General features: G+C 73.2%; 50 protein-coding genes and 1 pseudogene (2 of these 51 only partly in view). 35 read left to right on the top strand and 16 right to left on the bottom strand.

Going from position 1 to position 57,671, the window contains the following annotated elements:
- The 5 genes in view from VMI11_14920 to VMI11_14900 are tightly spaced (each overlapping or abutting the next) and all read left to right on the top strand, a layout consistent with a single transcriptional unit that may run on beyond the window.
- A protein-coding gene (locus VMI11_14920; protein ID HTY73689.1) for an alpha-(1->3)-arabinofuranosyltransferase family protein crosses the window boundary here: on the top strand, positions 1–3,741 show its 3' portion. Its footprint begins 492 nt before the window's first position; only the last 3,741 of its 4,233 coding nucleotides appear in the window; its start codon lies off the left edge, out of view; the stop codon is at positions 3,739–3,741.
- Positions 3,689–4,471, top strand: coding sequence for a glycosyltransferase (locus VMI11_14915; GenBank protein HTY73688.1), 783 nt, complete (start codon positions 3,689–3,691; stop codon positions 4,469–4,471). Before VMI11_14920 ends, VMI11_14915 begins: the two co-directional genes overlap by 53 nt.
- A complete protein-coding gene (locus VMI11_14910; protein HTY73687.1) occupies positions 4,468–5,547 on the top strand; it encodes a glycosyltransferase family 4 protein in 1,080 nt (359 codons plus the stop codon). Before VMI11_14915 ends, VMI11_14910 begins: the two co-directional genes overlap by 4 nt.
- A complete protein-coding gene (locus VMI11_14905; protein HTY73686.1) occupies positions 5,544–7,316 on the top strand; it encodes a hypothetical protein in 1,773 nt (590 codons plus the stop codon). Before VMI11_14910 ends, VMI11_14905 begins: the two co-directional genes overlap by 4 nt.
- Positions 7,303–7,488, top strand: coding sequence for a hypothetical protein (locus VMI11_14900; protein ID HTY73685.1), 186 nt, complete (start codon positions 7,303–7,305; stop codon positions 7,486–7,488). The genes VMI11_14905 and VMI11_14900 overlap by 14 nt, the downstream gene beginning before the upstream one ends.
- Here VMI11_14900 and VMI11_14895 read toward each other — a convergent pair.
- Positions 7,473–8,612, bottom strand: a complete 1,140-nt coding sequence (locus VMI11_14895) for a glycosyltransferase family 4 protein (protein ID HTY73684.1) — start codon at positions 8,610–8,612, stop codon at positions 7,473–7,475. The two genes, VMI11_14900 and VMI11_14895, sit on opposite strands and share 16 nt — an antisense overlap.
- Before the next feature lie 108 nt (positions 8,613–8,720).
- On the opposite strand from VMI11_14895, the gene VMI11_14890 reads away from it, so the two are divergent.
- Together VMI11_14890 and VMI11_14885 are read left to right on the top strand one after the other, a co-directional pair.
- Positions 8,721–9,455, top strand: a complete 735-nt coding sequence (locus VMI11_14890; GenBank protein HTY73683.1) for a class I SAM-dependent methyltransferase — start codon at positions 8,721–8,723, stop codon at positions 9,453–9,455.
- The gene (locus VMI11_14885; protein HTY73682.1) at positions 9,448–13,470 is read left to right on the top strand and encodes an alpha-(1->3)-arabinofuranosyltransferase family protein; all 4,023 of its coding nucleotides are present in this window, start codon (positions 9,448–9,450) and stop codon (positions 13,468–13,470) included. The genes VMI11_14890 and VMI11_14885 overlap by 8 nt, the downstream gene beginning before the upstream one ends.
- On the opposite strand, the gene VMI11_14880 is transcribed toward VMI11_14885, so the two are convergent.
- On the bottom strand, positions 13,403–14,560 hold the full coding sequence (locus VMI11_14880; protein ID HTY73681.1) for an acyltransferase: 1,158 nt from the start codon (positions 14,558–14,560) through the stop codon (positions 13,403–13,405). The two genes, VMI11_14885 and VMI11_14880, sit on opposite strands and share 68 nt — an antisense overlap.
- Before the next feature lie 113 nt (positions 14,561–14,673).
- Here VMI11_14880 and VMI11_14875 point away from each other — a divergent pair, with 113 nt between their 5' ends.
- From VMI11_14875 to VMI11_14860, 4 genes are read left to right on the top strand one after another with little or no spacing between them, the layout of a single operon-like run.
- Complete coding sequence (locus VMI11_14875) at positions 14,674–15,702, top strand: GHMP kinase (protein HTY73680.1); 1,029 nt, start codon at positions 14,674–14,676, stop codon at positions 15,700–15,702.
- Entirely contained in the window at positions 15,695–16,279 is a 585-nt protein-coding gene (locus VMI11_14870) for an SIS domain-containing protein (GenBank protein ID HTY73679.1), read from the top strand. Before VMI11_14875 ends, VMI11_14870 begins: the two co-directional genes overlap by 8 nt.
- Positions 16,276–16,827, top strand: coding sequence for an HAD-IIIA family hydrolase (locus tag VMI11_14865; GenBank protein ID HTY73678.1), 552 nt, complete (start codon positions 16,276–16,278; stop codon positions 16,825–16,827). Before VMI11_14870 ends, VMI11_14865 begins: the two co-directional genes overlap by 4 nt.
- Positions 16,828–16,886: 59 nt before the next feature.
- Positions 16,887–17,882: a DUF3068 domain-containing protein gene (locus VMI11_14860; GenBank protein HTY73677.1), complete on the top strand. Its 996-nt coding sequence runs from the start codon at positions 16,887–16,889 to the stop codon at positions 17,880–17,882.
- Between the two features lie 15 nt (positions 17,883–17,897).
- On the opposite strand, the gene VMI11_14855 is transcribed toward VMI11_14860, so the two are convergent.
- Positions 17,898–18,722 carry a class I SAM-dependent methyltransferase gene (locus tag VMI11_14855; protein ID HTY73676.1) on the bottom strand — a complete coding sequence of 275 codons (825 nt, stop codon included), beginning with the start codon at positions 18,720–18,722 and terminating at the stop codon, positions 17,898–17,900.
- Positions 18,723–18,891: 169 nt separating this feature from the next.
- On the opposite strand from VMI11_14855, the gene rpsA reads away from it, so the two are divergent.
- The 3 genes from rpsA to uvrB all read left to right on the top strand — a co-directional run bounded on the left by rpsA (position 18,892) and on the right by uvrB (position 23,350).
- Positions 18,892–20,481 carry a 30S ribosomal protein S1 gene (gene rpsA / locus VMI11_14850; GenBank protein ID HTY73675.1) on the top strand — a complete coding sequence of 530 codons (1,590 nt, stop codon included), beginning with the start codon at positions 18,892–18,894 and terminating at the stop codon, positions 20,479–20,481.
- A gap of 51 nt (positions 20,482–20,532) precedes the next feature.
- A complete protein-coding gene (coaE, locus tag VMI11_14845) occupies positions 20,533–21,126 on the top strand; it encodes a dephospho-CoA kinase (GenBank protein HTY73674.1) in 594 nt (197 codons plus the stop codon).
- A gap of 121 nt (positions 21,127–21,247) precedes the next feature.
- The gene (uvrB, locus tag VMI11_14840; protein ID HTY73673.1) at positions 21,248–23,350 is read left to right on the top strand and encodes an excinuclease ABC subunit UvrB; all 2,103 of its coding nucleotides are present in this window, start codon (positions 21,248–21,250) and stop codon (positions 23,348–23,350) included.
- A gap of 72 nt (positions 23,351–23,422) precedes the next feature.
- On the opposite strand, the gene VMI11_14835 is transcribed toward uvrB, so the two are convergent.
- From VMI11_14835 to VMI11_14820, 4 genes are all read right to left on the bottom strand, one after another.
- The gene (locus VMI11_14835; protein HTY73672.1) at positions 23,423–24,790 is read right to left on the bottom strand and encodes a class I SAM-dependent methyltransferase; all 1,368 of its coding nucleotides are present in this window, start codon (positions 24,788–24,790) and stop codon (positions 23,423–23,425) included.
- Positions 24,791–24,808: 18 nt separating this feature from the next.
- Positions 24,809–25,276, bottom strand: coding sequence for a type VI secretion system tube protein Hcp (locus VMI11_14830; protein HTY73671.1), 468 nt, complete (start codon positions 25,274–25,276; stop codon positions 24,809–24,811).
- A 1-nt stretch (position 25,277) separates the two neighbouring features.
- On the bottom strand, positions 25,278–25,754 hold the full coding sequence (locus tag VMI11_14825; protein ID HTY73670.1) for a hypothetical protein: 477 nt from the start codon (positions 25,752–25,754) through the stop codon (positions 25,278–25,280).
- A gap of 104 nt (positions 25,755–25,858) precedes the next feature.
- Positions 25,859–26,515, bottom strand: coding sequence for an MBL fold metallo-hydrolase (locus VMI11_14820; GenBank protein HTY73669.1), 657 nt, complete (start codon positions 26,513–26,515; stop codon positions 25,859–25,861).
- A 138-nt stretch (positions 26,516–26,653) separates the two neighbouring features.
- On the opposite strand from VMI11_14820, the gene uvrA reads away from it, so the two are divergent.
- From uvrA to VMI11_14765, 11 genes are all read left to right on the top strand, one after another.
- Positions 26,654–29,545, top strand: coding sequence for an excinuclease ABC subunit UvrA (gene uvrA, locus VMI11_14815; protein ID HTY73668.1), 2,892 nt, complete (start codon positions 26,654–26,656; stop codon positions 29,543–29,545).
- Between the two features lie 110 nt (positions 29,546–29,655).
- The gene (locus VMI11_14810; GenBank protein HTY73667.1) at positions 29,656–30,084 is read left to right on the top strand and encodes a Rieske (2Fe-2S) protein; all 429 of its coding nucleotides are present in this window, start codon (positions 29,656–29,658) and stop codon (positions 30,082–30,084) included.
- 127 nt (positions 30,085–30,211) lie between these two features.
- Positions 30,212–32,185 carry an excinuclease ABC subunit UvrC gene (uvrC, locus tag VMI11_14805; GenBank protein ID HTY73666.1) on the top strand — a complete coding sequence of 658 codons (1,974 nt, stop codon included), beginning with the start codon at positions 30,212–30,214 and terminating at the stop codon, positions 32,183–32,185.
- A gap of 56 nt (positions 32,186–32,241) precedes the next feature.
- Positions 32,242–33,072, top strand: a complete 831-nt coding sequence (gene rapZ / locus VMI11_14800) for an RNase adapter RapZ (protein HTY73665.1) — start codon at positions 32,242–32,244, stop codon at positions 33,070–33,072.
- Complete coding sequence (gene yvcK / locus VMI11_14795; GenBank protein ID HTY73664.1) at positions 33,069–34,037, top strand: uridine diphosphate-N-acetylglucosamine-binding protein YvcK; 969 nt, start codon at positions 33,069–33,071, stop codon at positions 34,035–34,037. The genes rapZ and yvcK overlap by 4 nt, the downstream gene beginning before the upstream one ends.
- Positions 34,028–35,008 carry a DNA-binding protein WhiA gene (whiA, locus tag VMI11_14790; GenBank protein HTY73663.1) on the top strand — a complete coding sequence of 327 codons (981 nt, stop codon included), beginning with the start codon at positions 34,028–34,030 and terminating at the stop codon, positions 35,006–35,008. The genes yvcK and whiA overlap by 10 nt, the downstream gene beginning before the upstream one ends.
- A 145-nt stretch (positions 35,009–35,153) precedes the next feature.
- Positions 35,154–36,158 carry a type I glyceraldehyde-3-phosphate dehydrogenase gene (gene gap / locus VMI11_14785; protein ID HTY73662.1) on the top strand — a complete coding sequence of 335 codons (1,005 nt, stop codon included), beginning with the start codon at positions 35,154–35,156 and terminating at the stop codon, positions 36,156–36,158.
- A 14-nt stretch (positions 36,159–36,172) separates the two neighbouring features.
- Positions 36,173–37,384: a phosphoglycerate kinase gene (locus VMI11_14780; GenBank protein HTY73661.1), complete on the top strand. Its 1,212-nt coding sequence runs from the start codon at positions 36,173–36,175 to the stop codon at positions 37,382–37,384.
- Between the two features lie 2 nt (positions 37,385–37,386).
- The gene (gene tpiA / locus VMI11_14775; GenBank protein ID HTY73660.1) at positions 37,387–38,175 is read left to right on the top strand and encodes a triose-phosphate isomerase; all 789 of its coding nucleotides are present in this window, start codon (positions 37,387–37,389) and stop codon (positions 38,173–38,175) included.
- Between the two features lie 93 nt (positions 38,176–38,268).
- Positions 38,269–38,511: a preprotein translocase subunit SecG gene (secG, locus tag VMI11_14770; protein ID HTY73659.1), complete on the top strand. Its 243-nt coding sequence runs from the start codon at positions 38,269–38,271 to the stop codon at positions 38,509–38,511.
- Complete coding sequence (locus tag VMI11_14765) at positions 38,511–38,852, top strand: RNA polymerase-binding protein RbpA (protein HTY73658.1); 342 nt, start codon at positions 38,511–38,513, stop codon at positions 38,850–38,852. The genes secG and VMI11_14765 overlap by 1 nt, the downstream gene beginning before the upstream one ends.
- 142 nt (positions 38,853–38,994) lie before the next feature.
- Here VMI11_14765 and VMI11_14760 read toward each other — a convergent pair whose 3' ends face one another.
- The 6 genes from VMI11_14760 to tkt all read right to left on the bottom strand — a co-directional run bounded on the left by VMI11_14760 (position 38,995) and on the right by tkt (position 46,571).
- Positions 38,995–39,951: a hypothetical protein gene (locus tag VMI11_14760; protein HTY73657.1), complete on the bottom strand. Its 957-nt coding sequence runs from the start codon at positions 39,949–39,951 to the stop codon at positions 38,995–38,997.
- Between the two features lie 195 nt (positions 39,952–40,146).
- The gene (pgl, locus tag VMI11_14755) at positions 40,147–40,920 is read right to left on the bottom strand and encodes a 6-phosphogluconolactonase (GenBank protein HTY73656.1); all 774 of its coding nucleotides are present in this window, start codon (positions 40,918–40,920) and stop codon (positions 40,147–40,149) included.
- On the bottom strand, positions 40,917–41,822 hold the full coding sequence (locus VMI11_14750) for a glucose-6-phosphate dehydrogenase assembly protein OpcA (protein ID HTY73655.1): 906 nt from the start codon (positions 41,820–41,822) through the stop codon (positions 40,917–40,919). Before VMI11_14750 ends, pgl begins: the two co-directional genes overlap by 4 nt.
- Complete coding sequence (gene zwf, locus VMI11_14745; protein ID HTY73654.1) at positions 41,819–43,336, bottom strand: glucose-6-phosphate dehydrogenase; 1,518 nt, start codon at positions 43,334–43,336, stop codon at positions 41,819–41,821. Before zwf ends, VMI11_14750 begins: the two co-directional genes overlap by 4 nt.
- Positions 43,333–44,442, bottom strand: a complete 1,110-nt coding sequence (gene tal / locus VMI11_14740; protein ID HTY73653.1) for a transaldolase — start codon at positions 44,440–44,442, stop codon at positions 43,333–43,335. The genes zwf and tal overlap by 4 nt, the downstream gene beginning before the upstream one ends.
- A 29-nt stretch (positions 44,443–44,471) precedes the next feature.
- Positions 44,472–46,571, bottom strand: a complete 2,100-nt coding sequence (gene tkt / locus VMI11_14735; GenBank protein ID HTY73652.1) for a transketolase — start codon at positions 46,569–46,571, stop codon at positions 44,472–44,474.
- A 128-nt stretch (positions 46,572–46,699) separates the two neighbouring features.
- On the opposite strand from tkt, the gene VMI11_14730 reads away from it, so the two are divergent.
- Complete coding sequence (locus VMI11_14730) at positions 46,700–47,602, top strand: heme o synthase (GenBank protein HTY73651.1); 903 nt, start codon at positions 46,700–46,702, stop codon at positions 47,600–47,602.
- Positions 47,599–48,495 (top strand): hypothetical protein, encoded by an 897-nt coding sequence (locus VMI11_14725; GenBank protein ID HTY73650.1) that lies wholly within the window; start codon positions 47,599–47,601, stop codon positions 48,493–48,495. Before VMI11_14730 ends, VMI11_14725 begins: the two co-directional genes overlap by 4 nt.
- On the opposite strand, the gene VMI11_14720 is transcribed toward VMI11_14725, so the two are convergent.
- From VMI11_14720 to VMI11_14710, 3 genes are all read right to left on the bottom strand, one after another.
- Positions 48,484–49,419, bottom strand: coding sequence for a COX15/CtaA family protein (locus VMI11_14720; GenBank protein ID HTY73649.1), 936 nt, complete (start codon positions 49,417–49,419; stop codon positions 48,484–48,486). The two genes, VMI11_14725 and VMI11_14720, sit on opposite strands and share 12 nt — an antisense overlap.
- A gap of 66 nt (positions 49,420–49,485) precedes the next feature.
- Positions 49,486–50,208: an anti-sigma factor gene (locus tag VMI11_14715; GenBank protein ID HTY73648.1), complete on the bottom strand. Its 723-nt coding sequence runs from the start codon at positions 50,206–50,208 to the stop codon at positions 49,486–49,488.
- Positions 50,195–50,740, bottom strand: a complete 546-nt coding sequence (locus VMI11_14710) for a sigma-70 family RNA polymerase sigma factor (GenBank protein HTY73647.1) — start codon at positions 50,738–50,740, stop codon at positions 50,195–50,197. Before VMI11_14710 ends, VMI11_14715 begins: the two co-directional genes overlap by 14 nt.
- A 137-nt stretch (positions 50,741–50,877) precedes the next feature.
- Between VMI11_14710 and VMI11_14705 the strand changes: the two genes are divergently transcribed.
- The 8 genes and pseudogenes from VMI11_14705 to VMI11_14670 all read left to right on the top strand — a co-directional run.
- Positions 50,878–51,582 (top strand): winged helix-turn-helix transcriptional regulator, encoded by a 705-nt coding sequence (locus VMI11_14705; protein HTY73646.1) that lies wholly within the window; start codon positions 50,878–50,880, stop codon positions 51,580–51,582.
- Positions 51,579–51,962: pseudogene (locus VMI11_14700) on the top strand (Fe-S cluster assembly protein SufB). Before VMI11_14705 ends, VMI11_14700 begins: the two are co-directional and overlap by 4 nt.
- A 48-nt stretch (positions 51,963–52,010) precedes the next feature.
- Positions 52,011–54,152: a Fe-S cluster assembly protein SufB gene (gene sufB / locus VMI11_14695; GenBank protein ID HTY73645.1), complete on the top strand. Its 2,142-nt coding sequence runs from the start codon at positions 52,011–52,013 to the stop codon at positions 54,150–54,152.
- Between the two features lie 17 nt (positions 54,153–54,169).
- A complete protein-coding gene (gene sufD / locus VMI11_14690) occupies positions 54,170–55,285 on the top strand; it encodes a Fe-S cluster assembly protein SufD (GenBank protein ID HTY73644.1) in 1,116 nt (371 codons plus the stop codon).
- Positions 55,285–55,602 (top strand): non-heme iron oxygenase ferredoxin subunit, encoded by a 318-nt coding sequence (locus tag VMI11_14685; protein HTY73643.1) that lies wholly within the window; start codon positions 55,285–55,287, stop codon positions 55,600–55,602. The genes sufD and VMI11_14685 overlap by 1 nt, the downstream gene beginning before the upstream one ends.
- A gap of 6 nt (positions 55,603–55,608) precedes the next feature.
- On the top strand, positions 55,609–56,367 hold the full coding sequence (sufC, locus tag VMI11_14680; GenBank protein HTY73642.1) for a Fe-S cluster assembly ATPase SufC: 759 nt from the start codon (positions 55,609–55,611) through the stop codon (positions 56,365–56,367).
- Positions 56,364–57,656, top strand: coding sequence for a cysteine desulfurase (locus VMI11_14675; GenBank protein HTY73641.1), 1,293 nt, complete (start codon positions 56,364–56,366; stop codon positions 57,654–57,656). Before sufC ends, VMI11_14675 begins: the two co-directional genes overlap by 4 nt.
- On the top strand, positions 57,653–57,671 hold the start of the coding sequence (locus tag VMI11_14670; protein ID HTY73640.1) for an SUF system NifU family Fe-S cluster assembly protein. 425 nt of this gene lie beyond the right edge of the window; 19 of the gene's 444 nt are visible here — the first part of the coding sequence; the start codon lies at positions 57,653–57,655; the stop codon falls past the right edge of the window. Before VMI11_14675 ends, VMI11_14670 begins: the two co-directional genes overlap by 4 nt.

The raw sequence follows: 57,671 nt of genomic DNA, 5'->3' as shown, positions 1-57,671 counted from the left end.
TGGCCGTACGCCCTGCTGCCCTGGCTGGTCGCCGCGCTGTGCCGGGCCGTGGGCTCGCGCGGCGGCTGGCGCTACCCGGCGGTGGCGGCCCTGCTGTTCGCCGCGATGACGGGCATGAACGCCGGTGTCGTGCCCCTCATCCAGCTGGTGGTCATCCCGCCGTTCCTGGTGCTCGCGCGCCATCGCACCCGTTGCTCGTGGACCCACGTCGGGGCGGTCCTGCTGCGGTGGGGGCTGCTGTCCCTGCTGCTGTCGCTGTACTGGCTGGTCCCGACCGCGTACGCCCTGCGGGCCGGGCAGACCGTGGTGGGCAACTCCGAGTCCGTCACCGGGATCGCGTCGGTCTCCTCGTGGGCCGAGGTGCTGCGGGGCCTCGGCCTGTGGCCCCTGTACGGCGGCGACGCGGGGGGGCCGTGGCTGCCTGGCCAGGTCGGGTACCTCACCAACGTGGCCGTGGTGCTGCTGAGCTTCGGCTGGGTGCTCCTCATCGGCGTCGCCCTGGTCGTGGCGCGTGGCGCCGTGCGGCTCGCGGCGCTCGCCGCGCTCGTCCTGACCGCCGCCGTGATGGTCGGGCTCTACCCGACCCCGCTCGGGTCGCCGTTCGCGACGCTGCTGGCCGCCGGCTTCGAGCACGTACCGGGGCTCAGCGCCTTTCGGACCACGAACAAGGCCGGCGCCGGTCTCGTCTTGGCCGTCTCGGTGCTCGTCGCGGCGGCCGTCCACCGTCTCCTCGCCCCGCCCGGCCTGGTGTCGCCGCAGCGCCGACGGCGGGCCGCGGTGCTCGGCGCCGGGGCCGCGGTGGTCCTCATCGGCGCGGTGGGGCCGTGGTGGACCGGGGGGATGTACACCAGCCCGATGCCCGTCCCGGACTACTGGCGGCAGGCGGCGGCGGACCTCGACAGCGGTCCCGCCGACCAGCGGGTCTGGTTCCTCCCCGGCCAGGTCTCCTCCGACTACCGCTGGTCGCGGGAACGGCCGGACGACATCGGCAACTCGCTGTTCACCCGCCCGACGCTGGTCCGCTACGTCATCCCGGTCACCGGCACCGAGGCGGCGAACCTGCTGCAGGCCGTCGACGAGGGCGTCCAGGAGGGCAGCCTCCCGGCGGGGGCGCTGTCCGTGGTCGCCGCGCGGCTCGGTGTCGGCGACGTGCTCGTGCGCAACGACGTGGTCTGGGAGCAGACCGCCGGGGCTCGTCCGGCGACCGTCCAGTCGGTCGTGTCCGCCGACCCTGGGCTCCGCCCGGTGCGCAACTACGGCGCCCCCGGGGAGAACACGCTGTCGCCGACCGTGGCCCCGGCCGACCCGTTCGAGAGCCTGCTGCCCCCGCTGCAGCGCTACGCCGTCACCGGGGCCGGCGATCCGGTGCACACCGAGTCCGCGGCGCCGACCGTCGTCGTCATGGGGGACGGGTTCGCGGTCCCGCCCGCGCTCACCTCCGGCCTGATCACGAGCGGGGATGCCTTCCGGTACGCGGGTGACCTGGACGCGGCGGCGTTCCGGCAGGTCCTCGCCGGCGGGGCCCGCATCGTGCTGACGGACAGCAACCGGCGGCGGACCACGGTTGCCGGCCGGCTCACCGACGGCCTCGGGCCGCTGCTGCGAGCCGACGAGGACCCGGGCCCGACCCGCGCGCTGTTCGGCGCCGCCGACCAGACGACGCTGCGCACTCCGGGCGTCAGGGTCGACGCCACCTCGTCCGGGTCGGTCTTCGGGACCCTCCCGCAGGCGGCCCCGGTCAACGCCGTCGACGGCGACCCGAGCACCGCGTGGTGGTTCGGCGACTTCGGCACGGCGGTCGGGCAGGCCCTCACGGTGAGCACCGACCGCTCATGGACGTACGGCCGCCTGACGTTGCGCACCGTCGCGGCCGGCGACTACCGCATCACCAGGCTCCGGGTGAGCGCCGGGTCTCGCACCGTCGAGGTCCCGGTGTCGCCCGACGGCCGAGCCGTCGCCGACCTGCGAGGGGCCGCCGGGCGCTCGTTGCGGGTCAGTGTGGGGACGGCCACCGGGCCGGCGCAGACCATGGTGGGGATCGCCGAGATCTCCGGGCTGCCGTACGCCGTCCGGCCGGCGGCGGCCCTTCCCCTGACGGTCCAGCGGCTCGCGGCCACCCTGCCTGCGGCGGGCCGCGCCGACCTGGCGAGGACCCCCGTCGACGTCCAGCTGACCCGCGTCACCGGCGTCGCCGCGACGGCCAGCGACGACGAGGAGACCGCGCTCGACCGCGACTTCAGTCTCCCGCTCGCCCGCAGCTACGACGTCTCCGGCACCGTCGAGCCGGGGGCGACGCTCCCTGAGCCTGAGCTGGACCGGCTGGCGGGGGCGACCGGAGCGATCACGGCGGTGTCGAGCTCGCGCGCCTTCGACCTCCCGACGGTGCGCGCCTCGATGGCCGTGGACGACTCGCGCGGGACCGGGTGGGCACCCGCGGTCCCGCTCGGCGCGTGGCTGCGGGTCACCGGGCCCGACCGGGTGGTCCGCAGCGTCACGGTGACCCAGCCGCCCGAGCAGTGGCAGGGCGGCTGGGCGACCCGCATCGAGGTCAGCGTCGACGGGCGTGCCGTCGGCGGGGGAGCGGTCGGCCCGGGCATGCACACCATCGCCGTCACCCCGACCCGAGGACGAAGCGTCGAGCTGCGGATCACGGCCGTCAGCGGATCGGGCACCGTGCGCATCCTCGACACCGACGCCGCCGGAGGGCGCATCCGCTTCGACCCGGCCCGCGCGGCGGACGCCTGCGCCACGGTGGCCACGCTGGACGGCCGCGGACTCGCCGTCCACCTGCTCGGCCCGATCACCTCCTCGGCGGCGGTCCCGTTCGGTCCCTGCCGGTCGGCGGCGGTGCCGCTAGCGGCCGGCGCCCACCAGCTGCGCGCGCTGCCGGACTGGACGCTGGACTCCGTCACGATGCGCGACACCCTCGACCGAGCCGCCCCGTCGGCGACCCCACCGACGGCACAGGTCGCGTCGGGTCGCACGACGGCGACGGTCCAGGTCGGCGCCTCCGCCACGCCGTACTACCTCGTCCTCGGGCAGTCCTACGACCCCCGCTGGCACGCCTCCCTCGACGGCACCGGCCTCGGCCGCCCGGTCGTCGTCGACGGGTGGTCGACCGGCTGGCTCGTCCCCGCGGGAGGCCCGCACCGCATCGTCGTCAGCTACGGCCCGCAGCGCGGCGCGGACCTCGCGCTCGCCGCGTCGGCGCTCGGGCTGATGCTGTGCGTCGGGCTCGCCGTCCGAGGGCGCCGGGAGGCGCTGCCGCCGGACCGGCACCGGCAGCCGCCGCCCGCCGACCCCCGACGCGCCGAGATCCTCCGGTGGGCGCTGATCGTCCTCGCCGCCGGCTTCCTCGGCGGGCTGGTCGCGCTCGCCGTGGCCCTCGCGCTGCTCGCCTGGCACCTCGTGCGCCCCCCACGGGCGCGCACGGTCCTCGGCCTCGGTCTCGCGGCGTGGGCCCTCCTCGGGGTCGCCTTCGTTGCCGGCAACCACGCCCGCTGGGGCCAGGTGAGCCCCGACCTGGTGGCGCGCAACCCGTGGCCGAACCTGCTCGCCCTCGTCGGGCTGGTGCTGCTGTCGGTCGGAGTGGTCCGCCCGAGCCGCCGGCGGCGGTCTGGCACACTCCCGGGTCGTGGCAGCGCAGCCGGCCCCGCCCCGGGTGAGCGTCATCGTGCCGACGAGGAACGTGGAGCGGACCCTCGAGGCGTGCCTGCGCTCGGTCGCGGCCCAGGACCATGAGCCGCTCGAGCTGATCGTCGTCGACAACCACAGCAGCGACGCGACCCCGGGCATCGCGCGCCGCTACGCGGACCAGCTGCTGCTCGCCGGTCCCGAGCGCAGCACGCAGCGCAACGTCGGCGTGGCGGCGGCCTCGGGCGAGTACGTCCTGTGGGTCGACTCCGACATGGTGCTGCCCCCGCGGACGGTGTCCGCCGCGGTGCGCGTGGCGCTCGAGACAGGCGCCGACGCGGTGTCGATCCCCGAGATCAGCGTCGGCCCTGGCTACTGGACCGCGTGCCGGGCCCTCGAGCGCTCCTGCTACCTGGACGACCCGGCGATGTACTACCCGCGGCTGCTGCGCCGGGACGTCCTCCAGCGCCTCGGTGGCTTCGACGAGAGCATGGCCGGCCCGGAGGACGTCGACCTGCGGCTTCGGCTGGACGCGGCCGGGGCGGTCCTCGCGCACTGCGCCGACGTCCACATCCTGCACGACGAGGGCCGTCTCACCCTGCGCGCCATCCTCGCCAAGCGGGTGTACTACGGCCGCAGCCTGCCCAGCTTCGCTGGGGCACACCCGGGAGCGCTCGCCGGGCAGGGACGGCTGACCCTGGCGGCCTTGGCGCGGCACCGCCGCCGGCTCGCCCACCACCCGGTGCTCACCGGCGGGATCGCGCTGATGCGCGCCGGCGAGGCCGCCGCCTACGGCGTCGGCTACTGGACGGGGCGCGCCGGCGCGCGGTCGGCGTGACCCCCCGTCGCCTGCTCTGGGCCTCGCTCGCCGACGAGCGTCCCGGTCGCGAGCTCAGCTGGCTCGCGGCGATGCCCGAGACCTCGGTCACCGCGATCGGGACCCACCCGCAGCTGCCCGGACGGATCACCTGGGTGGACGGGGAGTTCCGCCGGCCGGTCACGAGGTTCGTGGAGGCCGGCGCCCTGGCCTGGCAGCGACGGCTGGACGACGTCCCGCCGGACTTCGACTGGTGCGCCTCGCTCGAGCTGTGCTCCCTGGTCACCGGTCAGGTCGCCGAGTACGCGCGTCGCCACCGGCTGCGCCAGGCGGTGCTCACCTGGGAGAACGACCCCTATCAGCCGCTTTACCGGATCCCGCCCTATCGATCGGCGACCCGGCGCGCGCTGGAGGGCGCGACGCTGTTCGTCTGCATGGTCCAGGCGGCGCGCACGCACCTGCTCGCCCTGGGCGTCGACACCAGCCGCGTCTCAGTGGTCCCCCCCGGGGTGGACGTCGAGGTCTTCCACCCGGCGCCGGAGCCGGTGACCGACCCGGTGCTCGCCTTCGTCTCCCCCCTCGCTCGCAACAAGGGCATCGACCGGGTGCTGGCCGCCTTCGCCCTGGTCCGGCGCCGGGTGCCCGAGGCCCGCCTGGAGGTCATGGGCAGCGGACCGTTGCTGCCGCGGGTGGCTCGCGCCGCCGCGGACCCCGCGTCCGGGGTCCGCCTCCTGCCCGCCGGGGATGCCGGCGCCGTGGCGCGGACCCTTCGGCGGGCGGCTGTCTTCGTCACCGCGCCACGGCCCACCTGGAAGTGGAACGAGCAGTTCGGGCTGGCCTACCTCGAGGCGATGGCCTGCGGCCTGCCGGTCGTGACGACCGCCTGTGGCACCAACCATGAGGCGGTGCGGGGGGACAACCTGCTCGTTCCTGACGACCCGGAGGCGCTCGCCGAGGCTCTCGTGCTCTTCCTCGAGGATCCGGCCCGCCGCCGTCGCGTGGGGGCGGCGAACCGGGCGCTGGTCGAGGTCGACCACGACCTCCGCCGACAGGCGGTGCGGCTCGGCGAGGCCTTCGCCGCGCACGAGCCGCCGTGACCACCGACGTGGCGACGCGACGGCTCAACGCCTGGGTGGGGGCGCTCGTCGGCCTTGTGTCCGCCGCCGTCGTCCTGGGTCCGGTGCTGGTGCGCCGGGGCTACGTCCTGTCCTACGACATGGTCTTCGTCCCGCACATGCCGGTCACGGCGACGACCTGGGGAGCGGACGGGTCGACCCCGCGGGCGGTGCCCGAGGACCTGCTCGTCGCCCTCGCGGAACACCTGGTGCCGGGCGACGTGGTCCAGAAGCTGTTGCTGTGCCTCGTGTTCGTGCTGGGCGCATCGGGGGCGGCCCGGCTGGTGCCCGGGATCGCGGGCGGCGTCGGCGCGGCCGTCGTCTTCGTCTGGAACCCGTGGGTGCTCGAGCGGCTGGTCATCGGGCACTGGGCGTACCTGCTCGGGCTCGCCGTGCTGCCGTGGGTCGTGGAGGCCGCCGGACGGCTGCGCGCGGGCGAGCCGACAGGAGGCGCGGACACCGCGGTGTGGGTGGTGGTGGCCGGGCTGTGCGGGTCGACGTCAGGCCTGGTCGGTGCCGGCTGCGCGCTGCTGGTGGGAGCCTGGCCGCTCGGGGCTCCCTACCGGCGGCAGGTCCGGCGCGTCGTCACGGGCGTGGTCGTTCCCGGTGCGGCCGTGGCCATGGTGTGGGTCGTCCCCGAGGTGGTCCGCTCGGGCGGGCTGGGTGCCGACCCCACGGGCGTCGCGGCGTTCGCGGCGAGGGCCGACACCGGTCTCGGGACCTGGGGCAGCCTGCTCACGCTCGGGGGCCTGTGGAACCCGGCGACCTGGCCCGCGGAACGAGGCGGTGTCCTGCTGCCCGCAGCGGCGCTCGTGACGCTGGTGGCGGCGTTCCTCCTCGGGCTGCCTCGGTTGCTCGGCTCGTCCGGGCCCCCGTTCGGTCCAGGGCTCTGCGCCGCCGGAGCCCTTGGCCTCCTCCTCGCCGGAGCGGGGGCGACCCCTGGCCTGTCCGCCGTCCTTCGCGATGGGCAGGGCTACGGGCTGGGGCTCCTCCGCGACGGCCAGAAGCTGCTCATGCCGTTCGTGCTGCTCACCGCGACGGTCGTGGGCCTCGCCGTGGACCGCCTCGTCCGACGCGTCGGGGCGGCGGCCCCGCTCGCGGTCGCCCTGGTCGCCGTGCCGGTCATCGCCCTGCCCAGCCTGGCCTGGGGGGTCGGGGGGCGGCTGCAGGCGGTGGACTACCCGCAGGAGTGGGTGCAGGTCCAGCGCCTGTTCGCCCACCTCCCGCACGGGGGGGACGTGGTGTCGCTGCCGTTCACGGCGTACCGCCGCCCGTCCTGGAACGGCGAGCGGGTCACCCTGGACCCCATGGGACGCCTGCTCGGTCGGGTCGTCCTCGTCAACGACAGCCTCCCCCTGGCCCGCCGCACCGTGCGGGGGGAGAACCCCCGTGCGGCCCGGGTGGCCGCGCTGGTCGAGGCCGGGTCCCCGTTGGCGCCGGGGCTTCGTGCCGAGGGCGTCGGGTTCGCCGTCATCGACCTGACGGCTCCCGGCGCGGAACAGGCCGAGTCCGCGCTCGCCGGCTCGTCGGTCCTCCATCGGGGTCCCGGCCTGCTGGTGCTCGATCTCGGGACGCCGCAGCCCCCGCCGCGGCGGTCGGAGCTCGTGGCCGGAGCCGTGCTCGGCTGGCTGCTCCTCGCCGCGGCCGTCGTCGCAGTCACGACGCGTCGGGCTCTGCTGGTCCGACGTCCCTCGCTGGTAGTCTCGAGTCCTGCCCCGGCGCCGGAGGAGGCCACCCATGAGCAGCGGTGATCGGTCCGCGGACCGGGACCGGGCCGACGCGGGAGCGGTGCTGCTGGCGCTCATCCTCGCGATCGTGGTCGGCGGGGTGCTGGCGGGCCTGGCCAGCGTCGCGGTGGTCAACCTGACCGCGCGCTCCACGACCCCGGCGACGGCCCCCGTGGTGACCTACGACTCGAAGTGAACTGCCCCGTCGTCCGGGCGAGGTGCCGGCGACGTCGCCTCCTCGAGCACGCGGGCGACGGCCTTCGCGGTGGTGTCCCAGCTGAACTGCCAGGCGTGGGCGACCGCAGCCTCGCCGAGGGCGTGGCGCAGCGGCGCTGAGGAGAGCAGGCGCTCCACGGCGGACACGAACCCCGCCTCGTCGTCGACGAGGAGCCCGGTCACCCCGTCGATCACCGACTCCTGCGTGCCCCCGGCGGAGGCGAAGGCGACGGTGGGGGTCCCCTGGGCGGCGGCCTCGACGACGACGAGCCCCCAGCCCTCCTTGACCGAGGGCAGCAGGGCCACCCACGCGGCAGCGAGCAGGCGGTGCTTGGTCGCCTCGTCCACGAAGCCGGCGAAGTCCACCGCGTCCGCCACGCCGAGCCGTTCGGCGTGGCGACGAACCTGTTCCTCCCAATACCCCGTGCCGACGACGGTCAGCCGAAGGCCTGGATGCCGGGGCCGGAGCGCGGCCACGGTGTCCACCGCCAGCTCGACCCGCTTGTGGGGCACGACACGGCCCAGGACGACCAGCGACGGGTAGGCGGTGCGGGGGATACCGGCGGTCAGCCTCGGATCGGGCAGGTCGTTGCCGCTGTAGGCCACCGTGATCCGCGCCGCCGGGATGCCCAGTCCCGTCAGCTCCGCGGCGGTGGCCTCGCTCACGGTGAGGTAGCGCTCGCGCGCGTAGAGGCGTGGCGCGAGCCAGGACTCCAGCCACCAGCCGAACCGCGCCTTGGCCGGGCCGAAGACCTCGGGCCACTGCTCCCGGTGCACGTGGTGGACCACCGCGACGACCGGCCGACGCGACCACACCGGGGACCAGAACGGCACCCCGTTCTGGATGTCCACGACGACGTCGACGTCGCGGTGGGTCAGCAGGTAGCGCGCGGCCTGGGCGTACACGCTGTTGCGCCCGCCGCGGCGCACGTACCGGCAGCCCTCGACGACTTCGTCGGGGAGCGAGCCCGGGTAGCGGGCCGTGAACACCGTGACCCGGTGCCCCATGGCCGCCAGCCGGGTGCCCACCCGGTCGACGAAGGTCTCCGAGCCGCCCGCCTCCGGGTGCGCCACGTCGCGCCAGGACAGGATCAGGACCCGCACGTTCCCCCCGTCCTCGGGCGACTGGGCATCGACGCGGGATCCTACTCACGGGTAACGCCGTCCGCGCTGCTCGCGGGTCGCCCGTCACCGCGCGGCTAGCATGCCCGGATGCCCCAGGCCCGGCCGAAGCCGCCCGGGGGGCTGGCCCGCTCCGTCCGGCTGGTGCGGGCGTTCGCGGTCGAGCAGACCGAGCCGCAGCGCTTCTACTCGGTGCTCGCCGAGGACTCGGTGGGCACCGTGCTGGCCTACACCGACCTGGCGGGGCGGGTCGTGCTCGACGTCGGCGCGGGCCGCCCGGAGTTCGCCGCCGCCTTCGAGGAGCGCGGCGCCCGCTACGTCGCCGCCGACCCGGAACGCGCCGACCTCAGGGCCGACTCGCGCGTCGTGCTCGTCGCCGCGAGGGGGGAGGCGCTGCCGTTCGCGGACGGCGGGGTCGACGTGTGCTTCTGCAGCAACGTCTTCGAGCACGTCGTGCGCCCCGAGCGCCTCGGGGCCGAGCTCGTGCGGGTGACTCGCCGGGGCGGGCTGGTCGTCGTCGCGTACACGAACTGGCTGTCGCCGTGGGGCGGCCACGAGACCTCCCCGTGGCACTACCTCGGGGGCGAGCGGGCGATCCGCCGCTACGAGCGCCGCTACGGGCACCCGCCCAAGAACCGGGTGGGCGAGACGGCGTACCGGGTCTCCGTCGCCGACGGCATCCGGTGGGCGCGCGGCCAGGACGGGGCCGAGCTGCTCACCGCCCGCCCGCGCTACTACCCCGCGTGGGCGGCGCCGCTGGTGCGAGTGCCCGGCCTGCGCGAGGTGCTGACCTGGAACCTGCTCCTCGTCCTGCGCCGTGTCTGAGGCCGCGGCCAGCCCGCCGCGGCTCGTCCAGCGGGTCCGCTGGGCGACCGGTGCGACCGTCCTCGTGGCGATCGCCTTCAGCCAGGCCCCGGGCCGGATCGTGGCCGACACCAAGCTGGACCTGGTCGTGGACCCCTCGCGCTTCCTCTCCCGCGCCTTGCAGGCGTGGGACCCGCAGGCGTCCTTCGGCCAGCTGCAGAACCAGGCGTACGGGTACCTGTTCCCGATGGGCCCCTTCTTCTGGGTCGCCCACGAGCTGCGCGTCCCCGCCTGGGCCGCCCAGCGGCTGTGGTGGAGCGTGCTGCTCGTGGGGGCGTACGCGGGTCTCGGCCGGCTCGCGCGCGAGCTGCGGATCGGCACCCCCGACACCCGCATCATCGCCGCCCTCGCCTATGCGCTGAGCCCGCGCGTCCTCAGCGAGCTCGGCTCGATCTCCGTGGAGGCGCTCCCGCTGGCGGTCCTGCCCTGGGTCGTGGTGCCGCTCGTGTCGGGGTCGCGCCAGGGGTCGCCCCGCCGCGCGGCCGCGCGCTCGGGAGTGGCCCTGCTGTTCGCGGGCGGGGTCAACGCGGCGGCGGCGAGCGCGGTGCTCGTCGTGCCGGTCCTGTTCCTGCTGAGCCGGGCCGGGGGTTCGCGGCGGCGCGCGCTCGCCGGCTGGTGGGCGCTGGCCGTCCTCCTGGCCACGGCCTGGTGGGCACTCCCGCTGCTGGTCCTGGGCCGGTACGCCTATCCGTTCCTGTCCCTCATCGAGACCGCGTCGCTCACCACGGCCGTGACGTCGGTGTCGAACGTGCTCCGCGGCACCGACCACTGGATCGCCTTCCTGGTGGGTCCGCTCGGCGCCCAGTGGCCCGCGGGGTTCGAGCTGGCCGCGGTCGCGATCCCGGCAGCCGCGACTGTGCTCGTGGCCGGGACCGGCCTCGCCGGACTCGCGGACCGTCGCACCCCGGAGCGACGCTTCCTCGGCTGGTGCGCGCTCGCGGGCACGGTCCTGGTGGGCGCCGGGTACGCCGGAGCGGCGGGGGCGCCCGCGGCGGGCGCGGTGCAGCGGCTGCTGGACGGCCCGCTGGCGGCGTACCGCAACGTCCACAAGTTCGACCCGGTGCTGCGCGTCGCGGTGGTGCTCGGCCTCGCCGCGGCACTGGCCGGCCTGCCCCGGGTCGTCAGGTGGCTCGGCGAGCACCTCGGCGGCGACGAAGGCCGCTGGGTGCGCGGCCACCCCCGGGGCGCGTCGGCGACCGGGCTCGCCCTCGTCCTCCTCCCGGTCGTGCTCGCCACCGCACCGGCCTGGACCGGCAGCCTGGCCCCGCGGGGCAGCTTCGCCGCGATCCCCGCGTACTGGCGACAGACGGCGGACTGGCTGGCCGGCCAGCCCGGCCGGGCGCTGCTCGAGCCGGCGTCCCGGTTCGGCGAGTACACCTGGGGCCGACCCGAGGACGAGCCGCTGCAGGCCCTGGCCCGCTCGCCATGGGCGGTCCGGGGGGCGGTGCCGCTCGGCGCGCCCGGGGCGACCCGGCTGCTGGACGGCTTCGAGGCCCAGCTCAGCACCGGCGTCGGCTCGCCGGGCCTGGCCGCCGCGCTGCACCGGGCCGGGGTCGGCCTCGTCGTGCTGCGCAACGACCTCGCAGCCGACGCGGCCGCGACGCCGCCGGCGGTGGTGCGGGCCGCGCTCGCCGCCAGCCCCGGCATCAGCCTCGCCGCCTCCTTCGGCCCGCTCGTCTCGACCGCAGGTGGCCTCGACGACGTGTCCGGCACCCTGCCCAGACGCCCCGCCGTCGAGGTCTTCCGGGTCGGCTCGCCGCCGCCCCGCGCGCAGCTGCTCACCGGTCAGCCGGTCGGGCTCAGCGGCGGGCCGGAGGCACTCACCGGGGACATCGCGGTGGACCCGGGCACGCCGTACGTCGCCCGCGCCGACGGCGGACCGGTCGACCCGATGCTCGTCACCGACACGCTGCGCCGACGGCTGCGCGACATGGGTGCCGACAGCGTCGACGCCTACGGCCCGACCCTGCCCGCGTCGTCGGAGCCGGCCCGCGGGCGGCCCGCGGCCGACGTGCTCCCGTACGCCGGCACCGAGCACCAGACGACCACCAGGCTGATCGGGGCCGCCGCTGTCACCGCCTCCTCGAGCGCCGCGGACCCCTTCGCCAAGGGCTACCTCGGGCCGGCGTACGACCCCTACGCCGCCGTCGACGGCGACCCGGCGACCGCCTGGGTGGCGGCGCGCGGGCGGACCGCGACCTGGCGGGTGGACCTGGGCCGGCAGGTGCGCCTCACCCGGCTCCTCCTGGTCATGGCCGGGTCCCCCGCGACCCAGCCGCGCGCCGTGAGCGTGCGCAGCGCCGCCGGCCGGTGGAGCGGCCCGGTCGAGGGGCAGCGGGTCAGCGTCCCGCTCCCCGCCGGCGACACCTCCTGGGTCAGCATCCGGCTCACCGGGGACGGCCCGGACGCGCAACCGGGACTCGCCGAGGTGCTCGGCCTGCCACCGATCAGCCGGACCGTCGTGGTGCCGGCCGACTCCGCGGGCGCCGGTCCGGGCACCCGCTGGGCGTTCACCAGGGAGGCCGGGGCGCGGCGCGCGTGCATCGACTCCGGCCCGGGCTGGGCCTGCGTCCCGGAGTCCTCCGGCGGCCCGCCGCTCCTCGACGCCGGGCCCGAGCCGGGGCCGCTGGACCGCACCTTCACGGTGTCGGCGAGCGCCCCGGTGCGGCTCGCGGTCACGGTGACGCCCCGCCAGGGCGGCGCGCTCGACGCGCTGCTCGACGCGGCGTCGGGCGAGACGGTCAGCGGCTCCAGCCGCCTCGTCGCCGACTCCGCGGCGCGCCCCGGCGCCGCGGTCGACGGCGACCCGCGGACCGCCTGGCTCCCCGCCGCCACGGACCCGGCGCCCAGCCTGGGCCTGCGCTACGCCCGCCCGGTGACCGTGACCGGGCTCCGCCTCCAGGCCCCCCGGTCCACGCTGGGGCGGGTCACCCACGTCGTGGTGGCCACCGCGGCCGGGACGCGGACGGGTACGCCCGGCCCGGACGGGCGCCTCGCGTTCGCGCCGCTGGGCGGTCGGACGCTCCGGGTGACCCTCCACCTGCGAGCCGCCGCCTCCGGCGCCGCCGCGCCCCAGATCGACGAGCTGGATCTGACGGGTGCGCCAGCACCCGTGGCCGGAGACGTCCGGCTGGGCTGCGGGTCCGGCCCGACCGTGCGCCTGGACGGGGTGAGCTACCAGACCGCCCTCGTCGCCTCCGGCGCGGCGGTGCTGGGCGGGCAGCCGCTCCCCGCCCGTGTCTGCGGGGCGAGCGCGACAGTCCTCGGCCCAGGGGAGCACCGGCTGGTCGCGACGTCGTCGCCGGCCTTCGACGTCGCGGGCGTGGCCCTGGATCCGACGACGACGTCGTCGAGCGGGGTCGCCGAGCCGTTACCGGTGCAGCGGTGGGCGCCGGAGCACCGGGTCGTCTCGCTGCCGGGCGCCGGCGGGCTGCTTGTCCTCGACGAGGGCTTCAACCCCGGATGGTCCGCCTCCGTCCGAGGGCGTGCCCTTGTCCCCGTCCGCGTCGACGGGTGGCGCCAGGCGTGGCGCGTCCCCGACGGCCTGGCTGGCGCCGCCGTGCTGACCTACCGGCCCGGGGACCTGCAGCGGGCCGGGCTCGGGGCCGGTGTCGTGGCGGTCCTGCTCCTCCTGGCGCTGGCGACGGCCCCGGCCCGCCGAGCCGCCGCCCCGGCCGTCGCGGACGGCCACCCCGTGCGCGGGGAGCGCACGACCCTCGCGCTCCTGGCCGCGGTCGTGCTCACCGGGGGGGCCGGCCTGGCCGGCTGGGCGCTCGGACGCTTCGTCCTCGCCCGCAGGGCCGTACCGGCGATCGCGGTCGGGACGACGCTGCTCGCGTGCCTGGTCGGCATCGGCGTGGCGGGCGCCCATCCGTGGTGGGTCTCGGCGGCCACCCAGGTGGTCGCGATCACCCTCCTGGTGACGGCGACGACGGCCGGTCCGGCACCCGGGTCGGGCGACGATGGACCCGGCTGAGCAACGGCGACTCGAGCACCTGCCACGACACCGCCGAGACCAGCAGGGTGCCGGCGAGGGTGAGCGCGAGGACGGGGAAGAACCCGCCGCCGAACACCGGCCGGTGCAGCAGCGCCATCGCCCCGGCCAGGACCAGGACGTGCCACAGGAAGACGCCGTACGACACCCGGCCCAGCGCCTGGACGGACCGACCGCCCAGCGCCACGTGCATCGTGCCGCGCCGCTGGTCGGAGGCGGCGACCGCGGCCAGCACGAGCCCGGCGATGACGGCGTACAGCGCCTCCTTCAGCGCGGCCGTCCCCGGTGCGGGAGGCGCGAGCGTCCGTGGCCCGCCCAGCGGCGTCCCCGCGAGCCAGAGCACCGCGAGCGCCAGCAGGAGCAGGCTCCCCGGGCGGGCGGCGACCTCGGCCCGGGCCCGCGCGAGCGCCCCGGCGGGCTGCGCGCGGATGCGCTGCTCGGCCAGCGCCAGCGCCATCCCCACGAGGAACCAGTCGAGGTGGCCGGGCAGCCACGTCGAGGCCAGCGGCGGCAGCAGGGCGGTAGCGGCGACGGCCGCCCACGTCCAGGCGAACAGACAGCCCAGCGCCATCAGCACCAGCAGCCGACGCCGGCCCGTCGGGGTGGCACTCCCTCGTGCCACGAACGGGGCGGCGAGCGGCAGCAGCGCATAGAAGGCCACCTCGGTGCACAGGCTCCAGGTCTGGGTCAGCCCCGGCAGCAGCGGCCCTCGATAGGTCTGCAGGAGCAGCGCGTTGCGCACGGCGGCGCCGGGGGAGGCACCGCGAGCGGTGGTCAGCAGGGCCGCGGCCAGCACCACCCAGTAGGCGGGGAGGATGCGGACCGCGCGGCGGAGCCCGTACGTCCGTACGGCCAGGGGGGCGTCGCCCAGCCACGGCCGCAGCAGAAGCATCCCCGAGAGCGCGAAGAACAAGGCGACCCCGGCGTCCAGGCGGGCGAGCAGCGCACCCGCCGGCCCCCGCGCGCTCGCCCCGGTGTCGAACCCGACGTGCGTGATGAGCACCATGAGCGCAGCGAGCGCGCGAACCCCGTCGAGCAGCGGCAGGTCGTGCCGGGCCCGCTCGTCGCTCACGTGGGCAGCGTCGCAGACCGGCTCGGCCCGTGACCGCGGACTCTGTCGTAGGGTCCCCCCAACGTGGCCGCTCGATGAGTCGCCGCTCGAGGAGTCGAGGAGCCGGGCAGAGCATGGGACGCGAGCCGATCCTGCGGGCGAGGGCGCCGCTGCGCATCAGCTTCGCCGGCGGCGGGACCGACGTGCCGCCGTTCCCCGCCGACGAGGGCGGCGCCGTCCTGTCGGCCACCATCAACCGCTACGCCTTCGCCAGCCTGGTGCCGCGCTGCGACCGGCAGGTCAGCGTCCGATCGCTCGACTACGGCCTGTCCGTGGAGTTCGGCGTGGACGAGCGGCCCGCCTTCGACGGCGACCTGGACCTGGCGAAGGCCGCGGTCCACCGGCTCATCGACCGGGAGCTCGACGGCTTCGACCTCTTCCTGCACTCCAGCGCCCCGCCGGGATCCGGCCTGGGCGCCTCGTCCGCGATGGTGGTCGCGCTCGTGGCGGTTCTCCAGGAGCGCTGCCGCCTGGGGCTGACCGACTACGTCCTGGCCGAGGTGGCCCACGACGTCGAACGGACCGACCTGGGCATCCGCGGGGGTCGTCAGGACCACTACTCGGCCACCTTCGGTGGCTTCAACTTCATCGAGTTCGGTGCCGACCGGGTCGTCGTCAACCCGCTGCGGGTCAAGCCTGAAGTGGTCAACGAGCTCGAGCACAACCTGCTGCTCGTGTACACCGGCCGGACCCGGTTGTCCGACCACATCATCGACGACCAGGTGCGCCGTTACTCGGCAGGGGACTCCGAGGCGGTCAAGGGGCTGCAGCAGCAGAAGGAGCTGGCCCGCCAGATGAAGGACGCGCTGTTGCGCGGCCGCCACGACGACTTCGGCCACCTCCTCGACGAGGCCTGGCAGGCCAAGCGTCGCCTGAGCCCTCGTATCGCGACCCCGTTCATCGACGAGGTCTACGAACGGGCCGTCCGCGCCGGGGCGCTGGGCGGCAAGGTGACCGGAGCCGGTGGCGGCGGCTACATGGTCTTCTACTGCGCCTTCGACCGCCGCCACCTGGTCGCCGAGGACCTCCTGGGCCTCGGTCTGTCCGTCGGGGAGATCACCTTCGAACCGCTCGGGCTGACCACCTGGCGCGTCGATGGCTGACGCCCGATGGCAGGCGCTGGTCGCCGAACGGGTGGGCGAGTTCGGGCGGGTCGCGGCGGCGGTGGCGGACGAGGATCTCCAGCGGGCGGTCATCCAGGTCGGCGAGCTCCTCGTGCGCACCTACGCCGGCGGCGGGCAGACGTTGTTCGCCGGCAACGGCGGGAGCGCGGCCCAGGCGCAGCACGCGGCGGCCGAGTTCGTCGGTCGGTGCACGCGGGACCGGCGGCCGCTGCCCTCGATCGCCCTCACCGAGCCCACCGTGGTGACGGCGCTGGCCAACGACTACGGCTACGAGCAGGTCTTCGCCCGGCAGGTCGCGGCGTACGGGCGACCCGGCGACGCCCTGGTCGTGCTGTCGACCAGCGGGCGCTCGGGCAACGTCCTCCGCGCCCTGCAGGAGGGTCGAGCGCGCGGGCTGGCGACGGTGGCCCTGACCGGTGGCGACGGAGGTGACCTGCTAGGGGCCGCGGACCACGTCCTGCTCGCCCCCAGCAGCCGTACCGGCGCCGTCCAGGAGGTGCACGCACTGTGGTGCCACGTCTGGGCCGAGATGGTCGAGGTGGCGCTCGAGGCGTGACCGGAGACTGGGACGCGGTCTTCGTCGACCGGGACGGGACGCTCAACGCCGCCGCCGACCCCGGCGGTTACGTTCTGCACCCGCAGCAGGTGCGGCTCCTCGACGGGGCGGGTGCGGCGGTGGCGAGGCTGAACGAGCGCGGCATCGAGGTCCATGTCGTGACCAACCAGCGCTGCGTGGCGCTCGGCCTGCTCGACGACTCCGGTCTGGTCGAGGTCAACCGCGCGCTGTGCGCCCTGCTCGCCGCCGAGGGCGCGCGGGTCGACAGCATCCAAGTATGCCCGCACGACATCGGGTCCTGCGCGTGCCGCAAGCCCGCCGACGGACTGGTGAGGAGGGTGCTGGAGCAGCGCCCGTACCTGCGTGGGCAGCGCTGCGTCGTCGTCGGCGACTCGCCCTCCGACGCCCGGGTGGGCGATCGGCTCGGACTCCTGCGGGTCCTCGTCGGCCGGCACCCCGACGGCGCGCCGGCAGACCTGGTCGCGGACGACCTCGCCGACGCGGTCGAGCGGCTCCTCTCCCGGCCGACTCCGCGCCGGCTCGCCTGACCGAGACCGCCCATGCGGTAGCGTGCGAGCGTCACCGTCGACGCGCCGGGAGGCTGGTCATGCGCCGAGCCGTGGGGCTGGTGCTGGTGGGGCTGGGCACGTTCCTGGTGGTGTTGGCGCCCCTGTTCCACTTCTACGTCGCTCCGCATGCCGCCGTCGCCCCCCTGACCTGCTCCTCGGGGCCGCTGTGCGACCGGGGCGTGCTGCTGTCCCCCTCCAGTGGCGTCGCGACCACGCTCTTCGACGCGGGCAGCCTGAAGACGCTGACCAACGTCCCCGTGTCGAGCCAGCGCCGCGTCAAGGGGGACGTGTCCGCCAGCACCGGCGCGAACGACCGGACGGTCTACGACGAGTCGCTCACCACCGTGCGCAGCCAGGACCAGAGCCTGGTCGACTCGACCACCGCGCGCATCGCCTTCGACGGGCACTCCTCGCAGATGATCGACTGCTGCCACTCCAACACCGACGGGACCCCGATCAAGGACTTCTCCGGGATCATGCCGTGGAAGTTCCCGTTCGACACCCAGAAGAAGACCTACCAGTACTTCGACACCGTCCTCGCCAAGGCGCTGCCGATGAAGTACGTCAGCACCCAGACCGTCGACGGCGTGCAGACGTACAAGTTCGTGCAGGTGATCCCGCCCACCCAGTTCGCGACGCTGGAGGTGCCCGGGAGCCTCGTGGGGTCGACGCAGCCCTCGGTGACCGCGCCCCGCTTCTACGCCAACGTCCGGACCGTGTGGGTGGAGCCGGTGACCGGCGTGATCGTGGATGGCCGCGAGCAGATCAAGCAGACGCTGCGCGACGCCTCCGGCGCCGACAAGCTGGTCCTCATCGACGTCGACCTGCGGTTCACGGCGGGCAATGTGAAGGAGAGCGCCCACCTGGCGTCGCAGGGCAAGAACAAGCTGACGCTCGTCAGCACGACGGTTCCCCTGATCTGCCTCGTCCTCGGGATCATCTCGCTGGTGATCGGCCTCGTCCTGCTCCTGCGCCGCTCGGGCGAGGCGGGTCCGGCCGAGCCGAGCCCGCCGGTCCCTGCGGCCACCGCCTGACCGCGGCCGGGGCCTTCAGCCGCCGGCCGTGAGCCGGCACACGAACACGGCCGTGCCGGGGACCAGCGCCCCGCGCAACGGGGACCAGGCGCCCCACACCCGCTCGTGCCCGGCCGGCCACTCGGGCTCGACCAGGTCCTCGAGGACGAACCCGGCTGAGACCAGCTCGCGCACCCGGTCGCCGAGCGTGCGGTGGTGCTGGACGTAGGTCACGGCGCCCGCCTCGTCGCGCTCGACATAGGCGCGGCGGTCGAAGTAGGACGTGCGCACGACCAGTCCGTCGGGACCGGGGTCGTCGGCGAGGACCCAGGTGAGCGGGTGGTTGACCGCGAAGACCCACCGGGCGCCCGGGCGCAGCACCCGCGCGACCTCGGCCATGAGGGCGGCCGAGTCGCCGACGAACGGCACCGCGCCGAAGGCGCTGCACGCCAGGTCGAACGTGCCGGCGGCGAAGGGGAGGGCGAGGGCGTCAGCCTGGGCGACCGGCACCCGCAGCCCGGTCCGCTCGTCGACGTCTCTGGCGTGCTGGAGCTGGCGGTGGGACAGGTCCACGCCCACCGGGTGGGCGCCCTCCGCTAGCAGCCAGCGGGAGCACTGGGCGGCCCCGCAGCCGACCTCCAGGACGCGCCGGCCGGCGACGTCGCCGAGCAGGTGGACGTCGGCCTCGTTCAGGCCCTCCGGCCCCCAGACGAAGCCGACGTCGCGCAGGAACGCCCCGTGCTCGGCCTGGTAGGCGTCGGCCTCGGCGTCCCACCAGGCCCGCGACGCGTGGCGGGACTCGGCGTCCCCGGGGCTGCCCCGGCCGACGCGCCCCGGCCCGGCCTCGATTGACCCCTCCACCCGCCCAACCGTAGACTCGCCCCCGCGCTGTGGGCCTGCGCGCACCTCGGACCGAGCAGGCTCGCGCTCGACCTTGCCCCAGACTCGTCACCTCGGGTCCCGCTGCGTCGACCCAAGGGCCCTCCGCGCGCTCGCCGACACCCTGTCCGCCACGGAGAACCCACCACTCATGACGTCCAGTACCGAGACCGCCGTACCCAGCACCGCCGAGGGCGCAGGAGCCACTGGCGCCACCGAAGCCACTGGCGCCACCGAAGCCACTGGCGCCACTGGCGTCACCGAGGCCCCTGGGGCCGCGTCCGCCGCTCCCGCCCCCCAGGTGGCGGTCAACGACATCGGGTCCGCGGACGACTTCCTGGCGGCGGTCGACCAGACGATCAAGTACTTCAACGACGGGGACATCGTCGAGGGCACCATCGTCAAGGTCGACCGGGACGAGGTCCTGCTCGACATCGGGTACAAGACCGAGGGCGTCATCCCCTCCCGCGAGCTGTCGATCAAGCACGACGTCGACCCCAACGAGGTCGTCAGCGTCGGTGACCACGTCGAGGCCCTCGTCCTGCAGAAGGAGGACAAGGAGGGCCGGCTGATCCTGTCCAAGAAGCGCGCCCAGTACGAGCGCGCCTGGGGCTCGATCGAGAAGGTCAAGGAGGACGACGGGGTCGTCACCGGCACCGTCATCGAGGTGGTCAAGGGCGGCCTGATCCTCGACATCGGCCTGCGCGGCTTCCTGCCGGCCTCCCTCGTGGAGATGCGCCGCGTGCGCGACCTGCAGCCCTATGTCGGGAAGCAGCTCGAGGCCAAGATCATCGAGCTGGACAAGAACCGCAACAACGTCGTGCTGTCCCGCCGCGCCTGGCTCGAGCAGACCCAGAGCGAGGTTCGCCAGACCTTCCTCACCACGCTGCAGAAGGGCCAGGTCAGAAGCGGCGTCGTGTCCTCGATCGTCAACTTCGGCGCCTTCGTCGACCTGGGCGGGGTCGACGGCCTCGTGCACGTCTCCGAGCTGTCGTGGAAGCACATCGACCACCCCTCCGAGGTCGTCGAGGTCGGCCAGGAGGTCACCGTCGAGGTCCTCGACGTGGACATGGACCGCGAACGGGTGTCCCTGTCGCTCAAGGCGACCCAGGAGGATCCCTGGCAGCAGTTCGCCCGCACCCACCAGATCGGCCAGGTCGTGCCCGGGCGGGTCACCAAGCTGGTCCCCTTCGGCGCCTTCGTGCGCGTCGACGAGGGCATCGAGGGGCTCGTGCACATCTCCGAGCTCGCCGAGCGCCACGTCGAGATCCCGGAGCAGGTCGTCCAGGTGGGCGACGAGATCTTCGTCAAGGTCATCGACATCGACCTGGAGCGCCGCCGGATCTCGCTGTCGCTCAAGCAGGCCAACGAGGGCACCATCGGTGAGGCGGTCGCGGGGGACTTCGACCCGACCCTCTACGGCATGACGGCCAGCTACGACGAGGCCGGCAACTACATCTACCCCGAGGGCTTCGACTCCGAGACGGGGGAGTGGCTGCCGGGGTATGAGTCCCAGCGCGAGGAGTGGGAACGGCAGTACGCCGCCGCGCAGGCCCGCTTCGAGGCGCACCAGAAGCAGGTCGCCGAGGCCCAGAAGGCCGATGCCGAGGCCAGTGCGGCCGCTGCGGAGGAGAGCGGCGAGGCCCCCTCGACGTACTCCTCGGAGTCGGAGGAGACCGAGGGCACCCTCGCGTCCGACGAGGCGCTGGCGGCCCTGCGCGAGAAGCTCTCCGGCGACTGAGCCCGCGTCGCCGCGCGGGAGGTCGGCCGCGCATGCCAGGGGCGTGACCGGGTGCTGCGTGTCGGGCTGACCGGCGGGATCGGCTCGGGCAAGTCCGAGGTGGCCCGGCGGCTGGCCGCGCTCGGTGCGCTGGTGATCGACGCGGACCGGCTCGCCCGCGACGTCGTCGAGCCGGGCACCGAGGGCTTCGCCGCGGTGGTCGAGGGCTTCGGCGACGAGGTGGTCGGGCTCGACGGGCGTCTCGACCGCGCCGCCCTGGCCGCCCGTGTCTTCGGCGACCCTGAGCAGCTGGCCCGGCTCAACCGCATCGTCCACCCCCTCGTCGCCGCCCGGGCGGCTGAGCTCGTCGCGGCCGTCCCACCCGACTCGGTCGTCGTGCACGACGTCCCCCTGCTGGTGGAGAACGGCCTCGAAGCCGACTACGACGTCGTCGTCGTCGTGGACGCGCCGGACGACCTTCGCCTGCGGCGGGTGGTCGCCCGTGGCCTGACCGAGGCCGATGCCCGGGCGCGGATGGCCGCGCAGGCCTCCCGCGAGGCCCGGCTCGCGGCTGCCGACATCGTCGTCGAGAACGACGGCGACCTGGCGGCCCTCGACACGCGGGTCGCCGAGCTCTGGGCTCGACTGGAGGCGGCCGCGGGTTGACCGGGTGCCGCCGGCACCGGGTTGACCGGGCGCCGCCGGGCGCCGGGTTGACCGGGCGCCGCCGGCGCCTGGGCGTACCGGCTCGGCGGCGCCTGTCGGAGACTGGTCGTAGCGTGGGGCCATGCGCCCCGTCACCGACCTCGAGCGCCGCGTCGCACCCTTCGAGGTGATCGCCGACTGGAAGCCCAGCGGCGACCAGCCCGAGGCCATCGACGAGCTGGAGCGACGGCTGCGCGCTGACGAGCAGGACGTGGTGCTGCTCGGGGCGACCGGGACCGGCAAGTCCGCCACGACGGCCTGGCTCATCGAGCGCCTGCAGCGCCCCACGCTGGTGATGGCGCCCAACAAGACCCTGGCCGCCCAGCTCGCCAACGAGTTCCGTGAACTGCTGCCGAACAACGCGGTGGAGTACTTCGTCTCCTACTACGACTATTACCAGCCCGAGGCCTACGTCCCCCAGACCGACACCTACATCGAGAAGGACAGCTCGATCAACGAGGAGGTCGAGCGGCTGCGCCACTCGGCGACGAACAGCCTGCTCACCCGCCGCGACGTCGTGGTCGTGGCCAGCGTCTCCTGCATCTACGGCCTCGGCACCCCACAGGAGTACGTCGACCGCATGGTGCGCCTCAAGGTCGGGCAGCAGTGGGACCTCGACGCCCTCCTGCGCCGCTTCGTGGACATCCAGTACACGCGCAACGACCTGTCCTTCACCCGGGGAACGTTCCGGGTGCGCGGCGACACCGTCGAGATCTTCCCGGTCTACGAGGAGCACGCCGTCCGCATCGAGATGTTCGGCGACGAGGTCGAGCGGCTCATGACCCTGCACCCGGTCACGGGCGAGGTGGTCACCGACGACCCCGAGCTGTACGTCTTCCCGGCCACCCACTACGTCGCCGGCCCGGAGCGCATGGAACGCGCGATCGAGGGCATCGAGGCCGAGCTCGGCGAGCGGCTGGCCGAGCTGGAGCGGCAGGGCAAGCTGCTCGAGGCGCAGCGGCTGCGGATGCGTACGACCTACGACCTGGAGATGATGCGCCAGGTCGGCAGCTGCTCGGGGATCGAGAACTACTCCCGCCACATCGACGGGCGCGCGCCCGGGTCGGCGCCGAACACCCTGCTCGACTACTTCCCCGAGGACTTCCTGCTGGTCATCGACGAGAGCCACGTCACGGTTCCCCAGATCGGCGGCATGTACGAGGGCGACATGAGCCGCAAGCGCACGCTCGTCGACCACGGGTTCCGGCTGCCCAGCGCCATGGACAACCGGCCGCTGCGCTGGGAGGAGTTCCTGGACCGGGTCGGGCAGACGGTGTACCTCTCCGCGACCCCGGGGCCCTACGAGCTGGCCAGGTCGCGCGGCGTCGTCGAGCAGATCATCCGGCCGACCGGTCTGATCGACCCCGAGGTCGTGGTCAAGCCGACCAAGGGCCAGATCGACGACCTCATCCACGAGATCCGGGCCCGCGCCGACCGCGACGAGCGGGTGCTCGTCACCACCCTGACCAAGAAGATGGCCGAGGACCTCACCGACTACCTGCTCGAGCTCGGCATCCGGGTGCGCTACCTGCACTCCGAGGTGGACACCCTGCGCCGGGTCGAGCTGCTGCGCGAGCTGCGGCTCGGCGAGTTCGACGTCCTCGTCGGCATCAACCTCCTGCGCGAGGGGCTGGACCTGCCCGAGGTGTCGCTGGTGAGCATCCTCGACGCGGACAAGGAGGGCTTCCTGCGCTCCTCGACCTCCCTCATCCAGACGATCGGGCGAGCGGCCCGCAACGTGTCCGGCCAGGTGCACATGTACGCCGACACGGTCACCCCCTCGATGGCCCAGGCCATCGAGGAGACGAACCGGCGGCGGGACAAGCAGTTGGCGTACAACCGGGCCGCGGGGATCGACCCGCAGCCCCTGCGCAAGCGGATCGCCGACATCACCGACCTGCTGGCCCGTGAGGACGCGGACACCGAGGCGCTGATCGGCTCCGGGCGTGCCCAGAGCCGCGGCAAGGCCGTCGTCCCCGGGCTGGCCCGCGGCGACGCCGGCCGGCACGCGGCAAGCCTGGCCGGGATGCCCCGCGGCGAGCTCGCCTCCCTCATCCAGCAGCTGACCGACCAGATGCACACCGCGGCGGCGGAGCTGGCCTTCGAGCTGGCCGCCCGGCTGCGCGACGAGATCGCCGAGCTGAAGAAGGAGCTCCGCGGGATGGACGCCGCCGGAGTCCGGTGAGGCTCCACTCGTGGCGGCACATACGTCACTCCAAGGCAGACGTAGGACGTAAAGCCCGCCACAGGTGGAACCTCAGCAGATCTCGGCGAATCCCAGGCTCACCAGCCGGTCCACGTAGGCGAGCGCGTCGGCGCCGAGGGATGGCAACGGCCGGCCGTCCAGAGCCTCGACGAGTGCCGCGGTCTCGTCGTCGAGGCTGATGTGAAACCCCAGGCCGTCGAGCAACATCAGCTCCCGGTCCTCCACGACCCACCCGGCGGCGTCCAGGCGGCTGCGGTCGCTGACGCGGGCCGTGCCGACCAACCGCACCCTGTCCTCGGACGTGACCCGGCGGGCGTCGAACATGCGCTGCAGGACCCGCCCCGCCGGTCGGTCGATCTGGTCGCCGATCTCGAGGCTGCGCACCAGCGGGTACTCGCTCTCTCGCTTGCGGAGCACGACCGCCCCGTATCCGACGTGGGAGATGCCGCGGCCCTCGAAGTACTGGATCCAGCGCTCGACCGCACTGTCCCGGTCCGGGCCGACGTTCCAGCGTTCGGCGTTGACCTCGATGTCCCGGGCGCTCCCGAGCACGAGGGCGTCGCAGCCGGGCGGGATCCACGACCGCGGCCGCTCGAGCGGGTCCGCGCCGCTCGCGTCCCAGCTGACCAGGATCGTCGCGTGCCCTCCCGCGTCGAGGTGTCCGCCGGCGCCCTCGACGACGTCGGCGCCGATCTGCTCCCCGCCGCGTGCGCTGTCGCGGTAGGTGAACGCGTTGTCCGGGGAGATCACGTACGGCGGGTTCGACACGAGCAGGCCGAACGTCTCGCCCTTCACCGCTTCGAACAGATCGCCCTGCCGGAAGGTGATGTTGCGCCGATGGTTGAGGGCGGCGTTGAGCTCGGCGAACTGCAGGGCGCGTTCGGACACGTCAGTGGCGACCACCTGCCCGGCGAAGGCGGACAGCAACAGAGCCTGGATCCCGCAGCCCGTGCCCAGGTCCAGCGCGCGTTGGACGGGGGCCCGGATCGTCAGGCAGCCCAGCAGGAACGACGGCGGCTGCACCCCCGGCACGATGTCCGCGCCGGCGTCGCTGCCGAGGCGGTCAGCCGCGACGAGGAGGTCGTCGTGGGGGACCAGCCCGACGCTCGCCTCGACGTGGCCGCCGCCCTCGCCGAGCAGGCCTGACTCGAGCAGCCGGTCCAGGGTGGTCGGCGGGAGAGGTCGGCACTCGTCGAAGGTCAGACGCTCGCCCATCAGGAGCAGCCGCGCGAGCACGCCCACGGCACCGGCGCGCCGGGCCCGACGACGCCGGTCCCCGACCGTCCTGCCCTCGACGAGAGGACCCTCGGAGCCCAACGCCTCGGACAGGCCCGAGGCCGTGTACCCGAGCTGCCGCAGCGAGTCGCCCACCTCACCGAGTGCTGTCCACTGTCCGGTGGCGGACGGGGGGCGCAGCATCGGGCAGTCCTCGGTTCGTCAGTCGGCAGCGAGCTTCGAGATCACCACGCTGATCGGCGAGGACTGCGAGTTCACCTTGTAGTAGCTGATCTCGATCTTGGCGAAGTTGAGCGCGAACCTCTCCGACACGGCGGCGTTGGACTCCGACCCCTGGAACGAGTACGACGAGATGATCGCGTCCGTCAGCTTGATGGTCAGGTACTTCAGCTCGCCGCCGCCGCGTGGGTTCGCGCGTACCTCCGTCAACGTGGCCGACGTGAGTGTCGTCCCTTCGGCCGCGGCGAGGGCGAGCTTGGGCGACGCGACGCTGGTGCGCGAGACGAAGGAGATGTCGTGCAGCGCCACGCGACCGGCCGCGCCCGTGGCCGAGTCCTCTGCGGCCGCCTCGCCCCAGGAGAAGGACATGATCTCGATGCTGCCCTCGTGGCCCTTCTTGGTCGCCTCCCCGGCGATCCCGTCGATCTTCAGGAACAGGTCATAGGCCATGTCAGATCGCTCCCTCGGGCAGCGTGAAGGTGACGAGGTGCCCCTCGACGGTCTCGGTGATCGTGTACGTGCCCCGCACGCCGGCGTACGCCCCCGTGCCGTGGACGACGGTGTACGTGCCTTCCAGAGCGGCGGGACCCGTTCCCACGATGGTCCCGTGGTCGAGGGTGAAGGTGTGCAGCACAGCCGGGTGGGTGTGCTGCACCGGGGTCGACGCCAGTGCGCCCACCTCGCGACCTGCCCCGTCGTGCACGGTGGCGTACGGCACGGGACTGGCGTCGACCGGGGGCAGCTCGCCGGGTTCGACCCCGTGGAAGCGCAGGCGCACCTGCGAGAGGCGAAGGACGAGTTGTTGTGCTCCCGCCCGCGTGCGCCGGCCCGTGACGAGGCTGGCTGCGGTGATGGCGCCGACTCCGACGAGCAGAGCGCGACGGTCGATCCCCGTGACGAGGGGCGTGGGACGTGCTCGAGTGGTCATGGCCGCCTCCGCGGCTCATTCAAGCAGCGACGGACCGCCGCGTCACCGATCCGGCTCGGTCGACTCGCCCCGAGGGGAAGCCCTCAACGCTTGGCCGGGACGGGTCACCAGCCGCGCTCGCGCCACTCCGCGACGTGCGGGCGCTCGGCGCCGAGCGTGGTGTCGTTGCCGTGGCCGGGGTAGACCCACGTCTCGTCGGGCAGCACCGCGAAGACCTTTGCCTCCAGGTCGTCCATGAGCGAGGTGAACCGCGCCGCGTCGTGCTGGGTGTTCCCCGGGCCGCCCGGGAAGAGGCAGTCGCCGGTGAACAGGTGGGGGGCGCCCTCCGGGTCGTCGTACAGCAGCGCGATCGACCCGGGGGTGTGGCCGACGAGGTGGATGACGCCGAGGGAGATGTCGGCGAAGGCGAAGCGGTCCCCGTCGCGCAGCAGCTCCTGGGTCGGGACCGGGATGCCCCCCGCGTCGTCCGGGTGGGCGCAGGTGCGGGCTCCGGTGGCTCGGACCACCGCCTCGAGGGCGCCCCAGTGGTCGGCGTGCTGGTGGGTCGTGATCACCGCGGTGAGCCCCTCCGGACCGATCAGCTGGAGCAGCCGGTCCGGCTCGGCGGCGGCGTCGATGAGCACCTGGTCGCCGCTCGCGCGGGAGCGGAGCAGATAGGCGTTGTTGTCCATCGGGCCGACGGCGAGCTTCTCGATGACCAGCTTCGGCAGCTCGTGGACGTCGGCGGGGCCCCCGACCTGCACGTTCCCGGTGTACGTCATACCGCCGATCATGCCCTCCCCGCGGCGGGGCCGGAACCGGGGGCCACCGCTCGGGCAGAAACCGTCGGAGCCCGGCGTTAGCCTGAGGCCGCCGAGAAGACCGCCCGCCCAGCCGTGCCCTGTGAGGACTGCCGCCCCGTGTCCGACCGACTCATCGTCCGTGGTGCCCGCGAGCACAACCTCAAGGACGTCTCCCTCGAGCTTCCCAGGGACTCCCTGGTCGTGTTCACCGGGCTGTCCGGTTCCGGCAAGTCCAGCCTCGCCTTCGACACGATCTTCGCCGAGGGCCAGCGGCGCTACGTGGAGTCGCTCTCGGCGTACGCCCGCCAGTTCCTCGGCCAGATGGACAAGCCGGACGTGGACTTCATCGAGGGCCTGTCCCCGGCGGTGTCCATCGACCAGAAGTCGACCTCCCGCAACCCGCGCTCGACGGTGGGGACGATCACCGAGGTCTACGACTACCTGCGCCTGCTGTACGCCCGCGCGGGGCGTCCGCACTGCCCGGAGTGCGGACGCAGCATCGGGCGCCAGACCCCCCAGGCCATCGTCGACCGGGTGCTGGAGCTGGCGGAGGGGACCCGCTTCCAGGTGCTCGCTCCCGTGGTGCGGGCGCGCAAGGGTGAGTACGGCGAGCTGTTCCGCGAGCTGCAGACCAAGGGCTACAGCCGGGCCAGGGTGGACGGGGTGGTGCACAGCCTGGCTGAGCCCCCGACGCTGAAGAAGCAGGAGAAGCACACCATCGAGGTGGTCGTCGACCGCCTCCAGGTCAAAACCTCGGCGAAGCGACGGCTCACCGACTCGGTGGAGACCGCGCTGGGGCTGGGCGGCGGGCTGGTGACGCTGGAGTTCGTCGACCTGCCCGAAGGCGACCCGCACCGGGAACGGCAGTACTCCGAGCACCTCTACTGCCCCTACGACGACCTGTCCTTCGAGGAGCTCGAACCCCGGTCGTTCTCGTTCAACAGCCCCTTCGGCGCCTGCCCGGAGTGCACGGGGCTGGGGACCCGCATGGAGGTGGACCCGGACCTCGTGGTCCCCGACCCCTCGCGCACGCTGGAGGAGGGAGCCCTCGCCCCGTGGAGCTCGGCGTCCACCAGCGACTACTTCGGACGTCTCGTCGAGGCCCTCGCCGAAACCATGGGCTTTCGCACCGACGTCGCGTGGGAACGGCTCCCGGCGAAGGTGCGGCAGGCGCTCCTCGAGGGCTACGACGGCCAGGTGCACGTGCGCTACCGCAACCGCTATGGGCGCGAGCGCTCGTACTACACCAGCTACGAGGGACTGATCCCCTACGTCGAGCGCCGCCACGCCGAGGCGGAGTCCGACACCAGCCGGGAGCGCTTCGAGGGCTTCATGCGCGAGGTGCCGTGCCCGGCGTGCCGCGGCACCCGACTCAAGCCGGTCTCGCTGGCGGTGACGCTGGGCGGCAAGTCGATCGCGGAGGTGGCGGCCCTGCCGATCAGCGGGTGCGCGGAGTTCCTGCGCGACCTGGACCTGTCGGCGCGCGAGGCGCAGATCGCCGAACGGGTCCTCAAGGAGGTCAACGAGCGGCTGCGCTTCCTGCTCGACGTCGGGCTGGACTACCTGAGCCTCGACCGCCCGTCGGCGACCCTCGCCGGCGGCGAGGCCCAGCGCATCCGCCTCGCGACCCAGATCGGGTCCGGCCTGGTCGGTGTCCTCTACGTCCTCGACGAGCCCTCCATCGGGCTGCACCAGCGGGACAACCACCGCCTCATCGAGACCCTGGTGCGGCTGCGTGACCTCGGCAACACCCTCATCGTCGTCGAGCACGACGAGGACACCATCCGCACCGCCGACTGGGTCGTCGACATCGGGCCGGGCGCGGGGGAGCACGGCGGGCAGGTCGTGGTGTCGGGGACGGTGGCCGACCTGCTCGCCTCGCCCGACTCCCTGACCGGTGCCTACCTGTCCGGTCGCCGCACCCTCGAGGTGCCCGCAGTGCGCCGCCCTCGGACCCCCGGCCGTTCCCTGGTCGTCCAGGGCGCGCGGGAGCACAACCTGCAGGGCGTGGACGTCGAGTTCCCGCTCGGGTGCCTGGTCGCGGTCACCGGCGTCAGCGGGTCCGGCAAGTCGACCCTGGTCAACGACATCCTCTACAACGTGTTGGCCCGCGAGCTGAACGGCGCGCGGACCGTCCCGGGCCGCCACACCCGGGTCAAGGGCATCCAGCACCTGGACAAGGTCGTCCACGTCGACCAGAGCCCCATCGGGCGTACCCCGCGCTCCAACCCGGCGACCTACACCGGCGTCTTCGACCACATCCGGCGCCTGTTCGCCGAGACGACCGAGGCCAAGGTCCGCGGCTACCTGCAGGGCCGGTTCTCCTTCAACGTCAAGGGCGGACGCTGCGAGAACTGCGCCGGCGACGGCACGATCAAGATCGAGATGAACTTCCTGCCGGACGTGTACGTGCCCTGCGAGGTCTGCCACGGTGCGCGCTACAACCGCGAGACGCTCGAGGTCCACTTCAAGGGCAAGACCATCGCCGAGGTCCTCGACATGCCGATCGAGGAGGCGCTGGACTTCTTCGCGGCCGTGCCCCCCATCGCCCGGCACCTGCAGACGTTGAACGACGTCGGACTCGGCTATGTCCGCCTCGGCCAGCCCGCCCCCACGTTGTCGGGTGGTGAGGCCCAGCGGGTCAAGCTCGCCTCGGAGCTGCAGAAGCGGTCCACCGGCCGCACGGCGTACGTGCTCGACGAGCCCACCACAGGGCTGCACTTCGAGGACATCCGCAAGCTCCTGGGCGTCCTGCAGGGGCTGGTCGACAAGGGCAACACGGTCATCGTCATCGAGCACAACCTCGACGTGATCAAGACCGCGGACTGGATCGTGGACATGGGTCCCGAGGGCGGCTTCGGGGGCGGCCTGGTGGTGACCACCGGCACGCCGGAGGAGGTCGCCGCGCACGAGACGAGCCACACCGGCCGCTTCCTCCGCCCCGTGCTCGGAACGGGGGGGCGCGGGCGGGCCCGCGCCCCCCGCAAGGCGGCGCGCGCCCGGGCCTGAGATCCTGGCGGGTGAACCTTCGGCCCGACTCCGACGTTGGGAGGAGGAGGACGACGGCACGGCGCCCATGGCGTCGCACGGCCCCCGCGGGGGCGGAACGGAGCGAGGGCATGGGCACGCTGGGTCGACGCGACGTGCTGCGGGGAGCGACCGCCATCGGGGCCGGCGCGGTGGCCCTCCCGTTGCTGGCCGGCTGCGGCGGGGGCGGCACCAACGGTGGCGGCTCCACCGGCGGGGGCGGCTCGGGCGGGACCTCGGGGGTCACGGTCGCCAAGTCCAAGGTCCCGGTCGGCGGCGGCACGGTCGACGGCTCGGTGGTCGTGACCCAGCCCACCGCAGGGCAGTTCAAGGCGTTCTCGTCGACGTGCACCCACATGGGCTGCACCGTCGGCGGGGTGCAGGACGGGTTCATCGTCTGCCCCTGCCACGGCAGCCACTTCGCGATCGCGACCGGCGACCCGACGCCGACCTCGCCGGCGAAGGTGCCGCTGCCCGCCAAGACGGTGACCGTCGACGGCGACAATCTGGTCATCACCTGACCGCTGTCCCGCTCCTGCGCCGCTGCTAACGCCGCTGTGAGCGCGAACGCCTGAAGCGCGCGCCCCGCGCGCGGCCGGAGGCGTCGCCGCGGTCGGAGGCGTCGCCGGGCCGACGTACCCTCGGCCCGTGGCCGACCCGTCGACGTACCGACCCTCGCCGGGGTCGGTCCCGGACGAGCCGGGGGTGTACCGCTTCTGGGACGCCCACGGGCGGGTGGTCTACGTCGGCAAGGCCAAGAGCCTGCGCTCGAGGCTGGCCTCGTACTTCGCCGACCTGTCAGCCCTGCACCCGCGCACCCAGACCATGGTGACCACCGCGGTGCGGGTGGACTGGGTGGTGGTGGCGACCGAGGTCGAGGCGCTGCAGCTGGAGTACTCCTGGATCAAGGAGTACGACCCGCGGTTCAACGTGAAGTACCGCGACGACAAGAGCTATCCATGGCTGGCGGTGACCCTCGACGAGGAGTACCCCCGTCTGCAGGTGATGCGCGGCGCCAAGCGTCGAGGGGTGCGCTACTACGGCCCGTACGCCCACGCGTGGGCGATCCGCGAGACCCTCGACCTCCTGCTGCGGGTCTTCCCCGCGAGGACGTGCAGCAACGGGGTGTTCAAGCGGGCCGGCCAGGTGGGACGGCCCTGTCTGCTCGGCTACATCGGCAAGTGCTCGGCACCGTGCGTCGGACGGGTCAGCGCGGAGGAGCACCGGCAGGTGGTGCTGGACTTCTGCGCCTTCATGGACGGCGACACCGCCTCCTTCGTCCGGCGCCTCGAACGCCAGATGCAGGACGCCGCGGCCGCCCAGGAGTACGAGCGGGCCGCGCGGCTGCGCGACGACCTCGGCGCGCTGCGGCGCGCGATGGAGAAGAACGCCGTCGTCCTCGGGGACGCGACCGACGCCGACGTGCTCGGCATCGCCGAGGACGAGCTCGAGGCGGCGGTCCAGGTCTTCCACGTCCGCGGCGGGCGGATCCGGGGCCAGCGCGGCTTCGTCGTCGAGCGGGTCGAGGACGTCGACACCGCCGGCCTGGTCGAGCAGCTGCTGCTGCAGCTGTACGGCGGGGACACCGGCGAGCAAGTGCCTCGCGAGATCCTCGTCCCCGCCCTGCCGGCCGACGTCGAGCCGGTCGCCGCCTGGCTGCGCGAGGTCCGCGGCGCGGGGGTCGACGTACGGGTCCCGCAGCGCGGCGACAAGCGGGCGCTGCTCGAGACCGTGACCCGCAACGCGGGCCAGTCCCTGGCCCTGCACAAGGTACGGCGCGCCGGCGACCTCACCGCCCGCGGCCGGGCGCTGGCTGAGCTGCAGGAGGCGTTGCGGCTCCCGGACGCCCCCCTGCGCATCGAGTGCTTCGACGTGTCCAACCTGCAGGGCACGGAGGTGGTCGCCTCCATGGTGGTCTTCGAGGACGGCCTGGCCCGCAAGAGCGACTACCGCCGCTTCGCCATCCGCGGCCTCGACGGGCACGACGACGTGGCGGCCATCCACGAGGTGGTCACCCGGCGCTTCCGGCGCTACCTCGAGGAGGCGAGCGAGAGCGCGGAGCCCGACCTCGGGGACCTCGAGGCGGACGGGGCGCGGTCCGGACGCACCGAGGGTGGGCGCCGGCCACGGTTCTCCTACCCGCCGAACCTGGTCGTGATCGACGGCGGGGCGCCGCAGGTCGCGGCGGCCCAGCGTGCCCTGGACTCCCTCGGCATCGACGACGTCTCCGTCTGCGGTCTGGCCAAGCGCCTGGAGGAGGTGTGGGTGGCCGGCCGGCCCAACCCGCTCGTGCTGCCCCGGACCAGCGAGGCCCTGTACCTGCTCCAGCGGGTACGCGACGAGGCGCACCGCTTCGCCATCACCTACCACCGCCAGCGGCGGTCGACCTCGATGACCCGCAGCGCGCTGGACGCGGTCCCCGGCCTGGGGGAGACCCGGCGCAAGGCGCTGCTGCGCCACTTCGGCTCCCTCAAGCGCCTGCGCGAGGCGACCCCGGAGCAGGTGGCGGAGGTGCCCGGGATCGGGCCGCGGACCGCCGAGGCGGTCGTGGCGGCCCTGGCCCGCGAGGCGCCCCCCGCCGGCGGGGTGAACCTCGCCACGGGTGAGATCCTCGACCCGTGAGCGACCCGCCCGAGACCCTCGAACGCGTCCTTCCCGAGCTGACCGTCGTCACCGGCATGAGCGGTGCCGGCCGGTCCACCGTCGGCGACGTGCTGGAGGACCTCGGCTGGTTCGTCGTCGACAACCTGCCGCCCGAGCTGATCCCGACCCTGGTCGAGCTCGGCGGGCGGACCCACGGCGAGGTGTCGCGGATCGCCGCCGTCGTCGACGTACGCGGCGGTCAGTTCTTCGCCGACCTGCGCGAGGCCATGCGCCAGGTCGACGCGATGGGCGTCAGCGTGCGCCTGGTCTACCTCGAGGCCTCCGACGACGTGCTGGTCCGACGTTTCGAGAGCTCGCGGCGCCCCCACCCCCTGCAGGGGGCCCGACGGGTGACCGACGGGATCGAGGCCGAGCGGCGCCTGCTCTCGGACCTGCGCGGCGACGCCGACCTGCTCATCGACACCTCCGGTCTGAACGTCCACCAGCTGCGCGCCAAGGTCGAGGACGCCTTCGCCGGTGACATCCAGCCCAGCATGCGCGCCAGCGTCGTGTCCTTCGGCTACAAGTACGGCCTGCCGGTGGACGCCGACCTCGTCCTGGACTGCCGCTTCCTGCCCAACCCGCACTGGGTGCCGGACCTGCGCCCGCAGACCGGGCTCGACCCCGACGTCCGGGCCTACGTCCTCGAGGCGCCCGGCGCCGCCGAGCTGCTCGACCGCTACGCCGGCGTGCTCGAGGTGATCTCCCGTGGCTACCTGCGCGAGGGCAAGCGCTGGATGACCCTTGCGGTGGGGTGCACGGGCGGCAAGCACCGCAGCGTGGCGATGGCCGAGGAGCTCGGCCGGCGGCTGCGGGACGCGGGGATGGACACCACCGTCGTGCACCGGGACCTGGGGCGCGAGTGAGCGAGCCCGCGCCGGCCGTCGTCGCACTCGGTGGCGGCCACGGGCTGGCGGTCACGCTGACGGCCCTGCGCCGGGTGACCCGCGAGCTCACCGCGGTCGTGACCGTCGCCGACGACGGCGGGTCGAGCGGCCGGCTGCGCCGCGAGCTGGGGGTGCTGCCGCCGGGCGACCTCCGGATGGCGCTGGCCGCCCTGTGCGGCGACGACGAGTGGGGCCGGACCTGGCGAGACGTCCTGCAGCACCGCTTCGCCGGCGAGGGGGAGCTGGCTGGGCACGCGGTCGGGAACCTGCTCATCGTCGCCCTGTGGGATCGGCTGCGCGATCCCGTGGCGGGGCTGGACTGGGTGGGCCGGCTGCTCGGCGCCCAGGGCCGGGTGCTGCCCATGGCAGCGGTGCCGCTCGACATCGAGGCGGAGGTGCTGGGCGGCGACCCGGAGCGCCCGGGGGACCAGGTCACGGTGCGTGGCCAGGTCGCGGTTGCCACCACGCCCGGCCGGGTGGTGACGCTGTCCCTGGTGCCGCCCGAACCCCCGGCCTGCCCTGAAGCGGTCGCCGCCGTGCGCGCCGCCGACGTGGTCGTCCTCGGCCCCGGGTCCTGGTTCACCTCCGTCATCCCGCACCTGCTCGTCCCGCAGCTGCGCGACGCCCTGGTGACCACCCCTGCCCGCCGGGTGCTGGTCCTGAACCTGCGCCCCCAGCCGGGCGAGACCTCCGGCTTCTCGGCGGAGAACCACCTCGAGGTCCTGCTCGCGCACGCCCCCGAGCTGCGGCTGGACGTCGTCGTCGCCGACCGGGCCGAGGTGCCGGACCCCAAGGGGTTGGGCGAGCTGTGCGCCGCGCTAGGCGCCGAGCTGGTCGTCGCCGACGTCGCGGCCGACGACGGCTCCGCCCGCCATGATCCCGAGCGGCTCGCCTCCGTGTTCGGCACCGTTGTCGGGCGTGGCAGGATCGGCGCATGGCGATGACGGCTCAGGTGAAGGACGAGCTGGCCCACCTGGTCATCACCAAGCCCTGCTGCCGCAAGGCCGAGGTGTCGGCGACGCTGCGCTTCGCCGGGGGCCTGCACATCGTCGCGGGCCGCATCGTCGTCGAGGCCGAGCTGGACACGGGTGCTGCGGCCCGACGCCTTCGCCGCGAGATCGCGGAGGTCTACGGGCACGCCAGCGAGCTCGTCGTGGTGGCACCCGCTGGCCTGCGCAAGGGCAACCGCTACCTCGTCCGGGTGGTCAAGGACGGTGAGGCCCTCGCCCGGCAGACCGGCCTGCTCGACTCCCGCGGCCGCCCGGTCCGTGGCCTGCCCCCGCAGGTCGTCGCCGGTTCGATGTGCGACGCGGAGGCCGCCTGGCGCGGCGCGTTCCTCGCCCACGGCTCGCTGACCGAGCCGGGCCGGTCCTCGGCGCTGGAGGTCAGCTGTCCCGGACCGGAGGCCGCGCTGGCGCTCGTCGGTGCGGCCCGCCGGCTCGGGCTGCCGGCGAAGGCGCGCGAGGTGCGCGGTGTCGATCGGGTCGTGGTGCGCGACGGCGACGCCATCAGCGCCCTGTTGACCAGGCTGGGCGCGCACGACAGCGTTCTGGCCTGGGAGGAGCGGCGCATGCGCCGCGAGGTGCGCGCGACCGCGAACCGGCTGGCGAACTTCGACGACGCCAACCTGCGCCGCTCGGCCAGGGCGGCCGTGGCGGCCGGTGCGCGGGTCGCCCGGGCGCTGGAGATCCTCGGCGACGACGTACCGGAGCACCTCGCCGCCGCGGGTCGGCTGCGGCTGGACCACAAGCAGGCCAGCCTCGAGGAGCTCGGGTCGCTGGCCGACCCGCCGATGACCAAGGACGCCGTCGCCGGGCGGATCCGCCGGTTGCTCGCGATGGCCGACAAGCGCGCCGAGGACCTCGGGATCCCCGACACCGAGTCGACGCTGACCCCGGAGATGCTCAGCGGCTGATTCGCCGATCCCGGTTGCCGGTCCGTACCGCGGACGCCGCGGTCAGCGCCAGCGAGTCGCCTCGATAGGGTGAAGGTCGAGCGACCCCACCTGCTGGCAGAACTGGAACGCGCCCCGCCGGGGCGCCGACGAAGGGTGCATCCCTGTGACCGTCCGAGTGGGAATCAACGGCTTCGGCCGCATCGGCCGCAACTTCTACCGGGCTGCACTGGCCCAGGGCGCCGACCTGGACATCGTGGCCGTCAACGACCTCACCGACACCAAGACGCTCGCGTACCTGCTGAAGTACGACTCGATCCTCGGGCGCCTCGACCGCCCGGTCGTCGCAGCCGGGGACGCGATCGAGGTCGGCGGCACGTCGGTCACCGTGCTCGCCGAGCGCGACCCCGGGGCGCTGCCCTGGAAGGACCTCGGCGTCGACGTGGTGATCGAGTCGACCGGCTTCTTCACCGACGCCGAGAAGGCGAGAGCGCACATCGCCGGCGGCGCCAAGAAGGTCATCATCTCCGCGCCCGCCAAGGGCGAGGACGTGACGGTCGTCATGGGCGTCAACCACACCCAGTACGACCCCGAGGCGCACTCGATCATCTCGAACGCGTCGTGCACGACGAACTGCCTCGGCCCGCTGGCCAAGGTCCTGCAGGACAGCTTCGGCATCGAGCGCGGGCTGATGACGACGGTGCACGCCTACACCAACGACCAGGTGATCCTGGACTACCCGCACAAGGACCTGCGGCGGGCGCGCGCGGCAGCCCTGAGCATCATCCCCACGACCACCGGCGCCGCCAAGGCGATCGGCCTCGTGCTGCCCGAGCTCAAGGGCAAGCTCGACGGGTACGCCCTGCGGGTGCCGGTGCCCACCGGCTCCGCGACCGACCTCACGGTCACCCTGGGCCGCGAGGCGTCCAAGGAGGAGATCAACGCCGCGTACAAGGCGGCCGCCGAGGGCCCGCTCAAGGGCTTCCTGGAGTACACCGAGGACCCGATCGTCTCCTCCGACATCGTGACCTCGCCCGCCTCGTGCATCGTCGACGCCGGCCTCACCAACGTCATCGGCAACCAGGCCAAGGTGCTCGGCTGGTACGACAACGAGTGGGGCTACTCGAATCGGCTGGTCGACCTGGTCACCTACGTCGGCGCGACCCTGTAGAGGCCGCAGCCCCGATGCGTACCCTCGACGACCTGATCGCCGACGGCGTAGCCGGTCGCCGGGTCCTGGTGCGAGCGGATCTCAACGTCCCGCTCGCCCAGGACGCCGACGGCTCGCTGTCCATCACCGACGACGGCCGTATCCGGGCCAGCCTGCCGACCCTGGAGGCGTTGCTCGGCGCCGGTGCCCGGGTGGTCGTGTGCGCCCACCTGGGCCGGCCCAAGGGGGCTCCCGAGCCGCGCTACTCCCTCTCGCCGGTGGCCGTACGCCTCGAGGAGCTGCTCGGCCGGCCGGTCTCCTTCGCCTCCGACACGGTGGGGGAGTCCGCCCGGTCGGTCGTGGACGGCCTGGAGAACTGCGACCTGGCGTTGCTGGAGAACCTGCGCTTCGAGCCCGGCGAGACCAGCAAGGACGACGCCGAGCGTGGCGCCTTCGCCGACCAGCTGGCCTCCCTCGCCGACGCCTACGTGGGGGACGGGTTCGGTGCGGTCCACCGCAAGCACGCCAGCGTGTACGACGTCCCGCAGCGCCTGCCCCACGTCGCCGGGCGGCTGGTGGCGGCCGAGACCGAGGTGCTACGGCGGCTGACGCAGGACCCGGAGCGGCCCTACGTCGTGGTGCTCGGCGGGGCGAAGGTCTCCGACAAGCTCGGGGTCATCGCCAACCTGCTGGGCTTCGTCGACCGGCTGGTCATCGGCGGCGGCATGGCCTACACCTTCCTCGCGGCCCAGGGCCACGAGGTCGGCACCTCCCTGCTCGAGGCCGACCAGCTCGACACGGTGCGCGGCGTCCTCGAGTCCGCGGCGGCCCAGGGGGTCGAGATCGTGCTGCCGGTGGACATCGTCGCCGCGACGGCCTTCGCCGCCGACGCCGAGCACGCGGTGGTCGCGGCCGACGCCATCCCCGCCGACCGGATGGGCCTCGACGTCGGCCCGGCGAGCAGGGAGCTGTTCGCCGAGCGGCTGCGAGACGCGCGCACCGTCTTCTGGAACGGGCCGATGGGTGTCTTCGAGATGCCGGCCTTCGCCGCCGGGACGCGCGCCCTCGCGGAGGCCCTGACCCGCGTCGACGGCCTGACCGTCGTCGGCGGTGGTGACTCGGCGGCTGCCGTGCGCCTGCTCGGGTTCGAGGAGAAGGCCTTCGGCCACATCTCCACCGGCGGCGGAGCCTCCCTCGAGTTCCTCGAGGGCAAGCAGCTGCCCGGCCTCGTGGCCCTGGACAGCTGAGCATGGCCGGCGGACGTACCCCGCTCATCGCGGGGAACTGGAAGATGAACCTCAACCACCTCGAGGCCATCTCCCTCGTGCAGAAGCTCGCCTTCTCGTTGACCGACAAGGACTTCGCCGGCACTGAGGTCGCCGTCCTGCCGCCCTACACCGACCTGCGCTCGGTGCAGACCCTCGTCGACGCCGACCGGCTCTCGCTGCGCTACGGCGCGCAGGACCTCTCCCAGCACGGCTCGGGCGCCTACACCGGCGAGGTCTCGGGGGAGATGCTCGCCAAGCTCGGATGCACCTACGTCGTCGTCGGGCACAGCGAACGGCGTCAGTACCACCACGAGGACGACGCGCTCGTCGCCGCCAAGGTGGCGGCGGCGTACCGGTGCGGCCTGGTGCCGATCCTGTGCGTCGGCGAGGGCCTCGAGGTGCGCCGCGCCGGCGACCAGGTCGCCTACACCCTCGGCCAGCTCGACGGCGCGCTCGCCGGACTGGCGGCCGAGCACGCGCGGACCCTGGTCGTCGCCTACGAACCGGTGTGGGCGATCGGTACCGGCGAGGTGGCCACGCCCAAGGATGCCCAGGAGGTCTGCGGGGCGATCCGCACCCGGCTGGCCGAGCTGTACTCCGGCGGTCTGGCCGACGGGGTGCGCATCCTGTACGGCGGCTCGGTGAAGGGCGCCAACATCGCGGGGATCATGGCCGAGGACGACGTGGACGGGGCACTCGTCGGGGGCGCGAGCCTCGACGTGGCGGACTTCGTCCGGATCGTGCGCTTCCGCGACCAGCCCCTCGACTGAGCGACCCGGTGTCGCGCGGACTCCCTGATCCGCCGATCAGGGAAGGACCTACGGGTACCATCGACAGCCACGGCGAGGAAGGGTGACTCGGTGATCACGGTATTGGGCGGGATACTCATCATCACGAGCCTCCTCATGGTGGTCCTCGTCCTGCTCCACAAGGGCAAGGGCGGCGGGCTCTCCGACATGTTCGGCGGCGGCGCGAGCTCCTCGGTCGGCGGGTCCGCGGTCGCGGAGCGCAACCTCGACCGGATCACGATCGTGCTCGGCATCGTCTGGTTCCTGACGATCATCGCGCTCGGGCTGGTCCTCAAGAACTCGTTCGGGAGCAGCTGATGGCGAGCGGCAACGCGATCCGGGGCAGCCGGGTCGGTGCCGGTCCGATGGGTGAGGCCGAGCGCGGGGAGGCGGCGCCGCGCCGCCGCGTGTCGTTCTGGTGCGGCAACGGCCATGAGACCCGTCCCTCCTTCGCCGCCGACGCCGCGATCCCGGACCTGTGGGACTGCCCCAAGTGCGGCTACCCCGCCTCGCGCGATCGCGAGAACCCGCCGGCGCCGCCGAAGAACGAGCCCTACAAGACCCATCTCGCCTATGTCCGCGAGCGGCGCAGCGACCGGGACGGCGCGTCGATCCTCGACGAGGCGCTGAGCAAGCTCCGCGGGACCGATCCCGCGTGACCCTGCGGGTCGGTCGGCGTTCATCCGATCGACCCCCGATCACCCTCCCCCCACTTCCCACTTCGACTTGTGGCGGGTTCTGCGTCACTCCGGCACGCCCGAGTGACGTACCTGCCGCCACATGTGGGGTTTGTGGTGGGGACTACCAGCGTTGGGCACGCGGCCCGCGGTCGAAATCGCGGTCACTGAGGGCACGCAGGCCGGTGAAGCCGGAGGCTCGCGCCATCTCGTGCGCCATGACGTGGCGCTCGAAGTCCAGCGAGTACGAGTCGTAACGCAGCAGGGGCGTGCCCGTCTCGACGTAGATCGCGTTCTCCCGGCGCAGGTCGCCGCGCCGCCTCGCCTCCTCGAGGTGCATGCCGCCGTCGAACTCGATCCCCACCCGCCGCGGTACCCCCACCAGTAGCAGGTCGAGGAAGCGCACCCCGCCGGGCACCACGATCTCGACCTGCAGCTTCGGCCTGGGGAACCCGCTGAGTACGGCAACCATGCGGGTCCGGGTCTCACCGGGGGACTGCGCGCGAGCGTCCGCGTGCGCGGCCGCCAGTCTCGCGCGCCGGACGCCGGGCCAGCGCACATGGCGAGCGGCGTACGCGGCGAACTCCTCGACGCTGAAGGCGCCACCGTGGGCGAACGCATCGACGACGACCACTCCCTCGACGAGCTGGCGGACTCTCACCAGGTCGAAGGCGGTGCGCAGGGTACTGGTGACGGCGATGCCGTCGACCTCGACCACGTCGTCGTCATCGACGGGCCACACCCGCCGGCTGCGCCGCGCGCCGTCGAGACCCGTGCCGGACTCCGGCCTGGGCCGCGCCAGCTCGATCGGGACGAGCTGGTTCGGTGGTGGGCTCCAGAGGCCGTGGACGTACGCAGCCGTACGCCCCGCTAGGACCTGCTCGCCCGCCGCCAGGCGGGCCGCCGCCACGCGTACGTCGCTGGTGAGCTCGACGCCCCGGTGGACGTAGACGTCGCGGAAGAGCCGGGTCCAGGCCCGGCTCTCCAGGTTGGTGCGACTCAACAGGCCGGCGCGAACGGCGTGGGACCCCCGGAACGGCTCGCGGGTCAGCTCGTCCGGGACGAAGGGGGCGATGGGCATGCGGGTGACGATGAGGTGCGGCCGGGCGCGAATGACCGGCGGGCATCGGGTCTGTGGACGCCAAGGAGCACCTGGCCATCCGGTGGATTGCTCTCACTGCCCCGACCTGTGGCGGGATCTCCGTCACTCGACCGCGTCGCAGTGACGGAGATCCCGCCACAAGTGGGGGAGGAGGGAGCGAGGGAGCGAGGGGGGTCAGGGGCTGGCGATGCGCTCCAGGCCCTTGGGCAGGTCCGCGGCGGCCGCCTCGTCGATGAGGAACAGGGTCCGCCGGCGGCCGTGCGCCGCCGACGCCGGCACCTGCAGGGGCCCGGCGTGGGGGTCCAGCGCGAGACGTACGGCGGCCGCCTTCTCCGCTCCCGCGGTGACCAGCCACACCTCCCGGGCGGAACGGATCGCCCGCATGGTCAGCGTCACCCTCATCGGGGGCGGCTTCGGCGCCCCATGGACGGCGAGGACGGTGTGCTCGGTGTCGTGCAGTGCCGGCTGCTCAGGGAACAGAGAGGCGACGTGCGCGTCCGGGCCGATCCCGAGCAGCAGGACGTCGAAGGTGGGCAGCCCGCCGCGCGCGCCCGGGGCCGTGGCGAGCTCGCGGGCGTATCGGTCGGCGGCCTCCTCCGGCGTGGTGGCGGCGGCAGACCCGGCGATGGGATGGACCCGGCCGGCGGGCACCGGGACGTGGTCCAGCAGGGCTGCGCGCGCCTGTCCCTCGTTGCGGTCCGGATGCCCCTCGGGCACGAAGCGCTCGTCCCCCCACCAGACGTCCACCCGGGTCCAGTCGACCGCGTCCCGCGCGGCCGATGCGCGAACCGCGGTCAGCAGCGCCGTCCCGATGCTGCCCCCGGTCAGGACCAGGTGAGCGCCGGCCTGCGCGGCCTGCACCTCGACCAGGCCGGTGATCAGCCTGGCGGCGATCGCGTCGGCGAGCTGAGCGGCGTCTCGGTGGACGACGATCTCGGGTACGTTCACCCGGCCTGCCCCACCCCGGCGAGCACGTCGCCGTAAACGTCGTCGGGATCGAGCCGGCGCATCTCCTCCGAGATGATCTCGACGGTGTCGCGCTGGTGCAGCGCCACCAGCCGGTCCGGCTGGCCGGGGCGGGACAGCTGGGCGATCCGTCCGTCCGGCCGGGAGAGCACGATGTCACCGGAGGTGGTCGCCAGGCGGACCTCGGTGATGCCGGGCCCTTCGCTCTCCTCGTGCTCGGTCAAGACCCCCAGCGTGCGGCTCAGCCAGACCCCGAGCAGCGTGGAGCTCGGGCTGCCCGGCTCGCACGCGACCCGCGCCGATGTGATCGGGTCGAAGGGCAGGTCCAGCGTGGCGGCCAGCACGGTCCGCCAGGAGGTCAGCCGCGTCCAGGCCAGGTCGGTGTCCCCCGGGTGATAGCCCTCGCGCCGGGCGAGCAGCGCCTGGAACGGATCCGGCGCCGCGGCGGCGTCGGTGATCCGGCGCTGGCCCAGGCGGCCGACCGGGTCCTCGACCGGCGCGTCCGGCCCCTCGCCGGGCCACCAGACGATGACTGGGGCATCGGGCAGCAGGAGCGGGAGCAGGACCGACTCGGCGTGCTCGGCCAGCTCCCCGTGCAGCCGCAGGACGCCTGTCTCGCCGGGCCCGGAGTCACCGAGGAAGCGGACCTCGGCGTCCAGTCGTGGCTTGCCCCTCCCCGGCCGCCGGATGACCACCAGGATGCGTGCCGGGTGCTCGCGGGCGGCCTCCTGCGAGGCTCGCAGGGCGTCGTAGTGGCCGGCCTCCTCGGTCACGATGACGAGGGTGCCCACCATGCCGATAGCCGGGATCCCGGCCCGGTGGCGAGCCTCGACGAAGGCGGCCGCGACCTTGCTGGCGACGGTGTCGGTGAGGTCCTGGATCACGGCCGCCTCCACACGCGACCGTCGCGCGCGAGCATGAGGTTCGCTCCCTCCGGTCCCCAGGTGCCCGACGGGTACTGCTCGGGCTGGCCCTGGCTCGCCCAGAACTCCTCGACCGGGTCGAGGATGCGCCAGGACAGCTCGACCTCCTCGTGGCGAGGGAACAAGGGCGCCTCACCGATGAGGACGTCGAGGATGAGCCGCTCGTAGGCCTCGGGGGAGGACTCGAGGAACGACTCGCCGTAGGCGAAGTCCATGGTCACGTCGCGCACCTCCATGGCGCCTCCGGGCACCTTCGAGCCGAAGCGCAGCGACACCCCCTCGTCGGGCTGCACCCGGATCACCAGGGCGTTCTGTCCGAGCTCCTCGGTCGCGGTGGCCTCGAAGGGCAGGTGCGGCGCTCGCTTGAAGACGATGGCGACCTCGGTCACCCGCCGGCCGAGGCGCTTGCCGGTTCGCAGGTAGAACGGCACACCGGCCCAGCGGCGGGTGTCGATGTCGAGACGCACGGCGGCGTACGTCTCCGTCGTGGAGGTCGGCGACATGCCCTCCTCCTCGAGGAAGCCCGGCACCTGCTCCCCGCCCTGCCAACCGGCCGCGTACTGGCCGCGGGCGGTGTGAGCCGCGAGGTCCTTCGGGAGCCGCACCGCGGAGAGCACCTTCTCCTTCTCGATCCGCAGGTCGCTCGCGGAGAACGAGACGGGCTCCTCCATCGCGGTCAGTGCGAGCAGCTGCAGGAGGTGGTTCTGGATGACGTCGCGCGCGGCTCCGACCCCGTCGTAGTAGCCGGCCCGGCCGCCGACCCCGACGTCCTCGGCCATGGTGATCTGGACGTGGTCGACGTAGTTGGTGTTCCAGATCGGCTCGTAGAGGGTGTTCGCGAAGCGCAGCGCCAGGATGTTCTGGACCGTCTCCTTGCCCAGGTAGTGGTCGATCCGGAAGACCGAACCGGAGTCGAACACCTCGCCGACCACCTGGTTGAGCTCCTGGGCGCTGGCGAGGTCGTGGCCGAAGGGCTTCTCGATGATGACCCGGCGCCAGGCGCCGGGGGGTCCCTCGGAGAGCCCGTGCTTCTTCAGCTGCTCCACGACGTCGGCGAAGAACTTCGGGGGCACCGACAGGTAGAAGGCGTGGTTGCCGCCGGTGCCACGGTCGGCGTCCAGCGTCTCGATCGTGGTGCGCAGGTTCTCGAAGGCCTCGTCGTCGGAGAAGTCGCCGGCGACGAACCGCACGCCCTCCGCGAGCTGGCGCCACACCTCCTCGCGAAACGGCGTCCGCGCGTGCTCCTTCACCGAGTCGTGCACGATCTGGGCGAAGTCCTCCTCCGCCCAGTCGCGGCGCGCGAAGCCCACGAGGGCGAAGCCCGGCGGCAGCAGACCGCGGTTGGCGAGGTCGTACACCGCGGGCATGAGCTTCTTGCGGGACAGGTCCCCGGTGACACCGAAGATGACCAGCCCGCAGGGACCGGCGATGCGCGGCAGCCGCCGGTCTCGCGGGTCCCGGAGCGGGTTGCTCACGAGGCGCCCTTGGCCAGCTCCGCCGACAGCGAGTCCAGCAGCTCCTGCCAGGACGCCTCGAACTTCTCCACGCCCTCGACCTCGAGCAGGGCGGTCACCTCGTCGTAGGACACGCCCATGGCCTCCAGCGCCGCGAAGGACGCCCGGGCCTGGTCGTAGGTGCCGCGTACGGCGTCCCCGCGCACGACGCCGTGGTCGGCGACGGCGTCCAGGGTGGCCTCGGGCATGGTGTTGACCGTGCCGGGCGCGACCAGGTCGACGACGTAGCGGGTGTCGTCGTAGGCCGGGTCCTTGACGCCCGTCGAGGCCCACAGCGGTCGCTGCGGCTTGGCGCCCGCGGCCTGCAGCGCCTTCCAGCGCGCGGAGGAGAAGACCTTCTCGTAGAGCTCGTAGGCCAGCCGGGCGTTGTCGATGGCCGCCCGGCCGCGGCTCACCTTCGCCTCGTCGCTGCCGATCTTGTCCAGCCGGGCGTCCACCTCGGTGTCGACCCGGCTGACGAAGAACGAGGCGACCGAGGCGAGCCGGGTCACGTCGCGTCCGGCGGCGAGCGCCCGCTCGACGCCGTCGAGGAAGGCGTCCATGACGGCGCCGTACCGGTCGAGGCTGAAGATCAGTGTCACGTTGACGCTGATGCCCTCGCTGAGCGCCTGGGCGATCGCCGGCAGGCCCTCCCGGGTCGCCGGGATCTTGATGAGCAGGTTCGGCCGGTCCACCAGCCACCAGAGGGCGCGTGCCTCCGCGATGGTGGTCTCGGTGTCGTGGGCCAGGCGCGGGTCGACCTCGATCGACACGCGGCCGTCGACGCCTCCCGTCCGGTCGTAGACGGAGCGCAGGACGTCGCACGCGTCGCGGACGTCCGCGGCGGTCAGAGCGCGTACGGCTTCGTCCACCGAGACCTTGCGCCGGGCGAGGTCGGCGACCTGCTCGGCGTAGACGCCGCCGTTGGAGAGCGCCTTCTGGAAGATGGTCGGGTTGGTGGTCACGCCCGCGACGTGGCGGTGGGCGACCAGCTCGGCCAGGTTGCCCGAGCGCAGGCGTTCCCGGCTCAGGTCGTCGAGCCAGATCGACACGCCCTGGGCGGTGAGATCGGCGAGTGGGTCGGACATCGGGTGCCTCCTGCTGGGAGCTGGCGTGGTCAGGCCCCTGACGCGCGGGCGAGGGAGGTCCGGGCCGCGGCGGCGACGCGGTCCGGGGTGAAGCCGAACTGCTCGAAGAGCACCGCGGCGGAGGCGGAGGCGCCGTAGTGCTCGAGGCTGACGATCTCGCCCGCCTCGCCGACGTAGTCCCGCCAGCCGAGCCCGATGCCAGCCTCGACGCTCACGCGTGCGCGCACCGCGGTCGGCAGCACCTGCGCCCGGTAGGCCTCGTCCTGCTCGTCGAACCACTCCCGGCACGGCATCGAGACCACGCGCGTGGCGATCCCGTCCGCCTCCAGTAGCTCCCGGGCGGCGAGGGCGAGCGGCACCTCCGACCCGGTCGCGATGAGCAGGACCGCCGGCGCAGCGCCCGATGCCTCGGCGAGGACGTACGCCCCCCGGGCGGTGCCCTCGGCGGACCCGAGCACCGAGCGGTCGAGCACCGGCAGGTTCTGCCGGGACAGGCACAGGCCCGCGGGCCGGTCGGTGTGGCCGAGCACGGTGCGCCAGGCGATCGCCGTCTCGTTGGCGTCGGCGGGCCGGATCACGTCCAGGCCCGGGATCGCGCGCAGCGCCGTGAGGTGCTCGACCGGCTGGTGGGTCGGGCCGTCCTCACCGAGCCCGATCGAGTCGTGCGTCCACACGTAGGTGACGGGCAGCTTCATGAGGGCCGCGAGGCGTACCGCCGGGCGCATGTAGTCGCTGAAGACCAGGAACGTGCCGCCATAGGGGCGCGTCAGCCCGTGCAGCGCGATCCCGTTGAGGATCGAGCCCATCGCGTGCTCGCGGATCCCGAAGTGGAGGACCCGGCCGTACGGCCCGCCGGGGAAGGCCTTGGACTGCCGGTCCTCGGGAAGGAAGGACGGCTCGCCCTCGGGCGTGGTGTTGTTCGACTCGGCCAGGTCGGCGGACCCGCCCCACAGCTCCGGCAGCACCGGTGCGATCGCGGTGAGCACGTCGCCGGAGGCCTTGCGGGTCGCCATCCCCTTGGGGTCCGCAGGGAAGGTGGGAAGCGAGGCCTCCCAGCCCTGCGGAAGGCTCCGCGAGCGCAGCCGCTCCAGCAGCGCGGCGCCCTCGGGGTCGCGTGCCGCCCAGGCGTCGAAGCCACGTTGCCACTCCTGGTGCGCCGCGATACCGCGGTCGCGGACCTGGCGCACGTGGGCCAGCACGTCGCCGGTGACCTCGAAGTTCTGGGTCGGGTCGAACCCGAGCACCTGCTTGGTCGCCGCGACCTCCTTCTCGCCGAGGGCGCTGCCGTGCGACTTCCCGGTGTTCTGCGCGCTCGGCGCCGGCCAGGCGATGATCGTGCGCAGCTTGATGAACGACGGCCGGTCGGTGACCCGCCGCGCCTCGTCGAAGGCGTCCGCGAGCGCCTGGACGTTCTCGTGGTAGCGCTCGTCGGCGCCCAGCCAGTCCACCCGCTGCACGTGCCAGCCCAGCGCCTCGTAGCGGCCGGCCACGTCCTCGCTGAGCGCGATCGAGGTGTCGTCCTCGATGGAGATGTGGTTGTCGTCGTAGAGCAGGCAGAGGTTGCCCAGCCGCTGGACGGCGGCGATGGAGGAGGCCTCGTTGCTGATCCCCTCCTCGATGTCCCCGTCGGAGGCGAAGCACCACACCATGTGGTCGAAGGGACTCTCGCCCGGCGCGGCGTCCGGGTCGAGCAGACCGCGCTCGCGGCGAGCCGCCATCGCCATGCCGACCGCGTTGCCGATGCCCTGACCCAGGGGGCCGGTCGTGGTCTCGACGCCGGCGGTGTGGCCGTACTCGGGGTGGCCGGGCGTCAGCGACCCCCACGTGCGCAGCGCCTGGAGGTCCGAGAGCTCCAGGCCGTAGCCCGAGAAGTACAGCTGGATGTACAGCGTCAGGCTGGAGTGGCCGCAGGACAGGACGAAGCGGTCCCGGCCGAGCCAGGTCGGGTCGCTGGGGTCGTGGCGCATGATGCGCTGCCACAGCAGGTACGTCGCCGGGGCGAGGCTCATCGCAGTTCCCGGGTGGCCGTTGCCGACCTTCTGGACGGCGTCCATGGCGAGGACGCGAACCGTGTCGACGGCCCTCCTGTCGAGGTCCGTCCACTCCAGAGTGCCGCCCGCTGCGCCCACGTCGTGTGCTCCCCTCGGAGGATCACTGGCCCTGTGGAGCCTAGCGATAGAGTGCCGGTGCCGCCGGACCTGCGGCAGACCCGAGCCGCGAGGTGCGTGTGACCGCGATCGACCACCGTTCGTCCACCCTGCGGGTGGAGCGCGGGCGGAGTCTCGGCGGCACGCTCGCGACGTACGTCGCGCTCACGAAGCCGCGCATCATCGAGCTGCTGCTCGTCACGACCGTCCCGACCATGATCCTCGCGGCGGGCGGTCTGCCGCCGGCGTCACTGGTGCTCGCCACCCTGGTCGGCGGCAGCCTGGCCGCCGCCAGCGCCAACGTCCTCAACTGCGTCTACGACCGGGACATCGACCGTCTGATGCACCGCACGCAGCGGCGGCCGCTCGCCACCGGCGCGGTCTCCGTCCGGTCGGCGCTCCTGTTCGGCCTGGTGCTCGGGGCCGCGTCGTTCGCGTGGCTGGCCCTGGCGGTGAACACGCTCTCGGCCGTGCTGGCCGGCGCGGCGATCGCCTTCTACGTGCTCGTCTACACGATGTGGCTCAAGCGCAGGACACCGCAGAACATCGTGTGGGGCGGGGCGGCCGGCTGCATGCCGGTGCTCGTCGGATGGGCAGCGGTCACGGACTCCCTCGCGCTGGCGCCGTGGGTCCTCTTCGGCGTGGTGTTCCTGTGGACCCCGCCGCACTACTGGCCGCTGTCGCTGAAGTTCCGTCGCGACTACGCGAGCGCGGGGGTGCCGATGCTGCCCGTCGTGCGCAGCGCCGGGCAGGTCGCCGGACAGATCGTCGCGTACTCGTGGGCCATGGTGGGCATGTCACTGCTGCTGTGGCCGGTCGCGCACACGTCGTGGTTCTACCCGAGCGTCGCCGGGCTGGCCGGCGGCGCGTTCCTCCTCGAGGCGTACGGGCTGCGCGCCCGCGTGGCCCGCGGGGACGCCGACCCGCGGCCGATGCGGTTGTTCCACGGGTCGATCACCTATCTCGCGGTCCTGTTCCTCGCCGTCGCGCTGGACCCGCTGCTGCACCTGTGACCTCGCCCCGCAGCGATCGGCTGGACCGCATCGCCTATGCCACCTACGTGGAGGACCCGGGTCGGCCGGACACCGACTACGACCTCCCGCTCGTGACGGACGCCTTCGCTCGGCGAGGGATCCAGCTGGACGCCTTCGCGTGGGACGACGCCCAGGCCCCGTGGTCGGCCTACCCCGCGGTCCTCGTGCGCAGCACGTGGGACTACCCGCTGCGCTATCCGGACTTCCTGGCGTGGGCCCGCGCCGTCGCCCGCCAGACCCGGTTGCTCAACCCGGTCGAGGTGGTCGAGCGCAACACCGACAAGACCTACCTGCGCGATCTGGAGGCGGCTGGGGTACCTGTCGTCCCCACCTGGTGGTACGCCCCCGGGGAGACCCCGCCCGAGCCGGGAGATCTCGCCGCCGTCGGGCCGGACCTCGTCGTCAAGCCGGCCGTCTCCGCGGGCGCGAGGGACACGCTGCGCACGGAGGACCCGGGGCTGGCTGCCGGTCATGTCGCGACGCTGCTGGCGAACGGGCGGGTCGCGATGGTCCAGCCCTATCAGCACGCGGTGGACTCCGAGGGGGAGTACTCGGTGATCGTCCTGGGCGGGGAGCCCAGCCACGTGATCACCAAGGTGCCCGCGCTGACCGAGGGCGGCACCGGTGACGCGAGGGGGCTGGGCCGGCTGACCGCCGAGCTGGCGGCCGCCGTGCGCCGGGTCCTCGCCGCCGAGCCGCTGGAGAGCCGGTGCGCCTGGGCCCGGGTCGACCTCGTGCGTGACGCCAGCGGCGAGCTGCGCCTCATGGAGCTGGAGCTCACCGAGCCGCTGCTGTTCCTCTTCCTCGCCGAGGGCAGCGCCGACCGCCTGGTCGACGTCGTGCTCGACCGGCTCGGCGCGTCAGGCGCCTGAGGCGGCCGCGGAGGGACCGCGCGTGCGCAGCACGTACGGCACGCGCAGCGTCGCGACCCACACCGCGCAGGCCCCGGCGATGTGCAGCGCGACCAGCCAGGCCGGCACCCCCGTGAAGTACTGGGTGTAGCCGATGGCGCCCTGGGCGGCGATCACGCCCAGGAGGACGAGCAACCGCCGCTGGGCGCGCCAGGGGGCGTCGGTGACCCGCAGACCGAGCCAGGTCGCGACCGTGAGCCCGACGAGGAGCATGACCAGGTCCGCGTGCAGCCAGGCGAGGGTCCGCGGGTCGAGGTGCAGCCGGTGGGTGTGCTCGTCCCCGGCGTGCGGCCCGCTCCCGGTCACCAGGGTGCCGACGGCCAGCACCGCGGCGGCGAGCGGGACCAGCGCGCGCCCCGCGACGAGCAGTTCGCGCCGTACGGCGGCCCGCGGCGGGTCGTCCCCGCCGTCCTGGGCGCGCTGCTGCAGGGCGACCGCGACCGCGATGAGGGCCATGGAGAGCAGGAAGTGCGCCGCCACGGAGAGCGGGTTCAGGTGGGTCCGCACGGTGATCCCGCCGAGGACCGCCTGGGCCAGCACGCCGAGGACACCGCCCCAGGCGAGCCAGACCAGGGGGGCGCGCCGGGGGCGCCGGCGCATGGCCACGACGACCGAGGCGACGACGACGATCAGGAGGACGAAGGTGAGCAGCCGGTTGCCGAACTCGACCGCGGAGTGGATGCCCTGGGCCTGGTGGCGTACCGGTGTCAGGGAGCCGTGCACGCAGTCCGGCCAGGTGGGGCACCCGAGCCCGGACCCGGTCAGCCGGACCAGCCCGCCGGTGAAGACGATCAGGCACTGCGCGAGCACCAGCGCCGTGTACGTGCGCCGCTCCAGCGCCGATCCCGCCGAGCGGGTCGGGGTCCGGACGGGAGCGAGCACCACGGACAGCCAGCGTAGGTGGTCGGTCCCCGGCGCGATCCACGCGTCGGACCCGGCCCCGAGGCGTCGTCAGGGGCCGATGCGCCCGCGGGCCACGCTGTCGGCGCTGTGCGCCGGGTTGCCGTCGAAGGGCTCAAGCGAGACGTCGACGTACGGGAAGGCCGCCAGGTCCAGTCCCGAGGGCACGTCGAAGGTGTTCTGGCGCGACGCGTCGAGCGAGCCGAGGGAGACCGCTCCACCGGTCTGCGCGTTCATCAGCCACACCTCGTAGTAGCCGTCCGGAGCGGGCAGTCCGCGCAGGTCGACGTCCAGCACGTCGCCGCCGTGCGTGCTGCGCAGCGTGGCCAGCCCGTGGGCGTCACCGGTCGCGACGGGTTCGAGTGCGGTCTGCGCGAGGACCTCGCCACCGTGGGCGTGGTGGACGGCGCTCACGGTCCCGGCGCCGACCACGAGACCCACGAGTACGGCGGCCGCGGCCACCAGGCCCACCACCACCGAGGGGCGGCGCCGGCTCCGCGCGACGCTGATTGGCGTCGGTGCGGCCGCGCCCGCGGCGGTCGGGGCGGAGCGGTCGAGGAGGTCGAGCCGGTCGGCGATGGAGTGCCACACCGTGTCCGGCGGGGCGACGAGGGTTGGCTCGGCGGCGGCCGCGCGCGCGGTCGTCACGACGGCCTGCAACTGGTCCAGGGCGCTCTGGCAGGCGGGACAGGCGAGCAGGTGCGCCTCGTCGTCCGCCGGGACCGTCTCACCGATCGCGCGGAGGGCGAGGGTCTCCGCGTCACAGTGCGGCACCGTCCACCTCCAAACGCGTGCGCAGCCGGTCCAGAGAGCGGCGGATGTGGCTCTTCACGGTACCCAGCGGCAGGTTGAGGACACTGGCGATCTGGGTGTGGGTCAGGTCTTCGAGGAAGGCCAGCTCCAGGATGCGCCGCTGCGGCTGGCCCAGCCGGGCGAGCTCGTCGGCGACCAGGACCCGGTCGGCGATCCCGTCGACCGGCGCCTCGATCACCGGCGGTCCCAGCTGGGCGGACGCCGCCTCGTGCAGCCGCGCCTCCCGGGCCCGGGCCGCCCAGCGGTCGGCCACCACGTGGCGGGTGATGCCGAGCAGCCAGCCCGCGAGGCTGCCCTCCTCCGGCCGGAACCGTTCCCGGCTCTGCCAGGCGCGCACGAACACCGTCTGCGTCACGTCCTCGGCGTCGGCGGCGACCCCGAGGGAGCGCAGGGCCACCGTGTGCACCAGGGGCGACCAGCGGAGGTAGGCCTCGCGCAGGCAGGTCTCGTCCCCGGAACCGAAGCCGGCGGCCACCTCGCTGTCGTCGAGCACGGTCACGACGCTAGACGCCGCGAGCGCGCTGCGCGAGCCCACCACTGCCGTCGACACATCTGTTCTTCGCCTCGTCCCCGGGCCGCGGATGCACCCCCCAGCTGGCGGCTGTCGGTGGATTAGGACACAATGCTGTTGTGAAATTCGCGGGTGACCGGGTCGCTGGCAGGCGCGTTGTCGACGCCGCCGGCACGCGCGAGCACGTCGTGCGCTCGCTGCTCGCCGACGGGCCCGCCACGGCGGCCGGGCTGGCCGCCCGGCTGGGCCTGACCAGCGCCGCCGTTCGCCGCCACCTGGACCTGCTGTGCGCCGACGGCCTCGTGGAGGCCCGCGAACGGCCGCCGTACGGGCCAGTGGGCCGTCGCGGGCGCGGACGGCCCGCGCGGGTCTTCACGCTGACGGAGGCCGGGCGGGACAGCTTCGGGCAGGACTACGACGATCTCGCGCTCGACGCCCTGCGCACCCTGCAGCGGGCGCTCGGGGACGAGGCCGTGCTCGACTTCGCCCGCCACCGGGTCGCCGCCCTCGCCGAACGCGTACGGCCGGCCGTCGCCGCGGCGGCCCCCGAGCACCGGGCGGAAGCGCTGGCCCAGGCACTGACCGCCGAGGGCTACGCCGCCTCCGCTGCCCCCACCGCCGGCGGCTTCCAGATCTGCCAGCACCGCTGCCCCGTCGCGCACGTCGCCGCGGCCTTCCCGCAGCTGTGCGAGGCCGAGACCGAGGCCTTCGCCGAGCTCGTCGGCAGCCACGTCCAGCGCCTCGCGACCATCGCCCACGGCGACCACGTCTGCACCACCTCGATACCCCGCGTCACCCGGACCCCGGAGAGGACCGCCCGATGACCTCCACCCACGATCAGCTCGAGGGACTGGGCCGCTACGAGTACGGCTGGGCCGACCCCGACGTGGCGGGCGCCCTCGCGCGCCGCGGGCTCTCGGAGGAGGTCGTCCGCGAGATCTCAGCGCTCAAGGGCGAGCCCCAGTGGATGCTCGACATGCGCCTCAAGGGTCTGCGCCTGTTCGAGAAGAAGCCGATGCCGACGTGGGGCGCCGACCTGTCCGCCATCGACTTCGACAACATCAAGTACTTCGTACGCTCGACCGAGAAGCAGGCCGCCTCCTGGGAGGAGCTGCCCCCGGACATCAAGAACACCTACGACCGTCTGGGCATCCCCGAGGCCGAGAAGCAGCGCCTCGTCGCCGGCGTGGCCGCTCAATACGAATGTTGTGAGGGCCGCACCAAGGTCTGGACCGCGAATCGTGGGCAGATCATGATCAAGGAGATCGAGCCCGGCGACCGGGTGTTCTCCTACGACGAGGCTGCGGGCAGGTTCGTGGTTGCGCCGGTCAAGTCAGCTGCGGAAACGGGCACTCGCCAGACCTACGAGGTGACAGTCAGTCCTCGACGTCGGATGAAGTTCCGGGCGACGGACAATCATCCGATGCTCGCCTTGCGCGACGAGCGTGCTCCGTCCAGTCGTCGCGCGCGCTGGGTCCGGCAATGGATCACTGTCGGTGAACTCAAGCCAGGCGACTTCGTTGCCGTTCCTTGCAAACTCCCCACGTTCGGGGAGCCCTACGCGCTGCCTTCGTTGCACGCTGGACCACACCACCTCGAGAGCCCGGTTCACGGCCCGGCGAGCACGAACGCCGATCTCATGTGGTTGCTGGGCCTGTTCCTCGGCGATGGCAACCTGCAGGACTCCGGCAAGACCCATCGGGTTCAGTTCGCCATCCCGGCTACCGATGGCGCGGTGCGCGCCGAGATCGCGCGAGTCGTCGCTGAGCAGTTCGGCCTGCGAACCATCGAGGCAGACGATGTGCGTGTCGTCATCAACTCGAAAGCACTTGTCTCTTGGCTGTGGGACCTCGGCTTCGCGGGCACCTCGAAGACCAAGCGAGTGCCGGACTGGGTCTTCGGACTGCCTGAGGAGCAGCGACTTGCCTTTCTGGGCGGATGGATCGATGCCGATGGCTACGTGCATCCAGCAACGCACAGCGTGGTGCTCACGTGTGTGAGTTCCCCCCTGATCGAACAGGCCATCGAGCTCGCTGAGCTGTCGGGGCTGCGCGCAGGCGGGCCGTGGGGGTTCGCGCAGGCGTACAGGCACGACCCCTCTCGCTTGGGTGGCGCATTCCGTATCCGCATCGGTGGCGATGTCACGAGGCTGGGACTACGTAACCCCAAGCGCCTCGCGAATCTGGGTGTCGCCAGGTCCTTCCCACACTCGCAGAGCTCGGGTGGGGTGAATCTGCGCAACCACACAGATGAGTGGATCGGTTTCGAACAGGTCATCTCAGTCGAGCCCTACGACATCGTTCCGGTCTACGACATCGAGGTGGACGGACCGCACAATTTCGTCGCGGACGGGATGGTGGTGCACAACAGCGAGGTCGTCTACCACCAGATCCGCGAGGACCTCGAGCAGCAGGGCGTCATCTTCCTCGATACCGACACCGGGCTGAAGGAGCACGACGACCTCTTCCGCGAGTACTTCGCGTCAGTGATCCCCGCCGGGGACAACAAGTTCTCGGCGTTGAACACCGCGGTGTGGTCCGGCGGCTCGTTCATCTACGTGCCCAAGGGCGTCCACGTCGAGATCCCGCTGCAGGCCTACTTCCGGATCAACACCGAGAACATGGGCCAGTTCGAACGGACGCTGATCATCGCCGACGAGGACTCCTACGTGCACTACGTTGAGGGGTGTACTGCACCGATCTACTCGTCGGACTCGCTGCACTCCGCGGTCGTCGAGATCGTGGTCAAGCGCAACGCCCGTGTCCGCTACACCACGATCCAGAACTGGTCCACCAACGTCTACAACCTCGTGACCAAGCGGGCGACCGCGGCCGAGGGCGCGACGATGGAGTGGATCGACGGCAACCTCGGGTCCAAGGTCACCATGAAGTACCCGGCGGTCTTCCTCATGGGCCCGCACGCCAAGGGCGAGACGCTGTCGATCGCGTTCGCGGGGGAGGGGCAGCACCAGGACGCCGGCTCGAAGATGGTGCACTGCGCGCCGGACACGTCCTCGGCGATCGTGTCGAAGTCGGTGGCCCGCGGCGGAGGACGTACGTCCTATCGCGGCCTGGTCCAGGTCCAGAAGGGGGCGACCCGCTCGCGGTCCACCGTGCGCTGCGACGCGCTGCTGGTCGACGACGTCAGCCGCTCGGACACCTATCCCTACGTCGACGTCCGCGAGGACGACGTCTCGATGGGGCACGAGGCGACGGTGTCCAGGGTCAGCGAGGAGCAGCTGTTCTACCTGATGAGCCGCGGCCTGTCCGAGGAGGAGGCCATGGCGATGATCGTGCGCGGCTTCATCGAGCCGATCGCGCGGGAGCTGCCGATGGAGTACGCCCTCGAGCTGAACCGGCTGATCGAGCTCCAGATGGAAGGGGCCGTGGGCTGACCATGGGCGTGTCGCACCTGCCCGTCCTCGACCGCGGCTCCCTCAGCCGTTCCTTCGCCCTCGAGGACCACCCGATGCCGACCGGGCGCGAGGAGGAGTGGCGGTTCACCCCGCTGCGTCGGCTGCGGACCGTCCTCGCCGACGCCCCGGCCGACGGCCATCTCGAGTGGTCGACGACCCCGCTGCCGCCGGGCGTCGAGCTCGTCGAGCTCGAGCCGGCGCAGGCGCGGGCGCGGACCGTCGAGCCCCCCGTCGACCGCGCGGCCGCCCTGGCCGTCGCGCTGTCCGGAGGGGCGACGGCGCTGCGCATCGGCGACGGCGTCGAGGTCGACGAACCGATCGTGTTGCGCGCCCACGGGGCCGGCGGCGACGTCCGGGGACATCTGCTCGTCGAGGCCGGCGCGGGCTCACGTGCGGTCGTGGTGTTCGAGCGGACCGGCAGCGCCACGTACTCCGAGCTCGTATCCGTCCGCCTGGGCGACCGAGCGGTGCTCGACGTCGCGTTCCTCCAGCTGTGGGACGACGACGCGGTGCACACCGGCCACATCGCCGCGTTGGTCGGCCGGGACGCGCGGCTGCGCACCTTCACCGTCACCTTCGGCGGTGAGTCCGTCCGGCTCGTCGAGACCGTCGGCTACTCCGGCCCCGGCGGGTCCGCCGACCTCTACGGGCTCTACTTCGCCGACGCCGGCCAGCACCTCGAGCACCGCTCCTTCATCGACCATGCGCTCCCGCACTGCCGCAGCAACGTGGTGTTCAAGGGCGCTCTGCAAGGAGCGGGGGCTCGCGCGGTGTGGGTCGGCGACGTCCTCATCCGAGCCGACGCCGTCGGGACCGACACCTACGAGCTGAACCGCAACCTGCTGCTCACCGACGGAGCCAGGGCCGACTCCGTCCCGAACCTCGAGATCGAGACCGGCGAGATCGTGCGCGCCGGACATGCGAGCGCGACGGGACGATTCGACGACGAGCAGCTGTTCTACCTGCAGGCGCGGGGCATCCCCGAGGACGAGGCCCGGCGGCTGGTGGTCCGAGGCTTCTTCGCCGACCTGCTGCAGCACATCGGCGTCCCCGACGTGCAGGAGCGGCTGATGCGGGCGATCGACGCCGAGCTGGAGCAGGTGAGGTCCTGATGCAAGTACGTGCGTGCGCGCTCGACGACCTGCCGGTCGGCACCGCGATCCGGGTCGACCTCGGGGACGCCTCGCTCTGCCTCGTCCGGACCGCGGCTGCCGTGCACGCCGTGGACGACGTGTGCACCCACGCCGAGGTCAGCCTCTCCGACGGTGACGTCGACGGCGAGACGATCGAGTGCTGGCTGCACGGCTCCCGCTTCGACCTGGCGACCGGACGTCCCTCCGGGCCACCTGCGGTAGCCCCCGTCGCCGTCTATCCCGTCACCGTCGAGGGCGGCGACGTCCTCATCGACCTCCCGACCGTCAGGAGCTGAGCACCCATGGCCACCCTCGAGATCCGCGACCTCCACGTCTCCGTGACCGCGGACGCCGAGCCGCGGGAGATCCTCCGGGGCGTCGACCTCACCGTCCGTGCCGGTGAGACGCACGCCATCATGGGACCCAACGGGTCGGGCAAGTCGACCCTCGCGTACTCCCTGGCCGGGCACCCGAAGTACACGGTGACCTCGGGCAGCGTGACCCTGGACGGCGCCGACGTCCTGGCGATGAGGGTCGACGAGCGCGCCCGGGCTGGCATCTTCCTCGCGATGCAGTACCCCGTCGAGGTCCCGGGCGTCACGGTCTCCAACTTCCTGCGCACGGCCGCGACCGCGATCCGCGGGGAGCCCCCCAAGCTGCGGACCTGGGTCAAGGAGGTCCGCAGCGCGATGGACGCGCTGGCCATGGACCCCGCTTTCGCCGAGCGCAACGTCAACGAGGGCTTCTCGGGCGGGGAGAAGAAGCGGCACGAGATCCTGCAGCTGGAGCTGCTCCGGCCGGCGATCGCGATCCTCGACGAGACCGACTCGGGACTCGACGTGGACGCGCTGCGCATCGTGTCCGAGGGCATCAACCGCGTGCGCGCGACCGGCGAGGTGGGCACCCTGCTCATCACGCACTACACGCGGATCCTGCGCTACGTGCGCCCAGACCACGTGCACGTGTTCGTGGACGGTCGCATCGTCGAGGAGGGCGGTCCCGAGCTCGCGGAGCGGCTGGAGACCGAGGGCTACGAGCGGTACGCGGCGACCGCATCGTGACGACCGGCGCCCTCACCCTGGCCTCGCCGCTCGACGTCGAGCGGATCCGGGCCGACTTCCCGATCCTGTCCCGCACCGTGCGCGACGGGCACCGGCTGGTCTACCTCGACTCCGGGGCGACGTCGCAGAAGCCCGTCCAGGTCCTGGATGCCGAGCGGGACTACTACACCCGGCACAACGCCGCCGTGCACCGTGGCGCCCACCAGCTGGCCGAGGAGGCGACCGACCTCTACGAGTCGGCGCGCTCGCGCATCGCGGCCTTCATCGGTGCCCGACCCGAGGAGGTGGTGTTCACCAAGAACGCCACCGAGGGCATCAACCTGCTCGCCTATGCCATGAGCAACGCCGCCACCGCCGGCGACGAGGCGGCCCGGTTCCGGGTCGGTCCCGGGGACGAGGTCGTCGTGACCGAGATGGAGCACCACGCCAACCTGGTCCCGTGGCAGGAGCTCTGCCGCAGGACCGGCGCCACCCTGCGCTGGTTCGGCGTCACCGACGAGGGCCGCCTCGACCTCTCCGACCTCGACGGGGTCGTCACCGAGCGGACCAAGGTGGTCGCGCTCACCCACCAGTCGAACGTGCTCGGCACGGTGAACCCGTTGGCCGCGCTCACCCGGCGTGCGCACGACGTCGGCGCGCTCGTGGTGCTCGACGCCTGCCAGTCGGTGCCGCACCAGGCGGTGGACGTAGGCTCGACCGGGGCCGACTTCCTGGTGTTCTCCGGGCACAAGATGCTCGGCCCGACCGGGGTCGGCGTGCTGTGGGGGCGCTCCGAGCTGCTGCGCGTGCTCCCGCCGTTCCTCACCGGTGGGTCGATGATCAAGGTGGTCACCATGGAGGGGACCACGTACGCCGACCCGCCGCAGCGCTTCGAGGCCGGCGTCCCCAACATCGCTCAGGCGATCGGGCTGGGCGCGGCCGCGGACTACCTCGCAGTCGTCGGCATGGATGCGGTGGCCGCGCACGAGCACGCGCTCACCGAGCTGGCCCTCGCGCTCCTGGCCGAGATCCCCGGTGTCCGCGTCGTGGGCCCTACCGACACCGTCGACCGTGGGGGAGCGGTGTCCTTCACCGTCGATGGCATCCACCCGCACGACGTCGGGCAGGTGCTGGACTCCCTCGGCGTCGAGGTCCGCGTCGGGCACCACTGCGCGTGGCCGCTGATGCGCCGCTTCGGCATCGCCGCCACGACCCGCGCGACGTTCTACCTCTACACGACGGCGGAGGAGGTCGTGGCGCTGGCCGACGGGGTCCGGGCCGCCCAGCGCTTCTTCGGGGTCGCCCCGTGAGCCTCGAGGCGATGT

The sequence above is a fragment of the Actinomycetes bacterium genome (assembly GCA_035506535.1).
In the GTDB taxonomy this organism is placed as follows: Bacteria; Actinomycetota; Actinomycetes; order DATJPE01; family DATJPE01; genus DATJPE01.
Note: the sequence above shows the minus strand (reverse complement) of the source record. Positions and strands in the feature narration are given on the sequence as shown.

Coding starts and splice junctions, on each gene's coding strand:
- VMI11_14900 (HTY73685.1), top strand. CDS start 7,303: ATGAGCAGCGGTGATCGGTCCGCGGACCGGGACCGGGCCGACGCGGGA.
- VMI11_14890 (HTY73683.1), top strand. CDS start 8,721: ATGCCCCAGGCCCGGCCGAAGCCGCCCGGGGGGCTGGCCCGCTCCGTC.
- VMI11_14875 (HTY73680.1), top strand. CDS start 14,674: ATGGGACGCGAGCCGATCCTGCGGGCGAGGGCGCCGCTGCGCATCAGC.
- VMI11_14870 (HTY73679.1), top strand. CDS start 15,695: ATGGCTGACGCCCGATGGCAGGCGCTGGTCGCCGAACGGGTGGGCGAG.
- VMI11_14860 (HTY73677.1), top strand. CDS start 16,887: ATGCGCCGAGCCGTGGGGCTGGTGCTGGTGGGGCTGGGCACGTTCCTG.
- rpsA (HTY73675.1), top strand. CDS start 18,892: ATGACGTCCAGTACCGAGACCGCCGTACCCAGCACCGCCGAGGGCGCA.
- uvrB (HTY73673.1), top strand. CDS start 21,248: ATGCGCCCCGTCACCGACCTCGAGCGCCGCGTCGCACCCTTCGAGGTG.
- VMI11_14835 (HTY73672.1), bottom strand. CDS start 24,790: ATGCTGCGCCCCCCGTCCGCCACCGGACAGTGGACAGCACTCGGTGAG.
- VMI11_14830 (HTY73671.1), bottom strand. CDS start 25,276: ATGGCCTATGACCTGTTCCTGAAGATCGACGGGATCGCCGGGGAGGCG.
- VMI11_14825 (HTY73670.1), bottom strand. CDS start 25,754: ATGACCACTCGAGCACGTCCCACGCCCCTCGTCACGGGGATCGACCGT.
- VMI11_14820 (HTY73669.1), bottom strand. CDS start 26,515: ATGACGTACACCGGGAACGTGCAGGTCGGGGGCCCCGCCGACGTCCAC.
- VMI11_14810 (HTY73667.1), top strand. CDS start 29,656: ATGGGCACGCTGGGTCGACGCGACGTGCTGCGGGGAGCGACCGCCATC.
- rapZ (HTY73665.1), top strand. CDS start 32,242: ATGAGCGGTGCCGGCCGGTCCACCGTCGGCGACGTGCTGGAGGACCTC.
- whiA (HTY73663.1), top strand. CDS start 34,028: ATGGCGATGACGGCTCAGGTGAAGGACGAGCTGGCCCACCTGGTCATC.
- VMI11_14780 (HTY73661.1), top strand. CDS start 36,173: ATGCGTACCCTCGACGACCTGATCGCCGACGGCGTAGCCGGTCGCCGG.
- tpiA (HTY73660.1), top strand. CDS start 37,387: ATGGCCGGCGGACGTACCCCGCTCATCGCGGGGAACTGGAAGATGAAC.
- VMI11_14765 (HTY73658.1), top strand. CDS start 38,511: ATGGCGAGCGGCAACGCGATCCGGGGCAGCCGGGTCGGTGCCGGTCCG.
- VMI11_14760 (HTY73657.1), bottom strand. CDS start 39,951: ATGCCCATCGCCCCCTTCGTCCCGGACGAGCTGACCCGCGAGCCGTTC.
- tal (HTY73653.1), bottom strand. CDS start 44,442: ATGTCCGACCCACTCGCCGATCTCACCGCCCAGGGCGTGTCGATCTGG.
- sufB (HTY73645.1), top strand. CDS start 52,011: ATGATCAAGGAGATCGAGCCCGGCGACCGGGTGTTCTCCTACGACGAG.
- VMI11_14685 (HTY73643.1), top strand. CDS start 55,285: ATGCAAGTACGTGCGTGCGCGCTCGACGACCTGCCGGTCGGCACCGCG.
- sufC (HTY73642.1), top strand. CDS start 55,609: ATGGCCACCCTCGAGATCCGCGACCTCCACGTCTCCGTGACCGCGGAC.